The sequence below is a fragment of the Rathayibacter sp. AY1D1 genome, assembly GCF_002932635.1.
In the GTDB taxonomy this organism is placed as follows: domain Bacteria; phylum Actinomycetota; class Actinomycetes; order Actinomycetales; family Microbacteriaceae; genus Rathayibacter.
Window position 1 is genome coordinate 1 of sequence record NZ_PSVY01000002.1, and the last position, 54,620, is coordinate 54,620.

A 54,620-nucleotide genomic window follows, 5' to 3' on the forward strand; every position below is an offset into this window, starting at 1 on the left:
GGGCGGGACGGGGCGGGCTCGGCGGCAGGAGTCGGGGAGGCGGTCGCCTCGATCCCTCTCGACGCCGGTGCGCCGACGGGATCGTGGGACGGCTCCTGTTGCGGCGGGCGTCCCGTCCTCCCGGGGGTCGCGCGCGTCGCTCCGGCATCGTCCGACGCGGCCCGTCCGGCCACGGCCGGCACCGTGCTCCTCGGAGCGGCGCCGGAACCCCTGGACCGCCCCGCCGGATCGCCGTCCGCTGCACTCGTCCGGTCCGCGGCCTCCGGGTCCGTCTCCGGTCGGTCGGCGCTCGCCGTCGCTCCTCCGCTCGACGCCGGCGCAGCCGCCTCGGCCGTTGCGCGCTCGTCCACCCGCGCGGAGGCGTCCTCCGCCGCCACGAGCGCGCCGCCCCCGTTCCCGGACAGCAGCACCACCGCGCCGACGACTCCCGCGACCGCGAGTGCCGCCGCAGCGGACGCGGCGACGACTACTCCTGTTCCGCTGCCCGCTCTCGACGCTCGGACCGCTCTCGACGCTCGAACCGCGCTCGACGCCCGGACCGCGCTCGGCAGCGGACCGGAGGCCGCGCCAGAGCCCCCGCCCGCCGCCCAGGCTGCCGCACCGCTCACGCCGGCCGAGAGCGGCAGCAGCACCGACGCGAGGCGGCGCGCAGTGCTCTCGGCCTCCGCCAGCGCCTCCCGGCAGGAGAGGCACCCGTCCAGGTGCCGGTCGATGCGGTGCCTGTCCCGGACGGGGGCTCGTCCTCGCGCGTACGTCCCCGCCCGCTCGAGCACCCACTCGCACTCGCCCGTCGCCGAGGCGTCCGCCACGTGCTCCCGGATCCACGCGGAGCGCAGCCCCTCCCGCGCCCGCACCCCGAGCGCTGCGACCGCGTTGGGCCGCAGGCCCATCAGCGGTGCGGCGGCGGCGGGGGACAGGCCCTCCACCTCCGTGTACCAGAGCACCTCCTGCCAGCGCGGCGGCAGCGCCCGGAACGCGCGCGCGCCCAGGTCGCGCTCGAGGGCGGCGAGGGCGTGCGCCTCGGGATCGGGGCCGGCAGAGGGGAGGGCGCGGTCGGCCTCGTCGAACGGCCGCTCGTGCCGGTCCCGCCGGGCCCAGGATCCCGCGACGTTGCGGACGGTGGTGAAGAAGTAGGGGCGGAAGGCGCCCTCGGGTCCGCCGCCGCGCTCGATCGCCCGCAGGACGCGGAGGAACGCCTCCGAGACCAGGTCGTCGGGGTCGGAGCTGCTCGCCCACGCCCGGGCCACGGTGCGCCCGGCCGAGGAGTGGCGGCGCCAGAGCTCGGAGACCGCGTCGGTGCGGCCCTCCCGGACCAGCGCGACGAGCTCCTCGTCGCTGCGGCCGTCGATGCGCTCGGAGCGGCGTCGAGGACCCACGGCGACGCCCTCCCTCCCGGTCCCGCGCCGGGACCGCCCGAGGGATCGTCGCACGATCGCGCGTGCCCGCCCCCGACTGGCGCGACTCCCGCGCCACCCGGCCCGCTTGCTAGAGTGAGCCCGCCGCGACTGGCGTTCGGATGGGTGACCATCAGGGAGCGGCACCTCCTCCGGGGCAGCGCCCCGGACACTTTTCCCGCCGCACGCCTGGGCTGGAACGGATACCGTAGATCGGGTCGCCCGAACGAGCCGTGTCGCGCCGCAGCGACCTGCCGGGCCCCTTCCGTTTCCCAGCCAAGGAGCGTCCGTGTCCTCTTCCCCCGCCAGCCCCGGCGTCGCCGCCTCGTTCGACCAGCCCGTGTCGGTGGTCGACCCCGAGATCGCCGCCGTGCTCCAGCAGGAGCTCGACCGCCAGCGCGGCTACCTCGAGATGATCGCGAGCGAGAACTTCGTGCCGCGCGCGATCCTCGAGTCGCAGGGCTCCGTCCTGACCAACAAGTACGCCGAGGGCTACCCCGGACGCCGCTACTACGGCGGCTGCGAGTACGTCGACATCGCCGAGCAGCTCGCGATCGACCGCGCCAAGGCCCTCTTCGGCGCCGAGTTCGCCAATGTCCAGCCGCACTCCGGAGCCTCCGCCAACGCCGCGGCGCTCGCCGCGCTCGTGCAGCCCGGAGACACCATCCTCGGCCTCGAGCTCGCGCACGGCGGCCACCTGACCCACGGCATGAAGCTGAACTTCTCGGGCAAGCTCTACAACGCGACCGCGTACGGCGTCGACCCGCAGACCTTCCGCATCGACATGGACGCGGTCCGCGAGAAGGCCCTCGAGGTCCGTCCGCAGGTGCTCATCGCCGGCTGGTCCGCCTACCCCCGTCAGCTCGACTTCGAGGCGTTCCGCGCCATCGCCGACGAGGTCGGCGCGAAGCTCTGGGTCGACATGGCCCACTTCGCAGGCCTCGTGGCGGCGGGGCTGCACCCGTCGCCGGTGCCCTACGCCGACGTCGTGACGACCACCGTCCACAAGACGCTGGCCGGCCCGCGCTCGGGGCTCATCCTCGCGAAGCAGGAGTACGCCAAGAAGCTGAACTCGGCCGTCTTCCCCGGCCAGCAGGGCGGCCCGCTCATGCACGTGATCGCCGCGAAGGCGACCGCGTTCAAGCTCGCCGGCGAGCCCGAGTTCGCCGACCGCCAGGCACGCACCATCCGCGGCGCGCAGATCCTCGCCGAGCGCCTCACGGCGGCCGACTCGAAGGCCGAGGGCATCGACGTCCTGACCGGCGGCACGGACGTCCACCTCGTCCTCGCCGACCTGCGCGACTCGCCGCTGGACGGCAAGCAGGCCGAGGACCGCCTCCACGAGGTCGGCATCACGGTCAACCGCAACGCCGTGCCGTTCGACCCCCGCCCGCCGATGGTCACCTCGGGCCTGCGCATCGGCACGCCGGCGCTCGCGACCCGCGGCTTCGGCGACACGGAGTTCACCGAGGTCGCCGACGTCATCGCCGAGGCGCTCAAGCCCTCGGCCGACCTCGAGGCGCTGCGCGGCCGTGTCGCCCGCCTCACCGACGACTTCCCGCTCTACCCCGGGCTGTAGTCGATCCGCTGCACCACCCGCGCGGCGGAGGCCGGGGCACCGTCCCCCTCCGCCGCGCAACGACCGAGGAGCCCGAGATGACGGCACAGGTACTCGACGGCGTCGCGACGGCGACGGCGGTCAAGACGGAGATCGCGGAGCGGGTCGCCGCTCTGCGCGAGCGGGGCGTCGTGCCCGGGCTCGGAACGCTGCTGGTGGGGGACGATCCCGCCTCCCGCTCGTACGTCGCGGGCAAGCACCGCGACTGCGCGGAGGTCGGGATCGAGTCGATCCGCGTGGACCTCCCCGCGACCGCGTCGGCGGACGACATCCGCGCCGCCATCCGGCAGCTCAACGACTCGGAGGCCGTGACCGGGTACATCATCCAGCTCCCGCTGCCGAAGGGCATCGACGAGAACGCGATGCTCGAGCTCATGGATCCGGACAAGGACGCCGACGGCCTGCACCCCACCAACCTCGGCCGCCTGGTTCTCGGCGTCGAGGGCGAGCTGGACAGCCCGCTGCCCTGCACGCCGAACGGGATCGTCGAGATGCTGCAGCGCCACGGCATCCCGACCTCGGGCCGGCATGTCGTCGTCGTGGGCCGCGGGCTCACCGTCGGCCGTCCGCTCGGGCTCCTGCTCACGCGGAAGGGCCTCGACGCCACCGTGACCCTCACCCACTCCCGCACGGCCGATCTCGCCGCGGAGGTGCGCCGCGCCGACATCGTGGTGGCCGCCGTGGGCGTGCCCGGGCTCATCCGCGCCGACTGGGTGAAGCCCGGCGCCGCCGTGCTCGACGTGGGCATCACGCGGGTCGAGAACCCGGAGACGGGCCGCGCGAAGCTGACCGGCGACGTCGCACCGGAGGCGGCGGAGGTCGCGGGCTGGCTGTCGCCCGTGCCCGGCGGAGTCGGCCCGATGACGCGCGCGATGCTCATCCACAACGTGGTGACGGCGGCCGAGCGCGCCCTGCGCTGACCGGTCCCGCGCCACAGGACCCGCGCCGGACCGCGCTCGGGGGCGACGTCCAGTCGCCTGCCGGTAGCGTGGCCCGGCGCTCTCGCGTCCCCCACCCCGTCGGACACGTCCTCGGAGCGCGCCCCGCCCCACGAGGAGAACCCATGCTCACCGTCACCGCCTACGCCGCCCCCTCCGCGACCGAGCCGCTCGTCCCCACCACCATCGAGCGCCGCGACGTCGGACCGCACGACGTGCTCATCGAGATCGCCTACTCCGGCATCTGCCACTCCGACATCCACACCGTCCGCGGCGACTGGGGACCGGTGGCGTACCCGCTGACCGTCGGCCACGAGATCGTCGGCGTCGTCGCCGAGGTCGGCTCCGAGGTCACCAAGCACTCCGTCGGCGACCGCGTCGGCGTCGGCTGCATGGTGAACTCCTGCCGCGAGTGCGAGAACTGCCTCGCGGGCGAGGAGCAGTACTGCCTGAAGGGCAACACCGGCACCTACGCCTCCGTCGACCGCGACGGCACCATCACCCAGGGCGGCTACTCCACGCACGTCGTCGTCGTCGAGGACTTCGTGCTCCGCGTGCCGGAGTCGATCCCCTACGAGGCCGCCGCTCCGCTGCTGTGCGCGGGCATCACGACCTACTCGCCGCTCTCGCACTGGGAGGCGGGCCCCGGCAAGCGCGTGGCCGTCGTCGGCCTCGGCGGGCTCGGCCACATGGCCGTCAAGTTCGCGCACGCGATGGGCGCCGAGGTCACCGTGCTCTCGCAGACCCTCAGCAAGAAGGAGGACGGCCTCCGCCTGGGCGCCGACCACTACTACGCGACGCGCGACGAGGCGACCTTCACCGATCTCGCGAACACCTTCGACCTGATCGTCAACACGGTCAGCGCGCCCCTCGACCTCGACGCCTACCTGGGGCTCCTGCGCCGCAACGGCACGATGGTGAACGTGGGCGCTCCGGCCGAGGCGCTGCCGCTGCACGTCTTCACGCTCTTCGGCGCCCGTCGCTCCTTCGCGGGCTCGGGCATCGGCGGCATCCGCGAGACCCAGGAGATGCTCGACTTCTGCGCCGAGAAGGGCATCGCGAGCGAGGTCGAGGTCGTCTCGGCGTCGCAGATCAACGAGGCCTACGAGCGCGTCCTCGCCTCGGACGTCCGCTACCGCTTCGTGATCGACGCCTCCACGTTCGAGAAGTGAGGGCGGCCGGGGCGCTAGCCTCGGCGGCATGAGCGAACGGAGCCACCCGGCCGTCGACCGCGTCCTCGCCGACCTCGACCGGCACGGCGTGCACCCGACCGTGCGCTGGCTCGATTCGGCCGCGTCGACGGCGGCACTGGCGGCCGAGGCGCTGGGCGTCGACGTCGGCCAGATCGCCAACTCGCTCGTGTTCCTGATCGACGGTGCGCCGCTGCTGGTCCTGACCAGCGGCGGCCACCGCGTCGACACCGCCTGGCTGGGCGTGCAGCTGGGCGGATCGATCACCCGGGCGCCGGCCGCGGAGGTGAAGTCCGCGACGGGCCAGACGATCGGCGGTATCGCGCCGGTGGGCCATCCCGCGCCGCTGCGCATCGTGGTCGACACGGCCCTCGCCGCCTACGACGTGGTCTGGGCTGCGGCCGGGCACGCGCACACCGTCTACCCGACGAGCTTCGCCGAGCTGGTTCGGGTCACCGGGGGAGAAGGGCGCGCCGTCGTTCCGCCGGATCCGGCGCCGTAGCGGCTGGACGAGGAACGCCCCCTGCGACGCGAGGTCGCAGGGGGCGTCGACGGAAGCAGAGGTCAGAGCACCCGACCCGCGCCGTCGGCGGCCGTGACCAGGAAGAGCTCCGGAGTCGTGAAGCCCTTCTCGGCGAAGGCGGCGAGGACCGCGGCGCGGACCTCCTCCTCCTTCTCCACCGGGGTGAGGGCGATCGCGGAGCCGCCGAAGCCGCCGCCGGTCATCCGGGCGCCGATCGCTCCGGCGCCGCGCGCCGCCTCGACGGCGGTGTCGAGCTCGGGCACCGAGATCTCGAAGTCGTCGCGGAGGGAGACGTGGCCGGCGTCGAGCAGATCGCCGATCGCCCGGGGACCGTGCTCGCGCAGGGTGCGGACGGTCTCGAGCACGCGGACGTCCTCGGTCACGACGTGCTTCACGCGCCGGTAGGTGACGTCGTCGAGGAGCTCCTGGGCGCGCGGCAGGTCGTCGACCGTCAGCTCGCGGAGCGACGGCACGCCGAGGGTCGCGGCGCCGAGCTCGCAGGAGGCGCGCCGCTCGGCGTAGCCGCCGGTGGCGTGCGCGTGCTCGACGCGCGTGTCGACGACGAGCAGGACGAGGCCGGCCTCCTCGAAGCCGAGGGGGACGACCTCGGTGTCGAGGCTGCGGCAGTCCAGGAACACCGCGGCGTCGCGCTTCCCGAAGAGGGAGGCGGACTCGTCCATGATCCCGGTGGGGGCGCCGACCGCGACGTTCTCGGCGCGACGGCCGACGCGGGCCATCGTCGCGCGGTCGAAGCCGAGGTCCCAGAGCTCGTCGAGGGCGACGGCCATCGCGCACATCAGCGCCGCCGAGCTCGAGAGCCCCGCGCCGACCGGCACGTCGGAGTCGACGTACGCGTCGAAGCCCGAGCGGGAGCCCAGGTCGACGCCGTACTCGGTGAGCGCCCAGACCACGCCGAGCGGGTAGGCCGACCAGCCGGTCACGGCGCCGGGGCCGAGCTCGTCGAGAGCGACCTCGACCACCTCGGGGGAGAAGGCGCTGCTGATCCGGATCAGGCGGTCCTCCCTCGGAGCGACGGCCATCGCCGTGGCGCGGTCGATCGCGAAGGGGAAGACGAAGCCGTCGTTGTAGTCGGTGTGCTCGCCGATCAGGTTCACGCGGCCGGGGCCGGCCCAGACGCCCGCGGCGGGGCGGCCGAAGGTGCGCTCGAAGGCGGCGGCCGCGCTCTCGGCGACGGCGGTCAGGGATGCGGGAGCGGCGGTCATCGGTTCTCCTCGGCGATGTCGGCGGCGGTGGTGGCGGGAGTGGCGGCGCCGCCGGGAAGCGAGTCGTCGCTGTGCGCGGCGACCGGCAGCGCCGCGTCGGGGCGCTGTGCGATCCCGGCCTCGAGCACGGCCGCTTCGGCCCGCTCGATCGCCGCGCGCAGGGCCGCGGCGCTCGTCTCGGGGGCGATGTCGCCGATCCAGGCGCCCATCGCGGCCTCGCTCCCCGCGAGGTACTTGAGCTTCGTCTCGGCGCGGCGGGGCGAGGTGATCTGGAGCATCAGGCGCACCTCGTCGCGGCGCTCGTGCACCGGGGCCTGGTGCCAGGCGGCGATGTAGGGCGTCGGGGTGTCGTAGAGGGCGTCGATGCCGCGGAGCAGGCGCTGGTACATCACAGCCAGCTCGTCGCGCTCCTCCGGGGTCGTCGCCGCCAGGTCCGGGACGTGGCGGTGCGGCAGGAGGTGCACCTCGACGGGCCAGCGCGCGGCGAACGGCACGAACGCGGTGAAGTGCTCGCCGCGGAGTAGGACGCGCTCGCCGGCCTGCTCGAAGGCGAGGACGTCGGCGAACATCGACGGCCCGTAGCTGTCGAGCGAGGCGAGCAGGCGGGTCGTGCGCGGCGTGACGTAGGGGTAGGAGTAGATCTGCCCGTGGGGATGGTGCAGCGTGACGCCGATCGCCTCGCCGCGGTTCTCGAACGGGAAGACCTGCTGCACGCCGGGAAGGGCCGAGAGGGCGCCCACGCGGTCGGCCCAGGCCTCGACCACGGTCCGGGCGCGGGAGGCGCTGAGCGTGGCGAACGAGCCCTCGTGCTCGGGGCTGAAGCAGACGACCTCGCAGCGGCCGACGCTGGTCAGCGTCCGGCCGAGCCCGAGAGTGCGCAAGTCCTCCAGGGAGGCGGGCGCGTCCGCGTCCTCGAGGAGCGGGCCGAAGGAGGGGGAGCGGTTCTCGAAGACGGCGACGTCGTAGCGGCTGGGCACCTCCGACGGGTTCGTCGGCGACGCCGGGGCGAGCGGATCGAGCTCGGCCGGCGGCAGGAACACGCGGTTCTGGCGCGACGCGGCGATGGAGACCCACTCGCCGGTCAGCACGTCCTGGCGCATCCGCGCGGTGGCAGGGCGGGGGTCGAGGTGGCGGGCGTCGGCGGCGCGCTCCGGGGGGAGGGTCGTGTCGGCGTCGTCGAAGTAGAGGAGCTCGCGGCCGTCGGCCAGCGTGTGCGGGCGCTTGACGACGCCGGCGGAGAGGGTGATCGCTTCGTTCATGGCAGGAGTCAGACTAGGGCCGCACCTTCGAAAAGGAAAGCTCGTTTTCGCTTTGACAAGTCCACTCGACCGCGGGCACGATGGGCGGATGAGGACGGACGGCGAGCAGGAGTCCACGTCGGCGATCGAGCGCCGGCTGCGGCTGCGCCTGGCCGCCGAGAGCTCGGGCTTCGTCGGGGTCGCCCCGATGGCCGACATGCTCGGGGTCTCGGTCGTCACCGTCCGCTCCGATCTCGCCCTGCTCGCGAGCGAGGGCGTCCTCCAGCGGGTGCGCGGCGGGGCGATCCCGGCGCCGAGACCCACCGGCGAGCGCTCGCTCGAGGAGGGCCTGAGCGCCGCCTCCGACGAGAAGGCCGCGATCGGCGAGGAGGCCGCCGCCTCCGTCTCCTCCGGGCAGAGCATCGTGCTCGACGTGGGTACCACCCCGCTCGCCATCGCGCACGCGCTCGTGGCGCGGGAGGAGCTGCGCGACGTCACGGTGATCACGAACGGCCTCTCCACGGCGCTGGCGCTCGAGCCGGCCATCCCGCGCTTCACGGTCGTCGTCACCGGGGGCACTCTGCGGCCGCTGCAGCACTCGCTGGTCGAGCCGCTCGCGTCCGAGCTGCTCGAGCGGATCCGCGCCGACATCGCCTTCATCGGCTGCACCGGCGTGCACCCCGAGGCCGGCGTCACCAACGTCAACCTCCCGGAGGCGACCCTGAAGCGCCGGATGCTGCAGGCGGCGACCCGCCGGGTCGTGGTCGCGGACTCCTCGAAGCTCGGAGTGGTCGACCTCGGCCGGGTCGCCGCTCCCGACGAGTTCGACCGTCTGCTCACGGGGGCGGGCGCCGCCGACGGACTCGTCGCCGCTCTGGAGGAGGCGGGGCTCGCGGTCACCCGCTGCCGGGCGCTCGGCGAGCGCGTCAGTCCGTAGGATCGAGGAATGGCCGACTTCACCCCCGCCCCCGCCACCGGGCGCCAGTTCTCGCTCGACCTCACCGCCGAGGGACGCACCCTGCACGCCGTCGTGACGGAGGTGGCCGCAGCGTTGCGCCACCTCTCGGTCGACGGAGTGGAGATCACCGCCTCCTACCCGGAGAGCACCGTTCCGCCGTTCGGCTCGGGCATCGTCCTGATGCCCTGGCCCAACCGCGTGAAGGACGGGCGCTGGCACCACCGCGGCGAGACGCTCCAGCTCGCGATCACCGAGCCGAAGTACCACAACGCCATCCACGGCCTGCTGGTGAGCACCCCGTACCGCCTCGTCGACCAGGGCCCGTCCTTCGTCGAGCTGGCCGCGCCGGTCGTGCCGCAGGCGGGCTACCCGTTCCACCTCGAGACCTCGGTCCGCTACGAGCTGCAGGCCGACGGGCTGAAGGTCGTCCACCGCGTCGTCAACGTCGGCGCCGACGAGGCACCCGTCGCCATCGGCACGCACCCCTTCCTCGCCATCGGCGACGTCCCGACCGACGAGCTCGAGATCACCGTCGACGCGGCGGTGCACATCGAGGTCGACGAGCGCCTCAACCCCACCGTGCAGAACCCGGTCGAGGGCACCGAGTGGGACCTCCGCTCCGGCCGCCGCATCGGCGACCTCGAGCTCGACGACGCCTGGGCCGACGTCCGGATGGTCGACGGCGAGAGCGTGCACGGCCTCCGCGCCGCGGACGGCCGCCGCGTGCTCCTCTGGGCCGACGCCTCGCACAACTTCATCCAGGTCTTCATCACCCGGATCTTCCCCGACGGCGACGACGTGAAGACCGCGATCGCCGTGGAGCCGATGACCGCTCCCGCCGAGGCGTTCAACAGCGGGCAGGGCCTGCGCTGGCTCGAGCCGGGCGAGGAGTGGACCGTCGCGTGGGGCATCCGCCACGAGGGGTTCCCCACCGCGTCATGACCACCCTCGCGGCGGTCGGGCGCGACGACGAGGCCAAGCGCGTCGCTCTCGTCCGGATGAAGCGGCTCGCCACGGGCCTGCTCGTGGTGATGGCCGTCGTCTTCGCCGTGTCGTTCGCCCTGCAGGAGCGCTACCCGTGGCTGCAGTGGGTCCGGGCCGCGAGCGAGGGCGGGATGGTCGGCGCGCTCGCCGACTGGTTCGCCGTGACCGCGCTGTTCCGGCGGCCGCTGGGCCTGCCGATCCCGCACACCGCGATCATCCCGACCAAGAAGGACGAGATCGGCGCGAGCCTCGCGCAGTTCGTCGAGGAGAACTTCCTCCGCGGCGCCATCGTGCGCGAGAAGCTCGACTCCTTCGGGATCGCCCGGCGGGCGGGGCTGTGGCTCGCCGAGCCGGAGAACGCGCACCGGGTCGGCGGCGAGAGCGCCGCGGCCGTCCGCTCGGCGATCGCCCTGCTGGACGACTCCGACGTGCAGCGCGTGATCGAGGCGCTGGCACGGCGCCACCTCCTCGACCCGCAGTGGGGCCCGCCGCTGGGCTCGCTGGTGGGAAGCGTGGTCGAGGCGGGCCACCACCGGCGCCTCGTGGACACGCTGGTGGAGCAGGCGGAGGCGTGGCTGACCGCGAACCCGCAGAGCTTCACCCGCATGGTCAGCGGCCGCCTGCCGAGCTGGCTGCCCTCCGCGGTCAGCCGAGCGGTGGACGAGCGGCTGTACCGCGAGGCGCTCGTCTTCGTCGCCGCGGTGCGCGAGGACCAGGTGCACCCGTTCCGGATCGCGATCGACGGCTACCTCGCCACGCTGGCGCAGGATCTGGGCACAGACCCCGACCTGATCGCCCGGGTCGAGGAGATCAAGAACCGCGCCTTCGACAGCCCGCGCGTCCGCGAGCTCGCCGGGGACGCCTGGGAGGCGACGAAGGCCTCCCTCCTCGGCGCGATGGACGACCCGTCGAGCCCCCTCCGCGGCAGCATCGAGTCGATCGTGGTCGATCTGGGCCGCCGGCTCTCGACCGACGCCGGTCTCGCGGCGACCGTCGACTCCTGGATCGGATCGGTCGCGGCCAACCTGGTCGACCGCTACCGCACCGACATCGCCAGCATCATCGGCGACACCATCCACCGCTGGGACCCGCGTGAGACGTCCGAGAAGCTCGAGCTGCAGGTCGGGAAGGACCTCCAGTTCATCCGGATCAACGGCACCGTCGTGGGCTCCCTGGCCGGGCTGGTCATCTTCACCGTCGCGCACGCGCTGCTCGGCTCGTGAAGCGGGGCGCCCGGGCCCGCTCCGCAAGCCCTCGTCGGCGTCGGTGGTCGGGCGTACGGTCGCACCATGAGCGATGACAACACCACCGATCCCGATGTCAAGACCGAGGGCGACGTCCTCGGCGCCCGTGCCGACGACGGCAGCGACACCAGCGCCAGCAAGGACCCGTCCGACTGGGTCACCGGCGACGAGCCGATGACCGGCCCGCAGCGCAGCTACCTCGACACCCTCGCGCGCGAGGCGGGCGAGACCCTGCCCGCCGACCTCACCAAGGCCCAGGCCTCCGAGCACATCGACCGCCTGCAGTCCTCCACGGGCCGTGGCGACGGCAGCAACGGGCACGACTGATCCCGCCGGGGCGCCCCGGGGCTGAGCATCAGTCCCCGTCGGCGCCCCCGTCCGGGGCGCGCACACCGCGCCCCGGCGTCCCTAGGGTTCCGTCATGGCGATCTCCCGCACCACGCGCAACGCCCTCGACCTCATCGACGCGATCCGGATCCCCGGCCGCATCGATCCCCGTCTGGCCCGGCAGGTGACCCTGTCCCTCCGCCAGCTCCTCGAATCCGGAGCCTTCGGCCCGAGCGAGCGGCTCCTCCGCCGCCGCGCGAGGAGGCTCCGCTCCCGCACCCGCGAAGCGGCCGCGTTCCGGCAGACGCGCCCGGCCGGCTGCACCGTCCACCCCTGAGCCTGCTGAACGGAGCCGCTCCGCTGTGACCGGCGACGGGACAGACACCGTCCGCGCGGTCGTCTAGAGTTCCTGGCATCCGGTCCGCCGGATGCCCGCCGCAGTCTCCCGGCCGGTCGACAACGGAGTCGTCCCGGTGCGGGTCATCCCCCCGTTCGCGCGTCGAACGTTCCGCTGGTTCCAGCACCCCGCTCCCTCCTCGAGAAGGGACTCCCGCGATGACGACCCGCGTCTCGCACACCGCGACCACTGTCCGCCTCGTCCGCTGGTACCGGATCGACTCCGACTGGCTCTCGGAGGTCGTCACCGGCCGCCTGCTCGAGCACCAGGACGGCCGCTGGCGCCTGCTCGTCGGCGAGAAGGTCCGTGACTACCCGGACGAGGTGTGGTCGCTCTGCCACGAGTGACGCCGTCGCGGAGCACCGCGGCCCGGACGAGGCGTCAGAGGTAGAGGTAGTACGTCTTCGCGCAGTCCGTCGAGCAGAACGGGTTACGGCGGCGGGCCGGCCGGACGCGGCACGCCTCGCACAGCCGAGGCCGGCGCAGGAGGACGCGGAGGACGGTCAGCACCTCTGCACGGTAGTGCGGCGACCTGGCTGCGCCCTGGCACTGTCCGGAAAGCGCGACCAGGCGGTCGAGTGGTGGGCCCCGTCGGGCTCGAACCGACGACCCGCGGATTAAAAGTCCGCTGCTCTGCCAACTGAGCTAGAGGCCCGCGCGCTCCAGGGTAGCGGGCCGTCGACGCCCCCGGAGCAGGTGCGGCCCGGAGCAGGTGCGGCCCGTAGCGCGGACGATCCCGGAGCGGACCGCGTCCTCCGCGCGGGCATACCCGCCCAGCCGCGGGCGTTACCCTCCTCGAACCCCCTACGGAGCGCGAGCGCGAGAGCGTCCGCGCGCACGACCGCGGAAGGCGGCCCCATGACAGACGGCTTCCACAAGCCGACCAAGTTCCCCTCCCACGTCTTCGAGGCGTTCCAGGGAGGAGAGGACCCGGCGCAGATCAGCCGTGTCGCCCACGAGACCGCGATCGCGCTGCTGAGCCGTGTCCGGAACGACCCCGACCCGGTGGTCATCGACCGCCTGGTCGAGTACACCGACCACAACGGCATCGACGCGCTCGCCGAGCTCTGGGCGCGCTCCAGCGCGGCGAGCCTGCCAGGCGCCCTCTGGCGGATCTACCTGCTGCGGCTGGTCATCCGGCAGGACCCGGAGAGCACGAGCTTCCTCTACCAGCGCGGAGTCGAGCTGTCCGCCACGATCGACCCGGTAATCGCCGGAGCCAGCACTCCCACGGGGCCGGCCGAGATCACCGAGCTGGCCGACCGGATCCTCCGCGGCGTCTTCGACGGCGACTTCGCGGTGGCACTGGACCGCGCCGCGGCGTTCTGCCGCGTGAGCGCCTCCGGAGCCGTCTCGGTCGCCGACGACGTGGAGCCGGTGAACCCCGCCCGGGCGAGCGAGCTGACCACCCGCGCCCTGCGCCTCTCGACCACCGCGGCCGAGCTCATGAGCTGCGCGCGGCTGTGGCGGAGCGACTCCCTGGAGTGACGCGCAACCCGCGTTCACCCACTGCGAACGCCGCTCGCCGCCACCGCGGAGGCCTTTGGTAGACTGGCGGAAGCCGGATCGCAGTAACCCCGGGCTCCACTTATAGCCGCTTCGAGCGGCCTCGCGCCGAGAGGCGTTCCTGCGGTCCGGCCCCTTCTCTGCTCGCATCGAGGCCACGGTGCGCGAGGCGAGGGCCCAGGAGGAGTCGATCCTCGCCCGAGTCCCCACAGACAGGCGCCAGCGGAATGAAGAACAGCAGAGCTCTCCGGATCGGCGCGCGCGTCTGGGCGGGGACGGGGCTGCTGGTCGTCGCCGCCCTCTACCTCCTCGCCGCGCCGAGCGTCGACGACGCGGAGGGCGCCCAGTTCGCCGCGGGGGTCTCGCTCTCGCAGGGCACGGTGATGCGCGTCCTCGCGGTCCTCGACGTGCTCGCCGGGCTCTGGGTCCTCATCCGCCCGCGCAGCTATCCGGGCATCACCGCTGCGGCGGTGGCCGTGATCTCGCTCTGGCTGGCCCCCCGGCTGGGCGACCCCGCGCTCGTGCCGATCGGCACGTTGGCGCTGGATGTCCGATTCGTGACGCATCCGATCGAGGTGTCGGTCGTCGTTGCAGGCCTGGCCGTGACAGCCTTCTGGATGACGCGGAATCTTTCAGCCCGGGCGCGGGCGAGGCGGGGCTGATGACGGACGACACCACAGCGGAGGCGGCTGTCCTCCTCGAGCGCATCGCCGGGGGAGAGCAGGCCGCGTTCGCCGCGCTCTACGACCAGATGGCCGGCCGGGTCCTCGGCCTGATCATCCGCGTCCTCGTCGACCGCTCCCAGTCCGAGGAGGTGGCCCAGGAGGTCTTCCTCGAGATCTGGCAAACCGCTGGGCGTTTCGCTCCGAATAAAGGAAGCGCGACGACCTGGATCCTCACGATGGCACACCGCAGGGCCATCGACAGGGTCCGCGCGGCTCAAGCCGGCCGTGATCGGGACATGCGCATCGGAATCCGAGACCTCGGACGCGACTACGACCAGGTCTCCGAGCAGGCGGAGGTGTCCCTCGAGCACGAGAAGGTCGCGGCCGCCATGGGCCGCCTGACGGAACTGCAGCGGCAGGCGCTGCAGCTCGCTTACTACGGCGGATACTCGCACAGCGAGATCGCGGGGATCCTGCAGTGCCCCGTGGGAACCGTCAAGACACGCCTGCGTGACGGAATGATCAGACTTCGAGAAGAGATGGGGGTGGCCCTGTGAACGATGTGCGACTCCCCGACGGGATGGACGACCCGCGCGATCTCGCGGCGGGTCACGCACTGGGCATCCTGACGCCCGAGGAGCAGGAGCGCTTCGAGCGCTTCCTCTCCGAGCACCCGGAGGCGCGCGGCGAGGCCGACGCGTTCGCTGAGGTGGCGGAGGCGCTGGTCGCCGACGCACCCGCCGTGGAGCCCTCGCCGGGCTTCAAGGCCGACCTGATGGCGCTCATCGCCACCACTCCGCAGCTGCCGCTGGAGGAGCCCGACGAGGACCACGAGGCGCCCGCCGCGCCCCGTCTGGTCCCCGTCGCCTCCGAGGGCGAGCGGAGCGGTCCGACGGCTCGCCGGGACGGTGGCGGCAGCGCCGCGAACCGCGCCCGGAGCCGCTGGTTCGCCCGCCCCGCGGTCTACCTCTCGGCGGCCGCGGCCGCCGCGGTGATCGTGGTCGGCGGAGTGACCCTTCCGCCGCTGCTCTCGTCCGGCCCCGGCCAGACGCAGCAGCAGACGGCTCTGGAGCAGATCCGCAGCGCCCCCGACGCGCAGGAGACGACCGGCACGGTCGCCACCGGCGAGCAGGCGACGCTGGTCTGGTCGAGCTCGCTCGGCCGCTCCGCCCTCGTGGTGGACGACCTGGCGCCGCTGCCGGAGGACAAGACCTACGAGCTCTGGTACATCGGCTCGTCCGGTCCGGTCGCCGCAGGGACGTTCGATGGGGGAGAGGGCAGCACCGTGGCCCCGCTCGAGGGGAGCCTGACCGAGGGCGGAGTCGTCGCCGTGACGGTCGAGGACGCCGGCGGCTCGCCGACTCCGACCACCGATCCGATACTGGCGATCGACATCGCCTGACGGCCCGAGCACGAGAAGAGCCGCACTCCCATGACGGAGTGCGGCTCTTCTCGTTCCCGGAGGGAACGCGGTGGAACGAGAGCGAGCCGCGAACCCGGAGGGACGCGGCTCGCTCTCGTCTGGGGCGGATCAGCCGAAGCGGCCCGAGACGTAGTCCTCGGTCGCCTGGACGGACGGCCGCGAGAACATCGTCGCGGTGTCGTCGTACTCGATGAGCTTGCCCGGCTTGCCGGTGCCCGCGATGTTGAAGAACGCGGTGCGGTCCGAGACGCGCGAGGCCTGCTGCATGTTGTGGGTCACGATGACGATCGTGTAGTCGTTCTTGAGCTCCTCGATGAGGTCCTCGATCGCGAGGGTCGAGATCGGGTCGAGGGCGGAGCAGGGCTCGTCCATCAGGAGGACGTCGGGGGAGACGGCGATCGCGCGGGCGATGCACAGACGCTGCTGCTGGCCGCCGGAGAGACCGGAGCCCGGCTTGTCGAGGCGGTCCTTCACCTCGTTCCAGAGGTTCGCGCCCTGGAGCGAGCGCTCGACGAGCGCGTCCGCGTCCGACTTCGAGATGCGGCGGTTGTTGAGCTTCACGCCGGCCAGCACGTTGTCCCGGATGGACATCGTCGGGAACGGGTTGGGGCGCTGGAAGACCATGCCCACCTGCCGGCGGACCTGCACCGGGTCGACGCCCGGGCCGTACAGGTTGTTGCCGTCGATCAGGACCTCGCCCTCGACGTGCGCGCCGGGGATGACCTCGTGCATGCGGTTGAGCGTGCGGAGGAAGGTCGACTTGCCGCAGCCGGACGGGCCGATGAAGGCGGTGACCGTGCGGGGCTCGATGGCGAGCGAGACGCCCTCCACCGCGAGGAACTGGCTGTAGTAGACGTTGAGGTCGTTGACCTCGATGCGCTTGGACATTGCTTCCTTCGGGGATTCCGGCCGGAGCCGAGTGGTGGGTGTCAGCGGCCGAGCTTGGGGGCGAAGATCTTCGCGATCAGGCGGGCGACCAGGTTCAGCGCCATGACGATCAGGATGAGGGCCAGCGCGCCGGTCCAGGCCCGGTTGAGGAACGCCTCGGCGTCGGGGCCCTGGTTCGCGTACTGCGTGTAGACGAAGACCGGGAGGGTCATCATCCGCTCGCTGAAGAGGTCGTAGTTCATCGACGCGGTGAAGCCGGCGACGATGAGCAGCGGGGCGGTCTCGCCGATGACGCGGGCGATCGCGAGGGTGATGCCCGTCGTGATGCCGGCGATGGAGGTCGGCAGCACGATCTTGACGATGGTCAGCCACTTCGGCACGCCGAGGGCGTAGGACGCCTCGCGCAGCTCGTTCGGGACCAGCTTCAGCATCTCCTCCGACGAGCGGACGACCACGGGGATCATCAGCACGGCGAGGGCGATCGAGCCGGCGAAGCCCATCCGGACGCCGGGGCCGAGGAGCAGCGCGAAGAGCGCGTAGGCGAACAGGCCCGCGACGATGGAGGGGATGCCCGTCATCACGTCGACGAAGAAGGTGATCGCCCGGGCGAGGTGGCCGCGGCCGTACTCGACGAGGTAGATCGAGGTGAGCAGGCCGATCGGCACCGAGATCAGCGCGGCCATGGCCGTGATCTCGAGCGTGCCGATGATCGCGTGGAGGGCGCCGCCGCCCGCGTCGATGACGTTGCGCATCGACGAGGAGAAGAAGAGCGGATCGAACCGCGCGACTCCGTTGGAGACGACCGTGTAGAGCAGGGAGATCAGCGGGAGCAGCGCGATGATGAACGCGGTCGCGACCAGCGAGGTCACGAGGCGGTCGACAGCCTTGCGGCCGCCCTCGACCAGGCGCGAGACCACGTAGATGGCGACGTCGAAGAGGACGGTGCCCCAGAAGATCGCGCCGACGAGGCTGAAGTCGTTCATCATGCCGGCCGCCTGGAGGATCAGGAAGACGGCGGCGAACACGACCCAGCTGCCGACGAGCAGCATCCAGGGGGTGCCCTTGGGCAGCTTGCCCGCCTGCAGCGAGAAGGGCATCGACGAGGTGGCGGCGGACATCAGTTGGCTCCCGAGAAGGCCTTGCGGCGGTTGACGATGAACCGCGCGACCGAGTTCACGACGAGGGTGATGACGAAGAGGATGAGGCCCGAGGCGACGAGGACGTTGACGCCGACTCCGCTCGCCTCCGGGAACTGCAGCGCGATGTTCGCGGCGATGGTGTTCGAGTTCTGCGAGGTGAGCAGGAGGAAGGAGACGACCGTCGCGGGCGAGAGCACCATCGCGACGGCGAGCGTCTCGCCGAGGGCCCGGCCGAGGCCGAGCATGGCGGCCGAGACGATGCCCGGGGCGCCGAAGGGCAGGACGGCCATGCGGATCATCTCCCAGCGGGTCGCGCCGAGCGCGAGCGCCGCCTCCTCGTGCAGGCGCGGGGCCTGGAGGAAGATCTCGCGGCAGACCGCGGTGATGATCGGGATGACCATGACGGCCAGCACCACCGAGGCGGTGAGGATCGTCTTGCCGGTGCCCGACGCCTGGCCGCCGAAGAGCGGGAACCAGCCGATGTTCACGTTGAGGAAGAGGTAGAAGGGCTGCACCATCGGCGCCAGCACGGTCGCGCCCCAGAGGCCGAAGACCACCGAGGGGACGGCGGCGAGGAGGTCGACCACGTAGCCGAGGGCCATCGCGATGCGGCGCGGCGCGTAGTGCGAGATGAAGAGGGCGATCGCGATCGAGAGCGGCAGGGCGATCACCAGGGCGATCACCGCCGACCAGACCGTGCCGAACACCAGGGGGCCGACGTAGGCCCAGAAGCTCGTCGCGTCGCCGGGGAGGCTGCCGGCCGGCGCGGTGAACGCGGGGATCGACTGCGCGATGAGGAAGATCGCGACGGCGGCGAGGACGAGGAGGATGAGGGAGCCGGCGGCGACGGTCGAGATCGAGAAGACCCGATCTCCGACACGCACCTTCGCCTTCGGGCGGACGACGGTCTCAGTTGCCATTCCAGGGGACTCTCTTCAGACGAGGGGGTTCGGCGGGGCGCACAGGGAGATGCTAGGGCTCGGAGGGGCGTCCGGTGGGTGGAGCCCGGCACAGGCGGGGCCCGTCCCGCGGATCGTGCTGCGAGACGGGCCCTGCCGGTGGGACTACTTGATCGACTCGATCGCGGTGGCGACGGTCGAGGCGAGCTCGGAGCTCAGGGGAGCGGAGCCGGCCTGAGCGGCGGCGGCCTCCTGGCCCTCCTCGCTCGCGACGTAGGAGGCGAAGGACTTGACGACCTCGCCCTTGTCGGCGTCCGCGTACTCCTGGCACACGATGAGGTAGCTGACCAGGACCATCGGCCAGGCGTCCGCCTCGGTGCCGGTGCGGTCGATCTTGATCGCGAGGTCGTTGTCCTCGCGGCCGTCGGCGATGGGCGAGGCGGCGACGACCGCCGCGGCTCCGTCGGCCGAGATGGTCGAGAACGCGTCGCCGACCTTCAGCTGGGCCATGTCCATGCCCTGGGCGCCGGACTCGTCGGCGTAGCCGATCGTGTTGGTGCCGTTCTTGACCGCGTCGACGACACCCGAGGTGCCCTTGGCGCCGTCACCGCTCTGGTACGGGAAGGTCTGCGCGGCGGGAGCGTCCCAGACGTCGCTCGCGGTGGCCGCGAGATAGTCGGTGAAGTTCTGCGTGGTGCCCGAGTCGTCCGAGCGGTGCACGGAGGTGATGTTCGCCGACGGGAGGGTCGCGTCGGGGTTCAGGGCCTTGATCTCCGGGGCGTCCCAGGAGGTGATGGTGCCCTTGAAGATGCCAGCGATGGTGGCCGCGTCGAGCTTGAGCTCGTCGACGCCCTCCACGTTGAAGATGACCGCGATCGGCGAGATGTAGACCGGGAGGTCGATCGCCTTGGTGTCGGGGGCGCAGGCGGCGAAGGTGCCTGCGAGCTCCTCGTCCTTGAGCGCGGAGTCGGAGCCGGCGTAGTCGGCGGCGCCGTCGATGAAGTTGGTGCGGCCGGCGCCGGAGCCCTGCGGGTCGTAGTTGACCGTGACCTCGGGGTTCGCGGTCTGGAACGCGGCGGCCCAGGTGGTCTGCGCGGTGCCCTGAGCGGACGAGCCGATCCCGGTGATGGTGCCGGAGAGCGTGGAGGTGGTGGCGGAGCCGGAGCTGCCGCCTGCGGCCGGTGCCTCGTTGGCAGCGCAGGAGGTCAGCGTGATCGCTGCGACGGCGGCGACGACGGCCGCCTGGCCGAGACGCGAGAATCTCACAAGTATCCCTTTCGGGTAGGAAAGCGTGGAAAACAGAACAGGGCCTGGTGCAGCCCGCGAGCGAGAGTACGGAGGGGTCGTGTCCTGGCACCGACCGCTCGGTGAACGCGCGGTGAACGGGTCCGCCTCGGGGATTGCGGAGCGACGGGGCGGCGGGGAAGGCGCGGTGCGTCCGGCGGGTCCCGGCGGCGCGACCGGCTTGGTGCGGACGGACCCGTCGAGCCGGTCACGCAGCGCGCCCGGGCGGTCAGGCCAGCGGCGTGTGCGTCTCGATCGCTACGATGCCGGATCCGGGATGACCGGTGGAGAGGTGCACCACGGCGAAGCCCCCGGTCGGCAGCGCTGCCGCCTCGTCGAGGTAGGCGCCGAGAGGGGTCGCCGTGGCGAGGGCGATCTCGCGCAGGATCTCGGGGATCACCGGCCGGTGGCTGCAGAGGACGGCGGTGCGGCGGGCGCGGACCCGCTTGCCGACCAGGGCGCGGACGTCGGCGGTGCCCTGCTCGTGCGCCTCCTGGCTGAGGTCGTCGCGCAGCTTGACCGGCTTCCTGACCAGACCGGACAGCGGGGCGATGGTCGACCGGCAGCGCTTGGCGGTGCTCGAGACGAGGCGGCGCGGGCGCCAGGCGGCCACGGCCTGAGCGGCGGCAGCGGCCTCGACCCGGCCGCGCCCGGTGAGGCGGCGGGTGGAGTCGCGGCCGTCCCAGGAGGAGGCGGGCACCGCCTTCGCGTGCCGCAGGACCACGATCGCGAAGGTCTCGAGCGCACCGCGTGCGGCTATCCGGGCGAACTCGTCGACGATCGTCACGTCGTGCGGATAGGTCAGGTAGCTCCGGGCCCGCTTGAGCGTCACCCACTCGAGCGCCTCGACCTCGTCGTTCGGGAGGAAGTCGGACGCCAGGACGGCCTTCTCGGTCACCTGCGCCGCCCAGTAGTAGACGGCCTTCGGGCGCCCGCTCGGCAGCGTGTACTCGGTGCACCCCAGCGGCACCCCGAGCGCCACCGAGAGCCCGGTCTCCTCGCGGATCTCGCGGACCGCGGTCTCCGGGAGGGACTCGCCCGCGTCGACCTTGCCCTTGGGCAGGCTGACGTCCCGGCGGTGCGGCCGGTGGATCACGAGGATGTGCGGGCGGCCCTCGATGATCCGCCAGCACACCGCTCCTGCTGCGTAGACGGTGCCCGTCACGGGCGTCAGCGGCTGGAGGCCCGGTTGGCGGACCGTGTCGCCGCGCGCTTGCGATGGGTGATGTGCTGCATCAGCTGGTTCTGGAGGTCGGCGAGCGGAGCGCCCTCCTCGTCGAGGTGGTGCCGCGTCCAGTCGCCGTCCGGGCCGAGCCACCAGGAGGCGGTCCGCTCGTCCATCGCCCGCTCGAACATGTCGTCGATCTCGCTGAGGTGCGCCGGCTCGACGATCCGCACCAGAGCCTCGACGCGGCGGTCGAGGTTGCGGTGCATCATGTCGGCGCTGCCGATGAAGACGTCCGGCTCGCCGCCGTTGACGAAGCTGAAGATGCGGGAGTGCTCGAGGTAGCGGCCGAGGATCGAGCGCACGCGGATGGTCTCGGAGAGCCCCTCCTGGCCGGGCTTCAGCCCGCAGATGCCGCGCACCCAGACGTCGACCGGCACGCCGGCCTGGCTGGCGCGGTAGAGCGCGTCGATCACGGACTCGTCGACGATCGAGTTGACCTTGATCCGGATGCCCGAGGGCCGCCCCGCGCGGGCGTTCTCGGTCTCGGCGGCGATCCGCTTGAGCAGGCCCTTCCGGAGGTGGCGCGGCGCGACGAGCAGGCGCTTGAACTTCTTCTCGATCGCGTAGCCCGAGAGCTCGTTGAACAGGCGCGTGAGGTCCTTGCCGACCTCGGGGTCGGCCGTCAGGAGTCCGAGGTCCTCGTAGATGCGCGAGGTCTTCGGGTTGTAGTTGCCGGTGCCGATGTGGGAGTAGTGGCGGAGCACTCCGCCCTTCTCCTGGCGGATGACGAGCGCGAGCTTGCAGTGGGTCTTCAGCCCGACGAGCCCGTAGACCACGTGCACGCCCGCCTTCTCGAGCTTGCGCGCCCACGAGATGTTCGCCTGCTCGTCGAAGCGCGCCTTGATCTCGACCAGGGCGAGCACCTGCTTCCCCGACTCGGCCGCGTCGATGAGCGCCTCGACGATGGGGGAGTCGCCGGAGGTGCGGTAGAGCGTCTGCTTGATCGCGAGCACGTCCGGATCGGCCGCCGCCTGCTCGAGGAACGACTGCACGCTCGTCGCGAAGGACTCGTAGGGGTGGTGCAGGAGCACGTCGCCACGGGAGACCGCCTTGAAGACGTCCTGCCGCTGGTTGGGCTCGCTGGGCGAGAGCTGCACCGCCGTCGTCGGGACGTGGTTGGGGTACTTCAGGTCCGGGCGGTCGATCTTCTGCAGGCTGAAGAGCCCGCTGAGGTCGAGCGGGGCCGGGAGCTTGTAGACCTCCTGCGTCGTGATGTCGAGCTCGCGGACCAGCAGGCCCAGCGTCTCGTCGTCCATGTCGTCGGTGACCTCGAGGCGGATGGGCGGGCCGAACCGGCGGCGCAGCAGCTCCTTCTCGAGGGCCTTGATCAGGTTCTCGGTCTCGTCCTCGTCGACCTCGACGTCCTCGTTGCGCGTCACCCGGAACACGTGGTGGTCGAGGATCTCCATGCCGGGGAACAGGTCGTCCAGCTGGTTGGCGATCAGGTCCTCGAGCGAGATGAACCGCATCGGCTCGCCCGGCGCCGCGACGCCGGCGATCCGCACGAAGCGGGGGAGCATCTGCGGCACCTTGAGGCGCGCGAACTCGACCTTCTGCGTCTTCGGGTTCCGCACCCGCACCGAGAGGTTGAGCGAGAGGCCGGAGATGTAGGGGAACGGGTGCGCCGGGTCGACCGCGAGCGGCATCAGCACCGGGAACACCTGGGCCGAGAAGTAGTCGTCCAGCACGGTGCGCTCGGCGTCGCTCAGCTCGTCCCAGCGGACGAGGTCGATGCCGCCGTCGCGCAGGGCGGGCTCGACGAGCTCCTTGAACGCTCGGGAGTGGCGCTGCTGCAGCAGGTGCGCCTTCTCCGAGATGTCGGTCAGCACGTCGACCGGCACGCGCCCGATGTTCGTCGGCAGGGCGAGCCCCGTGAGGATGCGGCGCTTGAGGCCGGCGACCCGGACCATGAAGAACTCGTCGAGGTTGGACGAGAAGATCGCGAGGAAGTTCGCCCGCTCGAGCGCCGGAACCAGCGGATCCTCCGCGAGCTCGAGCACGCGCTGGTTGAACGCCAGCCAGCTCAGCTCCCGGTCGAGGTAGCGGTTGTCGGGGAGGAGCGGGTCCGAGTGCTCCTCCTCGTCGTCGAAGTCGTCGTCGAGGTCATCGCTGAGACCGTCTTCGAGAAGCAGGTTGTCGCCGTCCATGCGACCATCCTGGCACCGCGTCCGTCCGCTCCGCGCCGCCGCTCGTGAATGCCGGATGAACGGGGCCGGGGAAGGCCCTGTGGAGGAGTGCCGGCTCAGCGCAGCGGCGCGGCCCGCTGCAGGTACTGCACGTCGACGGAGGCGTCCGTGAACCCGAGCGAGCGGTAGAGCGCCACCGCCGACCGGTTCTCGGCCTCGACGTAGAGGTCGGCCGTGGTGCAGCCGCGCTCGAGCATCCGCGCGAGCCCGGCGTTCAGCAGGGTGCGGCCGAGTCCCCGTCCGGCCGCCTCGGGGGCGACCCCGAGGACGTAGATCTCGCCGGTCGTCGATCCGGGCTCGATCTTGAGCCAGTCGTAGCCGAGGAGCGTGCCGTCGGCGTCGCGGAGCAGGAGGAAGTCGCCCTCGTCGAACCACGGCTCGGCGCGGCGGGCCGCCAGGTCCTCCTCCGTCATCCGCCCCTGCTCGGGGTGCGCGGCGAAGACCCGCGCGTTCAGGGCGATCCACTCGGCCGGAGCGAGGTCGCGGGCGTCCGAGAGGACGACGCCCTCGGGGACGCGGACCTCGGGAGCGGCGAGCGGCTCGAGCTCGAGGTGCAGGAGGGTGCGAACCGGTGCGAAGCCGTGGGAGGCCGCGAGGGCCCGGGCGGCGGGGTGGTCGCCGTGCGCCCAGGCGAGCAGGCCCGTCCGGCCGCTCGCGAGGACCTGCTCCAGGGTCGCGGTGCCGAAGCCGACCCCGCGCCACTCCGGATCGACGACGAACTCCAGCTCGCCCTGCCCGAGGATCGCCGCCGCCACGACCACGTCCGCGCGCAGCCCCACGAGGAGGGTGCGCGAGCCGGCCCGGGCGTCGACGAGCGTCTGGTCGCTGAAGGGGGGCTGGTGGTCGAACCAGGCGGCGCGCCCGATCAGGTGCTCGAGGCCGGCCGCCACCGCGGGATCGGCCAGATCCTCAACGGACAGGTTGAGCGACTCGCTCATTGTCCTCTTCGTACACGTTGAAGCGGTATCCGACGTTGCGGACCGTGCCGATCAGCGACTCCAGGTCGCCGAGCTTCGCGCGGAGGCGCCGCACGTGCACGTCGACCGTGCGGGTGCCGCCGAAGTAGTCGTAGCCCCACACCTCGCTCAGCAGCTGCTCGCGGGTGAAGACGCGCGAGGGGTGCGTGGCGAAGAAGCGGAGGAGCTCGAACTCCTTGAAGGTGAGGTCGAGCGGGCGCCCGTGCACCTTGGCGGAGTAGCTGGCCTCGTCGATCACGACGCCCGACGCCTGGATGCGCGAGGTCGACTGCTCCTGCGCCAGCCGGCCGATCACCAGGCGGATGCGGGCGTCGACCTCGGCGGGGCCGGCCGAGTCGAGGATGACGTCGTTGACGCCCCAGTCGGCCGAGACGGCCGTGAGCCCGCCCTCCGTGAGGATCAGGATGAGGGGGACGTTGATGCCCGTGGTCGTGAGGATCTTGCAGAGCGACTTGGCGCTGGCGAGGTCCTGCCGCGCATCGACCAGGATCAGATCGCAGCTCGGGGCGTTCACGAGCTGGGCGGGCTCCGCGGGGATCTGCCGGGTCCGGTGGCTGAGGAGCCCCAGTGCGGGGAGCACCTCGGCGCCTCCCGCCGAGGTCAGTATCAACAACTGCGCCACGGATCCTCCAGAACTGGTCTGCCCGCAATACTAGCGGCGGGCCGGGAGGGGCGTCCGCCTGGGGCACAATTGTCGGATGGGCAGGGATCGGGTGGGCATCGGAGTCGTCTGGGCGCTCGCACTCGCGGGCTCCGTGCTGACTCTGGCGATCGCCGCTCCGGAGTCCCGGCAGCTCTGGCTCGCGCTGACGTTCGGCGGCTGCGTGCTCGCGACCTTCGCGGTGCAGCTCGCCGTGGCCCGCGCCGAGGGGTACCTCCTCCGCGCGATGACGAGCATCGTCGGAGCGATGGCCGTGGTCGCGGTTGCGAGCGGGATCGCCCTCCTCCTCCCCGCCTGAGCGGTCGCGCCGTCCTGTCCCGAGCACCCGGATCCGCACCGCCTGAGCGGCCGCGTCCGCCCCGCCCCGGCGTCGGAGGCGGCGGGTAGGATGAGCGCATGCTTCTCGCCCTGGAACTCTTCTACCTCGGTCTGCTCGGGCTCGCCTCCCTCGCCATCGCGTGGGTCTCCGGCGTGGTCGTCTACAAGCTCTACCGCGGCCAGCGCTAGCCGCCGCCGGAGCCCGAGTGATCTCGCTTCCGTCGGGCCTGCCGCCCGAGCTCGTCCCCCTGTCCTGGCTGCTCGGCGTCTGGGAGGGCTCGGGCGTCATCGACTACACGATCGGCGACGACTCCGTCCAGGCCGAGTTCGGCCATCGCATCAGCTTCAGCTACGACGGCCTCCCGTACCTCAACTACAACTCCTACACGTGGCTGATCGAGGAGGGCGCCGAGGAGGCGCCCCGGCCGCTGGTCACCGAGACCGGCTACTGGCGCCTCAGCCGCGCTCTGACCGACTCCGACGCCGGCCCGGGAATGCTGCCCGGCCGCGGCGCACCCGCCTTCCCCGACGCGGAGTCCGTCGAGACTCTGCGCAACGCCGCCGGCGGGTTCGACATCGAGGTCTCGCTCGTGCACCCGGACGGGGTCAGCGAGCTCTACCTCGGTCAGGTCAAGGGGCCGCGGATCGACCTCGCGACCGACGCGGTGATGCGCACCGCCGCGGCGAAGGACTACGCCGCCGCCACGCGCCTCTACGGCCTGGTCGACGACCACCTGCTCTGGGCGTGGGACATCGCCGCGCTCGGCCAGGGCCTGCGGACCCACTCCTCCGGACGGCTCGCCCGTGTCGACTGACGCGCCCTCCCCGCTCCTGGCCGCCCCGGGCGCCGTCGCGACGACGAGCGCCGCCGAGCCCGGCGTCGCCGCCCACTACGGCGAGCCCTTCCGCGAGCAGCGCGCTCTCGCCGCGGGCACCGCGCTCGTCGACCTCTCCGGCCGCGGCGTCGTGACCGTCACGGGGCCGGACCGCCTCACCTGGATCGACTCGCTTACCAGCCAGGCCGTCTCGCGCCTCGCTCCCGGCGCGTCCGCCGAGACGCTCCTGCTCGACCCGACCGGCCGGATCGAGCACGTCATCCGCCTCGTCGACGACGGCGAGACCGCCTGGCTCCTGCTCGACCGCGACGAGACGGCCGGCCTGGCCGCCTGGCTCGACCGGATGCGCTTCATGCTCCGCGTCGAGGTCGCCGACCGCACCGACGACTTCGCGACCCTCGCCGTCCTCGGCGACGGGCCGGCCCTGACGCTCGCCCTGTCCCTGGCCGAGGAGCCCGTCGTCTGGAGCGACCCGTGGTCGCTGGTCCAGCCGGGCGGCTGGCAGTACGCGCTGACCACAGAGCACCCCGGGGCCTCCTGGGAGCTCCGCGAGGTCCTGGTCCCGCGAGCGGCCCTCGAGGCCCTCGCGGAGACGGCCGTCGGGGTGGGAGTGGCCCTCGCCGGGGTCGACGCCCTCGAGGCCCTGCGCATCGCCGCCTGGCGCCCGCGCCACGCGACGGAGGTCGACGAGCGGTCCATCCCGCACGAGCTCGACCTCCTCCGCTCGAGCGTGCATCTCGCCAAGGGCTGCTACCGGGGCCAGGAGACGGTGGCGAAGGTGCACAACCTCGGGCACCCGCCGCGGCGCCTGGTCCTGCTGCAGCTCGACGGCTCCGACTCGGTCCTCCCCGCCCACGGCGACGTCGTCACGGCGCTCAAGGGCGGCGAGCCGGTCGAGGTCGGCACGGTCACCTCCAGCGCCTGGCACTACGAGGACGGACCGGTCGCCCTCGCGGTCGTCAAGCGGAGCGTCCCGGTGGACCTCGAGCTGACCGTGCTGGCCGGCGACTCGCGCGTGGCCGCGGCCCAGGAGGTCGTGGTCCCGCCCGGAGCCGGAGCGGAGGCGGGAGTGCCCCGCCTGCCCCGCCTCGGGGCGACGACCAGGTAGGCCACGCCGTGGTGGCCGCACGTCCCGCCGAGCGGGGCCGGGCGGCCGAGCGGCTGCGCGGTCTCGTCCGGACCCCCGAGCTGAGTCCCGCGCGCGCCCTCGCCCGCGCGGGGGCGTCGCTCCCCGCCGTGCTGCAGATCGTGCTCGCGGCGACCCTCGCCTACTCCGTCGCGCACTTCCTCCTCGGGCACCCCGCGCCGGTGCTGGCGCTGACGGCCACGATCTCGAGCCTCGGCATCGCGCGCGACACCCGCCCCAAGCAGGTGGCCGAGACAGCGACGGGGATGCTCATCGGCATCACGGCCAGCGAGGTCCTGCTCCTGCTGTGGGGGAGCGGCGTCTGGCAGCTCGCCGTCGTCCTCGCGATCGTCTTCACGCTCGGCCGGGCCCTCTCGCCCTCGCCGGGGTTCGCGGTGGCCGCCGGGACCCAGGCGATGCTGGTGATGGTCCTCCCTGCGCCGGACGGAGGCGTCTTCACCCGGAGCGTCGACGGCCTGATCGGCGGGCTCGCGGCGCTGCTCTGCACGGCGATCGTGCCCCGCCCGCCGCTGCGCACAGCGCGGGCCGAGGCGCACCGGCTCCTCACCGCGCTCAGCCGGACCGTGGAGGAGCTGGCCGAGGCGCTCCGCCGGGGCGACTCCTCGGCGTCCACCGCAGCCCTCGAGCGGATCCGCGGGACGCAGCCGGTCATCGACGGCTGGACCGCGGCGCTCGACTCCGCGACCGGCGTCGCCCGGATCTCGCCGTTCGTCCGCCGGCACCGCGGCGAGCTCTCCCGCCAGGCCGTGATGCTGTCCGCGCTGGACCTCGCGACCCGCAACCTGCGCATCGTCGCGCGCCGCACCGACTTCCTCGTCCGGGACGGCGCCCCGCGGCCGGAGCTCGCCGGAGCGGTCGCCGCCCTCGGCCCGGGCATCGCGCTGCTCGGCCGCGCGGTCGCCGATCCGTCGGTGCTCGCCCTGGCGCGTCAGGACATCGTGCTGCTCGCGACCACGCTCGACCCCCAGCGGCTGATCCCGGAGGCGCGCCTCGCCGAGAAGACGGTGCTCGTCCTGCTCCGCCCGCTCGTCGTCGACCTGCTCACGGCGACCGGCGCCGCTCCCGCCGAGGCGCGGGCCGCCCTGCCCCCGCTCGCCTAGGGCTCAGGAGGTCCGGTGCTCAGTCGGGCGCTCAGGAGGAGGGGGCGACCGCCTCCCACGCGACCGTCACCTCGCCCAGGCGCCAGCGCCGCGGCCCGCCGAGGACCGGCCACTCCGGCCGGAGGTCCCGGACCGCCGCGATCCAGCGCTGACCCGGACCGTAGACGGCGAGAGGGGCGTTCAGCGTCCACGCCCGCTCGAGGGAGGAGAGGAAGGCGTGCACGCCCTCGCCGGGCACGTTGCGGTGGATGAGGGCCTTCGGCAGGCGCTCGGCCGCCGTCATCGGCGAGGGGGTCGCCGCGAGCCGGAGCGAGAGGGTCAGCGAGCGCGGGCCCTCCCGGCCGACCTCGATCCAGGTGCAGATGCGGCCGATCTCGTCGCAGGTGCCCTCGACCAGGACGCCGTCGGGCTGCAGACGGTCCGTCATCGTCGCCCAGGCTCCCTCCACCGCGTCCTCGTCGTACTGGCGGAGCACGTTGAAGGCGCGGATGACGCCCGCCCGCCGCCCCGCGGGCAGGGGCACCTCGAAGCCGCCGCGCTCGAAGCGCACGCGCGCGTCCGCGGGGAACGGCGTGCCGCCCTCCCTCACCCGGGCGAGCTGGCGCCGAGCGGTGTCGACCCGTGCGGGCTCGATCTCGAGGCCGAGCACCTCGACGTCGGGCGCGGCCCGGACGAGCCGGCGGTGCAGCTCGAGCGTGGTGACCGCGCTCGCCCCGAAGCCGAGATCGACGACGAGCGGGGAGGCGGTGCTGCGCAGGACGGGCAGCTCGGCGAGCCGGCGGTCGACCCGGCGGAGGCGGTTCGTGCCCGTCGTTCCGCGGGTGACGGCTCCGATGGGCATGCTCTCCAGCGTATCCGCGGGCGAGGGGGCCGCCTCTAAGCTGGACGCATGTCCGAGACCTACACCCTCATCCTCGTGCGCCACGGCAACAGCGAGTGGAACCAGAAGAACCTCTTCACCGGCTGGGTCGACGTGCGCCTGACCGAGCAGGGAGTCGCGGAGGCCACCCGCGCCGGCGAGCTGCTGACCGAGGCGGGCCTGCACCCCGACATCGTCTACACGTCGCGCCAGACGCGTGCGATCCAGACCGCCAACATCGCCCTCGAGGTCGCCGACCGCCTGTGGATCGACGTCAAGCGCTCCTGGCGCCTCAACGAGCGCCACTACGGCGCCCTGCAGGGCAAGGACAAGGCGCAGACCCTCGCCGAGTACGGCCCCGAGCAGTTCCAGACCTGGCGCCGCTCCTTCGACGTGCCGCCGCCCCCGCTCGACGACGACGACCAGTACTCGCAGGCGCACGACGAGCGCTACGCCGACCTCGGCGACGCCCTGCCCCGCACCGAGTCGCTGAAGCTCGTGATCGAGCGGATGCTCCCGTACTGGGAGTCCGACATCAAGCCGGACCTCGCCTCGGGCAAGACCGTCATGATCACCGCGCACGGCAACTCCCTCCGCGCGCTGGTGAAGACCCTCGACGGCATCTCGGACTCGGACATCGCGGAGCTCAACATCCCGACCGGGATCCCGCTCGTCTACGAGCTGAACGAGGACTTCGAGCCCATCGGCGAGGCGCGCTACCTCGACCCCGAGGCCGCGGCCGCCGGTGCCGCCGCCGTCGCCGCCCAGGGCGCCAAGAAGTAGCACCGCCCCGCACGCGCGAACGGCCCGCCCGAGTCCTCGACTCCGGCGGGCCGTTCCCGTAGCCCCGGAGGCGGAGCGCACGGACACGTCCGGCCCGCAGGAGACGCTCGTTCCTGCGGGCCGGACGGTGAGACGGGCCGGAGCCCGAGGTGTCGACTAGGAGTAGTCGCCCGAGATCAGGTACTGGACCTTCTTGGCGATCGACACGGCGTGGTCGGCGAAGCGCTCGTGGTAGCGGCTGGCGAGGGTCGCGTCGACGGTGTCGGCGGCCTGGCCCTTCCACGCCTCGCTGAGCACCTTGTCGAAGACGCTGACGTGCAGCTCGTCGATCTTGTCGTCCTCGTCGCGGATCTCCTCGGCGATGCGCGGGTCCTGCGAGCGGAGCAGGTCGGTCAGCTTGTGTGCTACGACCACGTCGAGGCGGCCCATCTCGACGAACGTCGGACGCAGGCTCTTGGGGACCACCTTGTCGGGGAAGCGGTAGCGCGAGAGCTGGGCGATGTGCTCGGCGATGTCGCCCATCCGCTCGAGCGACGCGCTGATGCGCAGCGCCGAGACGACGATCCGCAGGTCGCGGGCGACCGGGTTCTGCCGGGCGAGGATGTCGATCGCGAGCTCGTCGAGGCTGATGGCCAGCTCGTCGATGCGCGCGTCGCTCGCGATGACCTCCTCCGCGAGGGTGACGTCGGAGTGGTTGAACGCCTGGGTCGCCTTCTCGATGGCGATCTCGACGAGTCCGGAGATCTCGACGAGTCGTTCCTGGACCTCGGCCAGCTCCTGCTGGAAAACTTCGCGCATCTGTGTTCGACCCTCTCTACGGCGCGCGCGGACGACGGCGCCGGATCTGCGGCGAGCACCTCGCACGCCGCTGCGACTGCACTCCGTGGGCGCAGGCGCAGTCATGATGACCACGGCAGGTTAACGGACGGTGCCGGGCGTTTGAACAGTACTCGACCCCCGGAGGATCGACGGGAGTCCGGTAGGGGGACGCCCGGTGGATGGTTAGCCTGGGTCCGTGGATTCGGGCTTGATCGTGGTTCTGTCGCTCGTTCTCGGTGTCGCGATCGGGATCCTTCTGACGACCGTGCTCACGCTCGCCGCCCGCCAGGGCCGCATCGCGCAGGACGTGATCTCGGTCGGGCTCCCCGAGGGGATCGAGGCGATCATCGACGCCGTCGGCTCGCCCGCCTTCGTGACCGACCCGTCTCACAACGTGCTGAAGGCGTCCACCCGCGCCGTCGCGCTCGGCCTGGTCTCGCAGGACACGCTGCTCCACCCCGACCTCGCCGCCATCGTCGACCGCGTCCGCCGCTTCGGCGACGACATCGTCCAGGACCTCGAGCTCGCGACCAGCCCGCTCTCCGACGCCGCCGTGACGCTCGTCGTCCACGCGACCCGCCTCGGCTCCCGCTACGTCCTCGTCATCGCCGAGGACCACACCGAGGCGCGCCGGCTCGAGGCCGTCCGCCGGGACTTCGTCGCCAACATCTCCCACGAGCTGAAGACCCCGATCGGCGCCGTCGGCCTGCTCGCCGAGGCCCTCGACTCCGCCGCCGACGACCCCCAGCAGGTGCGCCGCTTCGCGCACCGGCTGACCCAGGAGTCGCACCGCCTCGCGAAGATCACGCGCGAGATCATCGAGCTCTCCCGCCTCCAGGCCGCCGACGTCGCCGGCTCCGCCGAGATCATCCGCGTCGACGACGTCGTCACGGCGGCGCTCGAGACCACCCACGTCATGGCGGAGTCGCACGACGTCACCCTGGTCAAGGGCGGGATGAAGAAGGCCTACGTCGTGGGGCAGGAGAAGATGCTCGTCTCGGCGCTGCACAACCTCCTCGCCAACGCCATCCAGTACTCGCCCGCAGGCTCCCGCGTGGGCATCGGCGTCCGCTCCACCGGCGGAGTCGTCGAGATCGCCGTCACCGACCAGGGCATCGGCATCCCGGAGGAGGACCTCGACCGGGTGTTCGAGCGCTTCTACCGCGTCGACCAGGCCCGCTCCCGCCACACCGGCGGCACCGGCCTCGGCCTCAGCATCGTCAAGCACGCCGTGCAGAACCACGGCGGCGACGTCCGCGTCTGGTCCAAGCCCGGCCGCGGCTCCACCTTCACCATCCGGCTCCCCGAAGCCGACCCCGCCCGGACGCCCTTCGCGGCGACCGCCCCGATAGGAGAACACGCGTGACCAGCATCCTGCTCGTCGAGGACGAGAGCGCCCTCAGCGAGCCCCTCAGCTACCTGCTCGAACGCGAGGGCTACGACGTCACCGTCGCCGAGGACGGCAACCGCGCCGTCGCCGCCTTCGACGAGGGCGACTACGACCTGATCCTCCTCGACCTCATGCTGCCCGGCATGCCCGGCACCGAGGTCTGCCGCGAGATCCGCACCCGCTCCTCCGTCCCGATCATCATGGTCACCGCCAAGGACTCCGAAGTGGACATCGTCGTCGGCCTGGAGCTCGGCGCGGACGACTACGTCACCAAGCCCTACTCCACCCGCGAACTGCTCGCCCGCATCCGCGCCGTCCTCCGACGCCGCACCGAGGAGCCCGGCGAGGAGCGGATCGTCGTCGCGGGCCCCGTCCGCATGGACATCGAACGCCACACGGTCGAAGTCGACGGCGTCGAGACCCCGATGCCCCTCAAGGAGTTCGAGCTCCTCGAGATGCTCCTCCGCAACGCGGGCCGCGTCCTCACCCGCGGCCAGCTCATCGACCGCGTCTGGGGGAGCGACTACTTCGGCGACACGAAGACCCTCGACGTCCACGTCAAGCGCATCCGCTCGAAGATCGAGAAGACGCCGAAGGAGCCGGTGCTCCTGGTTACTGTCCGCGGCCTCGGCTACCGCTTCGACGCTTGATCGCGGGCCCTGGCGGGGCGATCTGCGGCGTTGTCGTCGGTTGCGATACCGCTGGTATCGCGCCCTCCTCCGCCTTGCAGCTCACCCCGCCAAGACCCGCGATCAACCCTGTACTGGAGGGGTGAGGTGCGGGGCCGCCGCTGCGCGACGAGCCGCGGGGTGGGGCCGTCGCTGCGCGACGAGCCGTCGAGGGTGGGGCCGTCGCTTCGCGACGAGCCGCGGGGTGGGGCCGTCGCTGCACGACGAGCCGTCGAGGGTGGGGCCGTCGCTTCGCGACGAGCCGGGCGGGGGCGTCGCTCAGGGCGTGGTGCTCGAGTGGTCGGCGTATCGAGACCCGCGCAGCCGGACGTCGCCCGCCTGGTGGTGAGTGGTTGGCCGAGCGGGTGTGTCGAGAACTGCGGGGACGACGAAGGGCCGCCCACCGGGGTGGACGGCCCTCGAGGGCGGAGGGGGCTACTCCGCGGTGGGAGCGTCGACGCCGGGCTCGGCGGTCGGAGTGGGGAGCGCGGTCCGGGCGGGGTCGGCCGTCGGGGTGACGGTCGGCGTCGCGGAGGGCGCGGGGGTCAGCGTCGAGTAGGCCTCGAGGGCGTTCGTCAGGACGGGGACGAGGAGCTCCTTGCCCTGCTCGGAGCCGTACTGGAAGTAGACGGGGAGCAGGCCGCCGGGGATTGTGTCGATGTCGTCCATCTGGACGGCCTCGGTGCTGTCGGGGCGGACCTCGGTACGGCCGGGGACGGCGTCGACGGTGTCGCTGGTGCGGCCCGCGGAGCCCTCGTACTGCACCTCGACGCTCAGCGCCTCATCGGTGGAGTTCACGAGCGTCACGATCAGGGTGCCGGCCTCGCCGTCGTCCGAGACGATCATCGCGTTGCGGATGGCGAGATCGCCGATCGTCGCGCCGACTCCGTCGCTCGGGTCGTAGATCTTGCGCGTCGCCTGCGGGGCGACGAGGTTGCAGCCGGCGGTAGCGAGGGCGACGCCGACCGCGAGAACGACGGATGCAGCGATACGCGCCTTCACAGGAACCTCCAGATCGTCGGCCCCGCTCGCCCCGGACAGGGCGACTTCACTGTGCACGAGCCGACACCAGGCTAGCGTAGCGAGCACCGCGGCTCCGCCCGTCCGGACTCCCTTCCCGCTCGGCGCGCATGGTAATCTGTCCGCCGCTGAAAGGACGTCGCATGCAGTTCGAGGTCGGAGAGACGGTCGTCTACCCCCATCACGGAGCCGCCACGATCGCCGAGGTGAAGACCCGGACGATCAAGGGCCAGGAGAAGACGTACCTGAAGCTCCGCGTCGCGCAGGGCGACCTCGTCATCGAGGTGCCCGCCGACAACGTCGACCTGGTCGGCGTCCGCGACGTCATCGGCCGCGAGGGCGTCGAGCGCGTGTTCGAGGTCCTGCGCGCCGAGGTCGTCGAGGAGCCGACCAACTGGTCGCGCCGCTACAAGGCCAACCTCGAGAAGCTCGGGTCCGGAGACGTCGTCAAGGTCTCCGAGGTCGTCCGCGACCTCACCCGCCGCGACCGCGACCGCGGCCTCTCGGCGGGGGAGAAGAGCATGCTCGCCAAGGCCCGCCAGATCCTCGTCTCCGAGCTCGCCCTGGCCGAGAAGACCGACGAGGACGCCGCCTCCGTGCTCCTCGACGAGGTCCTCGCATCCTGAACGGTCCGGCCGGCGCGCCGACCGCGGCCGTCGTCGTCGTCGCCGCCGGCAGCGGCACGAGGCTCGGCCGCGAGCGCGCCAAGGCCTACGTCGACTGCGCGGGGAGGACGATCCTCGAGCGCAGCCTGCGCACGGTGCTGCTGCTCGCGGAGCCGGTCCAGATCGTCGTCGTGGCTCCCGCCGCCCTCCTCGAGGAGACGGCCGCTCTGACGCACGCCGCCGGAGCCCCGGACGGCTCCGTCAGCGTCGTCGCCGGAGGCGCCAGCCGCCAGGAGTCAGTCGCTCGAGGGCTCCGGGCGCTCGGCCCGGCCGTCGAGACGGTGCTCGTGCACGACGCCGCCCGCGCCCTCACGCCCGTCGACCAGTTCGAGCGGGTGATCGCGGCGGTCCGGGAGACGGGCGGCGGAGTGATCCCGGGTCTGCCGGTCACCGACACGATCAAGCGCATCCGCGCCGACGGCGGGATCCTCGGCACGGTGGACCGCTCCGAGCTCGCCGCGGTGCAGACGCCGCAGGGCTTCCCGCGCGCGCTCCTCGACGAGGCCTACGCCTCGGCGGAGGAGGACTTCACCGACGACGCGGCGCTCCTCGCCTCGCGCGGCGGTCCCTCGATCGTCGTCGCCGGCGACCCGCTCGCCTTCAAGATCACCACCCCCTGGGACCTGGCCCGCGCCGAGCAGGTGCTCGCACCGCCGCCCGCCGTCGTCGTGCCGCGCGTCGGCATCGGCACGGACGTGCACGCGTTCGACGACGCGTCGCCGCTCTGGCTCGCCGGGCTCCACTGGCCGGGGGAGCGGGGCCTGTCCGGGCACAGCGACGGCGACCCGGTCGCCCACGCGATCTGCGACGCGCTCCTGGCGGCGGCGGGTCTCGGCGACATCGGCTCCCGCTTCGGCACGACCCACCCGCGCTTCGCGGACGCCCACGGCGAGGTCTTCCTCCGCGCGACCCGCGAGCTGGTGGAGGCCGCCGGCTTCGCCATCGGCAACGTCTCGGTGCAGCTCATCGGCAACCGCCCGAAGTTCTCGCCGCGGCGCGAAGAGGCGCAGAGGCTGCTCTCGGAGCTGCTCGGCGCACCGGTCAGCGTCGCCGCCACCACCTCGGACGCGCTGGGCTTCACCGGCCGGGGCGAGGGGGTCGCCGCGACCGCGACGGCACTCGTCCTCCCCACCCCCGCTGTCGCCCGGTAGTCCCCGGGCGGAGCCGCCGACCCGGCCGGGAGCGGTCCGCCCGGTAAACTCGCCCGCGTGACTCTGCGACTGCATGACTCGAAGGCCCAGGCCCTCGTCGATTTCGTCCCCCTCCGCGAGAACGAGGTCGGGATGTACGTCTGCGGACCCACCGTTCAGTCCTCGCCCCACATCGGGCACCTGCGCTCCGCCCTCGCCTACGACCAGCTGCGCCGCTGGCTGGCGTACCGCGGCTTCCAGGTCACCCTGGTGCGCAACGTCACCGACATCGACGACAAGATCCTCGCCATCGCCGAGGACGCGCGGCGTCGGGTGCCCGAGGGCGCGCCGGTCGAGCAGTGGTGGGCGCTCGCCTACCGCGTCGAGCTCGAGTTCACCGCCGCGTACACGGCCCTCGGCATCCTCCCGCCGACCTACGAGCCGCGCGCGACCGCGAGCATCGCCGAGATGATCACCCTCATCCAGATCCTGATCGAGCGCGGTCACGCCTACCCGGCGCCCGACGACTCCGGCGACGTCTACTTCGACACGCGGTCCTGGCCGGACTACGGCTCGCTCACCCACCAGCGCCTCGAGAGCATGGAGGCGGCGACCGACGCCGACCCGCGCGGCAAGCGCGACCCGCACGACTTCGCTCTCTGGAAGGGCGCCAAGGCGGAGGAGCCCGAGTCGGCCGCCTGGGCCTCGCCGTGGGGCGCCGGGCGCCCCGGCTGGCACATCGAGTGCTCCGCGATGTCGACGAAGTACCTCGGCACCCAGTTCGACATCCACGGCGGCGGGCTCGACCTGCGCTTCCCCCACCACGAGAACGAGCTCGCCCAGTCCAGCGCCGCCGGCCACGCCTTCGCCAGCTACTGGCTGCACAACGGCCTCGTGTCCGTCATCGGCCAGAAGATGAGCAAGTCGCTCGGCAACTCGGTGTTCGCCTCCGAGCTGCTCGAGGCGGCCCGCCCGCTCGTCGTCCGCTACTACCTCGGCTCGGCCCACTACCGCTCCACCCTCGAGTTCCACGACGGGGCCCTCGAGGAGGCCGAAGCGGCGCTGGAGCGGATCGAGGGCTTCCTCGAGCGCTCCCGCCGCCGCCTCGACGGCACGCGGTTCGCCGCGCTCGGCGAGCCGGTGGTTCCGGAGGAGTTCGCCGAGGCGATGGACGACGACCTGTCCGTCCCGCAGGCCATCGGCGTCCTGCACGAGACCGTGCGCGCCGGCAACGCCGCCCTCGACGCCGAGGACCTCGGCTCCGTCTCGGCCCTGCGCACCCAGGTGCTCGCGATGGCGGCCGTGCTCGGCATCGACCCGGAGGCGCCCGAGTGGGCGCGCTCCGACGACGAACCCTCGTACCGCGCGCTCAGCGTGCTGGTCGACCGCCTGGTCGCCGAACGCCAGACCGCGCGCGAGCAGCGCGACTGGGCGAGCGCCGACCGCATCCGAACCGATCTCGCCGCGGCGGGAATCACGATCGAAGACACCCAGACGGGTGCGCATTGGAGTCTCGATGGCGAATAAGCCCGGCCGCCCCGGAGCGGTCCGAAAGAAGAGCAAGGGCAAGGCCGTCGGTTCCGGCGGTCAGGGCCGTCAGGCCCTCGAGGGCAAGAAGCCCACGCCCAAGGCCGAGGACCGGCCCTACCACCCCGCAGGCAAGGCGAAGCTCGCGCGCGAGCGCTTCGTCGCCGCAGGCGGCAAGGGCCGCCCCGGCGGAGCCCTCTCCGCGGCCGCCCGCGGACAGGGGCGCCCCGCTCCGTCGCGCAAGCCCAAGAGCGGCGACGACTTCGAGATGGTGACGGGCCGGAACTCGGTCCTCGAGGCGTTGCGCGCCAGCATCCCGGCCACCACCCTCTACCTCGCGACCCGCATCGAGATGGACGACCGGGTCAAGGAGGCGCTCAAGATCGCCACCGCCCGCGGCCTTCCCGTGCTCGAGGTCATGCGCCCGGAGCTCGACCGCCTCGCCGGCCCCGACTCCGTGCACCAGGGCCTCGTGCTGAAGGTGCCGCCCTACGAGTACGCCCACCCGAGCGACCTGCTCGAGCGCAGCGTCTCCCGCGGAGCGGTCCCCCTCCTCGTCGCCCTCGACGGCATCACCGACCCGCGCAACCTCGGAGCGATCATCCGCTCCGTCGCCGCGTTCGGCGGCCAGGGCGTCATCGTCCCGCAGCGCCGCTCCGTGGGCCTCAACTCCGCCGCCTGGAAGACCTCCGCCGGAGCCGCCGCGCGCATCCCCGTCGCGATGGCGTCCAACCTCACCGCCATGATCAAGGACTTCAAGCGCGCCGGCGTCTTCGTCATCGGACTCGACGGCGACGGCGACGTGATGCTGCCCGGCCTCGAACTCGCCGACCGGCCGCTCCTCGTCGTCGTCGGCAGCGAGGGCAAGGGCCTCTCCCGCCTCGTCACCGAGCAGTGCGACGCCGTCGTCTCCATTCCGATCAGCTCCGCCACCGAATCCCTCAACGCCGGGATCGCGGCGTCGGTCGCGCTCTACGAGATCTCCAAACTCCGCTCCGCCTCCGAGTAGCGCGGGCGCCGGCACGGCGATCTGCGGCGTTGTCGTCGGGCGCGATACCGCCGGTATCGCTTCCTCCTCCGCCTTGCAGCTCACCGCGCCGGCACCCGCGCTCCAGGTCTGGATGTCAGGGGCGCCGCCTTCGGCGAGCGGACAGGGGCGCCGCCTGCGGCGAGCGGACCGAGTGCGCCGCCTGCGGCGAGCGGACCGAGTGCGCCGCCTGCGGCGAGCGAGCCGGGGGGATGCGAAGAGGGCCCGTGCTGACAGCGCGGGCCCTCTTGCGGTGGTGGGGGGTCAGACGTTCTTCGTCCAGTCGACGTCGGCGTCCTCGTCGGTGAGCTCGGCGTCGCCGGACTCGTCGAGGACGAGGTTCGGGAGGGTCAGCGCCTCGGTGGGAGGAGCGATGACCGTCGCCTCGTCGCGGCGGTGACGCAGGATGTCGTTCACGTAGGCGGTGACCGCCTCCGCCAGGGGGACGTCGCGCGCCTGCTGCTGCGACATGAACCATCGGTGCTCGAGCAGCTGGTGGAACATCTCGGCCGGCTCCAGGCGGCCCTTGAGATCACGGGGGATCGAGCGGATGACCGGCTCGAACACCTGCGCCAGCCACTCGTGCGCCACCATCTCCTCGTCCAGGCCCTGCTTGTCGTAGGTCGCCGTGTACGAGTCGAGGTCGTTGAGCAGGCGCCGCGCCTGGTTCTCCTGCGCGTCCAGCCCGGTGAGACGGAGCAGCCGCCGCTGGTGGTGGCCGGCGTCGACCACCTTCGGCTGGATCCGCACCGTGGACCCGGCCTCGTCGGTCTTGATCGCGAGCTCCTCGATGTCGAAGCCCAGCTCGTTCAGCCGGTTCACGCGGTCGTTGATCCGCCAGCGCTCCGAGGTCGCGAACGACTCGGCACCGGTCAGCTCCTTCCAGAGGCTGCGGTACGCCGCGACGATGCCGTCGGAGACCGTGATCGGATCGAGGTCGTCGTCGACGCGACCGCCGGCCTCGAGGTCGAGCAGCTCGCCGGCGATGTTGACGCGGGCGATCTCCAGATCGTTCTCGCGCTGGCCGTTCGAGAGGCCGCCCGAGTAGAGCTGCCCGGTCTCCGCATCGACCAGGTAGGCGGCGAAGGCGCCGGCATCGCGCCGGAAGAGGGTGTTCGAAAGGGACACGTCGCCCCAGAAGAAGCCGATCACGTGCAGGCGGACCAGGAGGAGCGCCAGCGCGTCGACCAGACGGGTCGCCGTGTCCGGCCGCAGCGTCTGCGAGAAGAGCGCCCGGTAGGGGAGCGAGAACTTGAGGTGACGGGTGACCAGCACGGCGGGCAGGGCCTCGCCCTCGTCGTCGGTGCGGTTCGTGATCACCGCGCCCGGCACCACGCACGGCACGTCGAGGCGCTGCAGCGTCTTCAGCATCTCGTACTCGCGCCGCGACATCTCGGCGGTCGTCTCCTTGACGGCGACGACGTGACCGGAGAGGTGGGCGAAACGGACCGTGTGCCGCGAGATGCCCTTCGGCAGGGCGGCGATGTACTCGTCGGGCCAGTCGTCGAGCCGCAGGTTCCACGGCAGGTCGAGCAGGGCCGGGTCGACGGTGGCCGAGGTGATGTTCAGGGAGCCGGACATGGTGCGCCGTTCGTGTCGCGTGTCGGACGGTGGGGGAGCCGCAGACGACGCTGCCGCCGCCCTGGAGGGGACGGCGGCAGCGTGCGGTGCAGGAGGAGGCTCAGGAGAGGCGCTCGCCCGACTCCGCGTCGAAGATGTGCACGCGGTGGTTCGCGGTCACGTACACGCGGTCGCCCGCGGTCGGGTGCACGCGGCCGTCGACGCGCGCGACGATGTCGGTGCGGCGGCCCTCGACCTCGGTGTGGCCGTAGAGGTAGCCGTCCGAGCCGAGCTCCTCGATGAGGTCGACCTCGATCGGCAGTCCGCCGGGCTGGGTCGAGACGGTGACGTCCTCCGGGCGCACGCCGAGCGTGACGACCTTCTGGCTCGTCTTCGCGAGCGCCTCGCGGGCGATCGGGAGGACGGTGTCGCCGAACTTGACGCCGCCGTCGGTGACGTCCGCGTGGAAGAGGTTCATCGCGGGCGAGCCGATGAAGCCGGCCACGAAGACGTTGTTCGGGTTCTCGTACAGGTCGCGGGGCGAGCCGACCTGCTGGAGGAGGCCGTCCTTGAGGACCGCGATGCGGTCGCCCATGGTGAGCGCCTCGGTCTGGTCGTGGGTGACGTAGACCGTGGTGATGCCCAGGCGGCGCTGCAGCGTGCCGATCTGGGTGCGGGTGGACACGCGGAGCTTGGCGTCGAGGTTCGACAGCGGCTCGTCCATGAGGAAGACCTGGGGCTTGCGGACGATGGCGCGGCCCATCGCGACGCGCTGGCGCTGGCCACCGGAGAGCGCCTTCGGCTTGCGGTTCAGGTAGGGCTCGAGGTCGAGCATCTTCGCGGCCTCGAGGACCCGCGCGGCGCGCTCGTCCTTGTTGACGCCGGCGATCTTGAGCGCGAAGCCCATGTTCTCGGCGACCGACATGTGCGGGTACAGCGCGTAGTTCTGGAAGACCATCGCGATGTCGCGGTCCTTCGGCGGAACGTCCGTGACGTTGCGGTCGCCGATGAGGATGCGGCCCTCGTTGACCTCCTCGAGGCCGGCGAGCATGCGCAGGGAGGTGGACTTGCCGCAGCCGGAGGGGCCGACGAGGACGAGGAACTCGCCGTCGCCCACCTCGAGGTTGAGCTTGTCGACGGAGGCACGAGTGGCCCCGGGGTAGACGCGGGACGCGTGGTCGAAAGTTACGGACGCCATTGTTCTTGCTCCTTCACCGGCAGGTACGTGCCGGACGATCCGAGTGAATGGAAGTGATGGTCATCATCGCGTGGGCGACTCCGACCAACCGTCACAGTATGCCACGGGGCCGACAGTCGTCGGTCGGGCACCGCGTATCCGTCGTTTGGAGGTTTCCCAGGGCTCGCGCGTAGGATTCCGGCGAGTCGCGCCCGGCGACCCCCTTCTTCCCCCTCTCTCATTCGGAGCGTTCTTGTCATGACCACCGGCGGAGCCAACGACCGTCTCTCGAAGAACCAGCGACGAGAGGCCGCCCGAGAGAAGGCGCGCCGCCTGCGCGAGCAGCAGAAGCGCCGCGACCGCGTGAGCCGCTTCGCCCTGCAGGGCGGGCTCGCCGCCGTCGTGATCGCGGTCGTCGTGATCGTGGTCTTCGCCGTCACCTCGAGCATCCGCCCCGCGGGCCCGGGCCCGGCGAACATGGCGAGCGACGGTGTCGTCATCGGCGAGAACATGGTCGCGCAGACGAGCGGTGCCGTCGCCGCCGACGGGACGCCCACCCCCAGCGCGCTCGACACCTCGGCCGGCACGGTCGACATCCGGGTCTACCTCGACTACCTCTGCCCCTACTGCGGCCAGTTCGAGAAGACCAACGGCGACCAGATCAAGGAGTGGGTGACCAGCGGTGCCGCGACGGTCGAGATCCACCCGATCGCCATCCTCACGACCCGCTCCAACGGAACCAAGTACTCGGAGCGCTCGGCCAACGCCGCCGCGTGCGTCGCGGACCGCTCGCCCGACTCCTTCTTCGACTTCAACTCCCTGCTGTTCGCCAACCAGCCGGCGGAGGGGACAGACGGACTCTCGGACGACCAGTTGAAGGACTACGCCTCGCAGGCGGGCGTCGAGGACACGGCGGCCGTGAACACCTGCATCGACGACCAGAGCTTCGTGAGCTGGGTCCGCGCCGCGACCGAGCGCGCCACCTCGGGTCCGCTGCCCGGCACGGACGTGCCCGCTGTCACGGGCACCCCGACCGTCCTGGTCAACGGCGAGGCGTACTCGGGCTCGCTGACCGACCCGGACGCCTTCAGCTCCTTCGTGCTCTCGGCCGCCGCCGACTCCTACTCGTCGGCGACTCCCGCGCCCACCTCCTCCGAGACCCCGGCGCCGAGTGACACGCCCGCCTCGACCGAGGCCCCCGCGTCGACCGAGACGCCCGCGTCGACCGAGACCCCCGCTCCCAGCGACGCCCCGGTCTCCACCGAGGCTCCGGCCTCCTCCGAGCCCACTCCGGCCGCCGCGGGCTGAGCCCCGGACGCGCAGGAGCCCCGCGCATGCAGAAGGCCCCGACCGCACACAGCGGTCGGGGCCTTCTTCTCTCCTGAGCCGACGACGGGACTTGAACCCGTAACCGCCCGATTACAAGTCGGGTGCGCTACCAATTGCGCCACGTCGGCAGGTGCACTCGCGCGCCCGGCCACCCTATCGCGGGCCCCGGATCCGCCCGGATCGGGGCCCGCCGCGTCTCACGGTTCGAGGATGCTGAGGTGCCGCTCGGCGGGAGCGGGACGCTTGGGGCCGCCGATCTTCCCGTCGGGACGGCCGACGTAGAGCCAGCCGAGCAGCTCCTCGCCCTTCTCGAGGCGATGCGCCTTCCGCACGGCCTTGTCGCGCGTGTAGGAGCCGGTGCGCCAGAAGACACCCCAGCCCGCCTCGTCGAGCAGCAGGCTCAGGAGGTGGGCGACGCCCGAGGCGACGGCCTCCTGCTCCCAGGCCGGCACCTTCGACTTCTTGACGCTGACCACGACGGCCAGCAGCAGGGAGGCGCGGTGCGTCTTCTCGATGTACTTCCGCGGGTCCTTCTTCGCCCCCGAGGCGACCGCGAAGCTGCGGCCGACCCGGTCGCGGGCGGCGCCGCGGATCTCGATGACCCGCCACGGGCGCAGCGAGCTGTGATCGGCGAGACGCGACGCCGCCGAGACGAACGCCGCGATCTCGTCGTGCCCCGGAGCCTCCGGCGTCACCTTCGAGCGCGATCGGCGCGCGAGGACGGCCTCGAGCACGGGGGAGGAGGACACGGTCACTCGCCCTCGGCCTGGAAGTTCAGGGCGATCGAGTTCATGCAGTAGCGGTCGCCGGTGGGCGTGCCGAAGCCGTCCGGGAAGACGTGTCCCAGGTGGGATCCGCAGTTCGCGCAGCGGACCTCGGTGCGGACCATGCCGAGGGTGCTGTCCTCGATCAGCTGGACCGCGTCCGGGTTCACGGACTCGTAGAAGCTCGGCCAGCCGCAGCCGGAGTCGAACTTGGTGCCGCTCTTGAAGAGCTCGGCGCTGCAGGCGGCACAGGTGTAGAGGCCGGAGCGGTGCTCGTCGAGCAGCTCGCCGGTCCACGGGCGCTCGGTGGCCGCTTCGCGCAGGACCGCGTACTGGTCGCGGTCGAGCTCCTCGCGCCACTCGGCGTCGGACTTGTTCACGGAATACGACGACATGGGTCTCCCTCGGAATCCTCGTCAGTGTACGGGGGCGGTCGCGCCCCTCCACCTGGTCCAACCCCCGGGACGACGGCTCCATTCCGCCTCCACGGGCTCTGGAGGAGACTCCCCGCCGGCACGCCGCGACGCGGTCACGAGCCGTTCGGAGCGCCTCCCCTGCGGTGGCATCGCGCCTGCCTACCCTGGGGGGATGAGCAGGACGACGGACCCGAGGCCGGGCACCGGTCTGTCCGAGCGCGAGCTGCGGGTGCTCGCCTTCGAGCGCGAGTGGACGGCCCGCTCCGGGGACAAGGACGACGCCATCCGCTCCCAGTTCGGACTGTCGGCCGCCCGCTATTATCAGGTGCTCAGCGCGGTGCTCGCCTCTCCGGCCGCCCTCGCGCACGACCCGATGCTCGTCACGCGGCTGCAGCGCATCCGCGACCAGCGCGCCGGCGCCCGCGCCTCGCGACGCCTCGGGCGCCTCGAGTAGACGAGCTGCTCGAGTCCACCAACGGAAGGCCGGCCGTACCCCCGATGTCGAACACGCACCCGAGAGACCGCTTCGACGAGGTCCCGGCGACGGAGGCGCGCGTCGGCGCCCACCGCCGGCCGCCGGCCCCTCACGCCCGCGCCGTCGCCCTCGCCTGGGCCGCGCTCGCCACCGGAGTCATCGTCCTGCTCGGCTTCATCGGGCTGCTGGTCATCGACGACCGGGTGCAGTTCACAGACGTGTTCACTCCGCCCACCGCGACCGCGGAGGCGACTCCGACCGCTGCCGCGACGCTCGATCCCGAGCTCGCCGTCGCCATCCTCAACGGCACCGCCACCGTCGGACTCGCCGCCAGCGCCGGCGACGCCCTGACGACGGCCGGATGGAGCGTCCCGACCGTCGCGAACGCGAACACCGAGGACATCGCCGCCACGACCGTCTACTACACCGACCCAGCGCTCGAGGGAGCGGCCCTCGGTCTCGTCGACTCGCTCGGAACGGGGACCGTCCTGCTCTCGCAGGACTTCGTCGAGACGGGCTCCGTCGTCGTGGTCCTGGGGGCCGATTACGCCTCCGAGCAGGGCTGATCGGGGCCCTCTGTTACGGGCACGTTTCCTCCGTGTTGAATCCCGGGCAACTCTTCCCCGCGAGGCCCTTTCCAGCCCCTCCCGGGGCCGACAGCCGGATTAGTATTCCTGACCAGGCACCAGCACATCGCTCGTGCCGCGGGCATCACAGCACTGGGGAGTACAGAGATGGCGAACGGAACCGTCAAGTGGTTCAACGCTGAGAAGGGCTACGGCTTCATCACGGTCGACGGCGGCGGACAGGACGTCTTCGTCCACTACTCCGCGATCGACATGTCGGGGTACAAGGTCCTCGAGGAGGGGCAGCAGGTCGCGTTCGAGGTCGGCACGGGGTCGAAGGGCCCCCAGGCCGAATCGGTCCGCCCGGCCTGACCGCCGAGCCTCACAGGAGCCGTCGTCCGCCTCGTGCGGGCGGCGGCTCCTTCGTGTCGGACCGCGTGCCGGTCGCTTGCACTCGTCCACCGCGAGTGCCAGAATCGACCTTGGCACTCGCTCCGGTCGAGTGCCAGCACAGACATTTCACGACGTCCGGGAGGGACGAGAAACACACATGGCCAAGATCATTGCTTTTGACGAAGAAGCCCGCCGCGGCCTCGAGCGTGGACTCAACACTCTGGCCGACGCGGTCAAGGTGACCCTCGGCCCGCGCGGCCGCAACGTCGTCCTCGAGAAGAAGTGGGGCGCTCCCACCATCACGAACGACGGCGTCTCCATCGCCAAGGAGATCGAGCTCGACGAGCCGTACGAGAAGATCGGCGCCGAGCTCGTCAAGGAGGTCGCCAAGAAGACCGACGACGTCGCCGGCGACGGAACCACCACCGCGACCGTCCTCGCTCAGGCGCTCGTCCGCGAGGGCCTGCGCAACGTCGCGGCCGGCGCCGACCCGATCAGCCTCAAGAAGGGCATCGAGAAGGCCGTCAAGGCCGTCACCGCCGAGCTCATCGCCGGCGCGAAGGCGATCGAGACCAAGGAGGAGATCGCGGCGACCGCCTCCATCTCCGCTGCGGACCCCGAGATCGGCGCGATCATCGCCGAGGCGATCGACAAGGTCGGCAAGGAGGGCGTCGTCACCGTCGAGGAGTCGAACACCTTCGGCACCGAGCTCGAGCTCACCGAGGGCATGCGCTTCGACAAGGGCTACCTGTCGCAGTACTTCGTGACCGACCCCGACCGTCAGGAGGCGGTGTTCGAGGACCCCTACATCCTCATCGTCAACTCCAAGGTCTCGAACATCAAGGACCTGCTCCCGGTCGTCGACAAGGTGATCCAGGCGGGCAAGCAGCTGCTGATCATCGCCGAGGACGTCGACGGCGAGGCGCTGGCGACCCTGGTCGTCAACAAGATCCGCGGCATCTTCAAGTCGGTCGCCGTCAAGGCCCCCGGCTTCGGCGACCGTCGCAAGGCGCAGCTCCAGGACATCGCGATCCTCACCGGCGGCCAGGTCATCTCCGAGGAGGTCGGCCTCAAGCTCGAGAACGTCACCCTCGACCTGCTCGGCTCGGCCCGCAAGGTCGTCATCACCAAGGACGAGACCACGATCGTCGAGGGTGCCGGCGACGCCGAGGCCATCGCCGGCCGCGTCGCGCAGATCCGCGGCGAGATCGAGAACACCGACAGCGACTACGACCGCGAGAAGCTCCAGGAGCGCCTCGCGAAGCTCGCCGGCGGCGTCGCGGTCATCAAGGCCGGAGCGGCGACCGAGGTCGAGCTCAAGGAGCGCAAGCACCGCATCGAGGACGCCGTCCGCAACGCGAAGGCCGCCGTCGAGGAGGGCATCGTCGCCGGTGGTGGCGTCGCCCTCATCCAGGCCGGCAAGCTCGCCTTCGAGAAGCTCGAGCTCGTCGGAGACGAGGCGACCGGCGCGAACATCGTCAAGGTCGCCATCGACGCCCCGCTCAAGCAGATCGCCCTCAACGCGGGCATGGAGCCCGGCGTCGTCGCTGCGAAGGTCCGCGAGCTGCCCACCGGACACGGCCTCAACGCCGCGACCGGCGAGTACGTCGACCTCATCGCCGCGGGCATCATCGACCCGGTCAAGGTCACGCGCTCCGCTCTGCAGAACGCGGCGTCGATCGCCGGTCTCTTCCTCACCACGGAGGCCGTCGTCGCCGACAAGCCCGAGAAGAACCCGGTCGCCGCGGGCGGCGACCCCACCGGAGGCATGGACTTCTAGTCCAGGCCCCCCATCACGCAGAAGGCGGTTCCCCTCCGGGGGAGCCGCCTTCTGCGTTTCCGGAGGCATCTGAGCGAGCAGCGGGGGACCCGACCGGCAGGCGGTCGTGGACCGGCCCCGCGATCAGAACGGCGGTCCTCCTGCGGTGGCACCGCCCTCCGCGCCGCCTCGGTCTCCTCAGCGGACACCGGCACCAGAAGCGCGTGGAAGGCGCCGGTGCGGGACGCGACGTCCGGGGTCGGGGCGGAGATGTCGTCGGCCGAACGGATGCGGACGGCGATCCCGCAGGATCCGGTGACGCGGCATCCGTCGAGCGTCGGGTCTCATCTCCAGCGGTCCGGGCGGGGTCGCCGCCCGGTGGTCCCCAAGAGGAGAGAGTGAGCTGCGCGCGGCCGTGAGCGCCGGGTGCGCGAGGTCACGGTCGCCCCGGGCGGATCGATCCGTGCCGCTCGCGGACGTCGACGGGAGAGCCCGGACCGAAGGGGCCCCCGAGGAAGGACGGACCGCGGTGCGGATCAGACCGAGGCGGGGGAGGTCTCGCCGTTCTGGCCGACCGTGAGCAGCGGCAGCGCGACGCGGAAGGTCGCGCCTCCGCCCGGCGTCTCGACGACGTCCACGCGGCCCTTGTGCGCGGCGACGATCGAGGACACGATCGCCAGTCCGAGGCCGCTGCCGCCGGTCTCGCGGGTCCGCGACGTGTCCGCGCGCCAGAAGCGCTGGAAGATCTTCTCGCGGATCTGCGGCGGGATGCCCTCGCCGTGGTCGATGACCTCCAGCAGGGCGAGGCGGCGGGAGCGGTCGACGGCGACGCCGATCTCGATCGGAGTGTCCTCGGGCGTGTAGCGGACGGCGTTGCCGATCAGGTTCGTCAGGACCTGGCGGATCTTGTTCTCCTCCGCCATCACCATCGCGGGCACGCCCGGCTCCTCGGGGGCGGTGGCGGTGCCGGCGGCGATCTCCTCGGCGTTGACCCGGCGCGGACGCCGGCGGAATCGGGCGAGCCTCGCTCCTGCCGCGGCGATCGGGCCGGTGAGCCCGGGGTTCGTCAGCTCCATGGTCTGAGTGGCGGAGGCGCCGGCCTCGTCGGGCTCGAGCGCGGGCGTCTCCACGGGGGTGTCGTCGCGGGTCTCGACGCCGAAGTCGCGGTCGGGCCAGGAGGCCATCGCGTCCATCGCGGCGTCGCGGGCGAGCGGCATCAGATCGACAGGCGCGAGTGCGAGAGGCTTCGTCTCGTCGAGGCGGGCGAGCTCGAGAAGGTCCTCGACCAGGCCGCCCATCCGGATCGCCTCCTTCTCGATGCGCTCCATCGCCTGGCCGACGGCCTCGGGCGTCTGCAGAGCGCCCATCCGGTACAGCTCGGCGTAGCCGCGGACGGAGACCAGCGGGGTGCGCAGCTCGTGGCTGGCGTCGCCGACGAAGCGGCGCATCTGGTCGATCGTGCGGGCGCGGTCGCGGAAGGCGGAGTCGATCCGCCCGAGCATCGCGTTCAGGGAGCGGTTGAGGCGTCCGACCTCGGTGTTGGGTGTCGTGCCGTCCAGGCGCTGGCTGAAGTCGCCGTCGGCGATGGCGGCGGCGGTCTGCTCGACCTCGCGCAGCGGGGCGAAGGTGGTGGTGACCAGCAGGCGGGTGAGGAGTGCGCCGATCACGACGATCGCGACTCCGAAGCCGAGGAAGATCGTGAGGTACGTCGTCATGATGACGTCGACGCTGCGGGTCGACACCGCGAGCAGGAGCGTCTGGTACTCGGTGCCCCTCGTGAACACCGTCGACATGACGTGGTACTCGACCTTGCCGTTGGAGCTCCAGATCTCCATCGGCTTGTCGCCGCCCTGCAGCGCCTGCTCGAGGGTGAAGGTCTGCGGGAAGGCGGGGTCGGCCGCGCCGGACGCGTTCGTGTTGTCGAGCGTGCCGTACTGGTCGTAGACGGCGCCGAAATCGGCCTTGGACTCGTCGATCGCGGCCAGGTCGTTGACGGAGAGGTCGCTCGCCGTCCGCTGGACCTGGTCGGCCAGCTGTGCGTCGAGCTGGGCGACGAGCTGCGGCTTCAGCATCGTCATCGTCCCGATCCCGGAGACGAGGAGTCCCAGCGTGAGCAGGAGGACCGTGACCGCGGTGATCTTCGTGCGCAACGAGATGGAGTTCCACCGCTCGGCCAGACCCTGGTGCATGGCGGTGGAACTCCCTCGGGATCGACGGGCGCCGTGCCTCCGGCGGGAGGTGGCGCCGAGGTGGCGGAGGCTAGGCCTTCGCGACCTTCAGCATGTATCCGAATCCTCGCTTGGTCTGGATGAGCGATTCCTCCGAATGCGTGTCGAGCTTACGTCGCAGGTACGAGATGTAGGACTCGACGATGCCCGCATCGCCGTTGAAGTCGTACTCCCAGACGTGGTCTAGGATCTGCGCCTTGCTGAGCACCCGGTTCGGGTTGAGCATCAGGTAGCGGAGCAGCTTGAACTCGGTGGGGCTGAGCTCAACCGGCTCGTCGCCGACGAGGACCTCGTGCGTGTCCTGGTCCATCGTCAGCTCGCCGGCCCGGATGACCGCGTCCTCCTCGGCGTGCATGGTGCGGCGGAGGATCGCCTTGATGCGCGCGACGATCTCGTCGAGGCTGAACGGCTTCGTGACGTAGTCGTCACCGCCGACGGTGAGGCCCGTGATCTTGTCCTCGGTGTCGTCCTTCGCCGTGAGGAAGAGGATGGGGGAGGTGTACCCGGCCGAGCGGAGGCGCTTGGTCACGCCGAACCCGTTCATGTCGGGGAGCATCACGTCGAGGATGATCAGGTCCGGCTCCTCCTCGAGGACCGCCGAGATGGCCTGGGCCCCGTTGCCGACCGCACGCACGGCGAAGCCGGCGAAGCGGAGGCTCGTGGTGAGCAGGTCTCTGATGTTGGGCTCGTCGTCGACGATGAGAATGCGGGGTCCGTCCATGCAGGACAGTATCTGGCCGTCGGCTGTACGGAGTCTGGGAGTCGGTTGTCCGGGCGCTCGGTGCCGGCTCGGCGGCGGGGAACGCCTGACGAAAGGCGGTGCGGCAGGAGGAGACCGCGTCCGATCAGGACTGCGCGCGGCGGCGCCGGACCCCCACGATGAGCATCGCGATCATCATGAGGAACGCGATGGGCAGGCCCACCAGCGGCACGGCGAAGACGAACTGCCAGAACGGGCCGGCGTACTCGCGGATACCGAGCGCGGGGGCGACCAGGATCGCGAGGAACGCGAGGACCGTCACGACGATGATCGCGATGAACATGTAGGCGAGCGTGCGCTCCGCGCGTCCGACGCCCGCCGGCTCCTGTGGCTTCACCCGTCAAGGATAGGGCGGCCCCGGTCGACTAAACTGATGGCTGCTTCATTTCCAGGAGGGGTCTGCATGCCTACCGGCAAGGTCAAGTTCTACGACGAGGAGAAGGGCTTCGGCTTCATCAGCACTGATGACGGCCAGGAGGTCTTCCTGCACGCTTCCGCGCTGCCCTCCGGGACCGCGGTCAAGGCCGGCACCCGACTCGAGTTCGGCATCGCCGACGGCAAGCGCGGGGCGCAGGCGCTCTCGGCGCGCGTCCTCGACGCCCCGCCGAGCCTGGTGAAGCTCAACCGGAAGTCCGCGGACGACATGTCCGTGATCGTGGAGGACACGGTCAAGCTGCTCGACGGGATCGGCGCGGGGCTCAAGCGCGGCCGCTACCCCGACAAGGCGCACGGGCGCACGATCGCGGCGCTCCTGCGCCGGGTTGCGGACGAGCTGGATGCCTGACGCCGACGGCACGACCGACGAGCAGGGCCCGGTCGAGGAGACCGTCGCCGCTCCGACCCCGGAGGACGCTCGCGTGGAGCAGTCCTCGGGAGAGAGCGACTCCGGCGCCGAGCCTGACGCGACTCCCGCCGATTCTGACTCCTCCGCTGAGGACGCGCGCGGAGCCGACGAGGAGACCGACGCTGACCAGGCGGCTCCTGTCGACGAGGCTCCCTCCGGCGAGGGTGAGAGCGACGCGGCCCTCCCGGTGACCGAGGCTTCTGGCGAGGACTCCGCCTCTGCGGAGGAGACTCCTCCGGCCGACGACGTCGCCGCGGAGGCGGGAGTCTTCGGCTCGGGCACGGCTTCTGCTGCAGTGCCGGCTCCTGCTGAGAACGCGGCTCCTGCTGACAACTCGACTCCTGCTGACGACGCGGGAACACCTGAGGACTCGGCTCCTGCTCAGGACCTGGCTCCTGCTGACGACTCGGCTCCTGCTGAGGATGCGACTTCTGCTGAGGATTCCGCCCTCGTCATGGACGAACCTTCCGAGGCCGATGGCGCACCGGCGGCGGACGCGACGTCAGCCGACGACGACGCTTCCACGGGGGAGGCGGACGAGGCCGCCGCGGACGAGGCTCCCGAGCCCGTCTACGAGGCGGACGCCGTGCTTGCCGGGTCTCTCGATGTCGCGCGCGCCGCGCTCGCCGAGATCGCCCCCGAGGGGACGATCGGCGAGCTGGTCACGACTCTGGCGCAGGGCGAGCACGTCGTGTCGCTGCAGTTCGCGAACCTCATGCGCGGGTACCCGGGTTGGCTGTGGACGGCGACGCTGTCCCGGATCGACGAGACCGAGGACGTGAACGTCCTGGAGGTCGAGCTGCTGCCGGGCGAGGGCGCGGTCCTCGCTCCGGACTGGGTGCCGTGGTCCGTGCGTCTCGCCGACTACCAGACCGCGCAGGACGCGCTCGGCGAGGAGGTCGAGGACGCGGACGACGACGAGCTCGAGGACGCCGAGGAAGACGACCTCGACGACGAGTCGGACGACGACTCCGACGAGGACGAGGACGACTCGGACGACGACGACGATCCGGTCGACGACGACGACGACTCGGACGACGATTCCGACGGCGACGACTCGGACGACGAGGACTCGGACGACTCCGACGACGACGACCCGGACGACGACTCGGACGACGAGGACTCCGACGACGTCGAGCCCGAACCCGCCCCCGCCCCGACCACCCGTCGCCGTCGCCGTCGCCGCTGATCCGGTCCGGCGCCGCCCGATGAGCATCGACTCCGACACCCGCATCGCTTATCCCGACGGCGCCGTGCGCTCCTCCGGGCGCGTGCAGCACGTGGGCCGGCTGCAGGACGGCCGCTGGGCGGTCGTCCTCGATGCGACCGCCGCTCACCCCGTCGACTCGACCTGGCCCGACCAGGGGCCCGACCGCGGTGCGCTGGTCGTGGCGGGGGAGCGGCTTCCCCTCATCGACTGCCGCATCGGGGCATGGCAGGGCGGCGAGCTGCACGTCGGCGAGCGGCTCCCGGCGCGGCTCGGCACTCCGGAGTGGAGCTTCGTCGTCGTCCACATCGTCGACGACGCCTCCTCACTCCATGTGGACGACGAGGTCGACGTCGAGGTCGACGCGGACCACCGGCACGAGCTCTCCCGCGGGCACACCGCCTGCCACCTCGCCTCCCTCGCCCTCAACGCCGCTCTGGCCTCGTTCTGGTCGAAGCCGGCACGCACCGACGCCCTGGGCAACCCCGACTTCGACCAGGCCGCGATCCAGACCTCGCGGATCCGCGAGTCCGGCTCCACCGACGTCTACCGCCTCGGCAAGTCCCTCCGACGCAGCGGAATGGACACCGCCCGCCTGCTGGCGGAGATCCTCGAGGTGCAGGAGCGGGTGAACGCCCTCCTCGCCGAGTGGATCGCCTCGGACGCGGAAGTGCGCATCGAGCGCGATGACGACCTCCTCAGCACGCGGCGGACATGGCGCTGCACCCTCCCCGCGGGGGACGCCGCGATCGCGTGCGGCGGCACCCACGTCGAGCGCCTCGGCGAGTTCACCGGCCTGCGCGTCCGTCTCGAGCCGGAGGCCGACGGCACCGGGCTTCGAATGGAGACCGACGCGGTCTAGCGGCGGTTGCGGCTGTAGAACAGCCCGATCGTGCCGAGGACCAGTCCGATCACGACGGTCGACAGGACGACCGGCTCGATGACGGCTCCGACGGCCGTCGCCACGAGCACGGCCACGAGCGCGACCGCCCAGACGACGCACCCGACCAGCAGAGCCGTCGCGTCGTCGCTCGCGTAGGGCGGCGGCGCGGGCCGCCGCTCCTCCTCGCGCAGCCACAGCCGCATGGCGTGCCTCAGACCGCCAGGCGCTCGAGGACGTGGTCGATGCAGCCGAGCAGCGAGCGGACGTCGTCCGGCTCGATCGCGACGAACGTCGCCACGCGCAGCTGGTTGCGGCCGAGCTTGCGGTACGGCTCCGTGTCGACGATCCCGTTCGCGCGGAGGATCTTCGCGACGAGAGCGGCATCGACGGAGGCGTCGAAGTCGACGGTCGCGACGACCTGGGAGCGGTGCTCGGGCACCTCGACGAACGGGGTGGCGAGGCTCGAGGCCTCGGCCCAGTCGTAGATCGTGGAGGAGGACTCAGCCGTGCGCGCCGACGCCCAGGCCAGGCCGCCCGAGGCGTTCATCCACTCGAGCTGCGACTCCATCAGCAGGAGGGTCGAGAGCGCCGGAGTGTTCAGCGTCTGGTTCAGGCGCGAGTTGTCGACGGCGTTCTTGAGGCTCAGGAACTCGGGGATGTAGCGGCCGCTCGCCGCGATGCGCTCGATCCGCTCGATCGCGGCGGGGGAGAAGAGGCCGAACCAGAGTCCGCCGTCGGAGGCGAAGTTCTTCTGCGGGGCGAAGTAGTAGACGTCGGCCTCGGCGATGTCGACGTCGATGCCGCCCGCCGCGCTGGTGGCGTCGATGACGGTGAGCGCGCCCTCGTCGCCGCGGACCCGGCGGACCGGGGCCATCACTCCGGTGCTCGTCTCGTTGTGGGGCCACGCGTACACGTCGATCCCCTCGACGATCTCGACCTCGCTCCGGGACCCCGCGGGGACGGAGACGACGTGGGCCGGCTCGAGGAACGGCGCGGAGGCGGCGGCCGCGAACTTCTGGCCGAACTCGCCGAACGTGAGGTTCTCGGCGCGGCGCTCGATGAGGGAGAAGGCGGCGGCGTCCCAGAAGGCGGTCGAGCCGCCGTTGCCCAGCAGGACCTCGTAGCCGTCGGGGATGCGGAACAGCGTGGCGAGGTGCTTGCGCACGCGCCCGACGAGGTCCTTGACGGGCGCCTGGCGGTGCGAGGTCCCGAGGAGGTGCGCGCCCTGCGTCGCGAGGTGGGCGAGCTGGTCGTGCCGCACCTTGGACGGGCCGCAGCCGAACCGTCCGTCGTGGGGGAGCAGCTCGCGAGGAATGGTGAGGTCCGGCATGCGTTAATACTAGGGTTCCCGGCCCGCACCCCTCCTCCGAGCGACGGAGGCCTGCGTCGCGCCGCAGCGCCGATGCTGCGTCGTGGCGACCACTAGGGTGGAGCGCGCCGAGACGGGAAGGCTGAGATGACGGATCTGATCGACACCACCGAGATGTACCTGCGCACCATCCTCGAGCTCGAGGAGGAGAACATCATCCCGCTGCGCGCGCGCATCTCGGAGCGGCTCAGCCACTCCGGGCCGACCGTGTCGCAGACCGTCGGTCGCATGGAGCGCGACGGCCTCGTCGTCGTCTCGGGCGACCGCCACCTCGAGCTCACCTCCGACGGCCGCCGCAAGGCGATCCACGTCATGCGCAAGCACCGCCTCGCCGAGCGGCTCCTCCACGACGTCATCAAGCTCGACTGGGAGTTCGTGCACGAGGAGGCCTGCCGCTGGGAGCACGTGATGAGCGAGCAGGTCGAGCGCCGTCTCCTCGAGATGCTCGACCACCCGACGGAGTCGCCCTACGGCAATCCGATCCCGGGCCTGGACGAGCTCGGCGACACCCCCGCCTCCCGCTTCGCCGACGGCGTCATCAGCCTGCCGCGCTTCGTCGCCGGGTCGAGCGAGCCCCGCCGCGGCGTCGTCCGACGCCTCGGCGAGCCGGCGCAGGTCGATCCGGAGCTCCTCCTCCAGCTCAAGCAGGCCGGGGTCGTCCCCGGTGCCGAGGGCGAGTTCTCGGCCCTCAACGGCTACGTGCTCGCTCGC

At 71.9% G+C, this 54,620-nt stretch carries 58 protein-coding genes and 2 tRNA genes (1 of these 60 running past the window's edge); 34 read left to right on the forward strand and 26 right to left on the reverse strand.

Translation table 11 applies throughout. From position 1 onward, the window contains the following. A partial coding sequence (locus tag C5C56_RS01640) for a sigma-70 family RNA polymerase sigma factor (protein WP_104319018.1) occupies positions 1–1,376 on the reverse strand: 1,376 nt, incomplete at its 3' end. A gap of 307 nt (positions 1,377–1,683) precedes the next feature. Between C5C56_RS01640 and glyA the strand changes: the two genes are divergently transcribed. The 4 genes from glyA (at position 1,684) to C5C56_RS01660 (ending at position 5,642) form a co-directional block, all read left to right on the forward strand. Next, positions 1,684–2,973 carry a serine hydroxymethyltransferase gene (gene glyA / locus C5C56_RS01645; protein WP_104224723.1) on the forward strand — a complete coding sequence of 430 codons (1,290 nt, stop codon included), beginning with the start codon at positions 1,684–1,686 and terminating at the stop codon, positions 2,971–2,973. A gap of 77 nt (positions 2,974–3,050) precedes the next feature. Next, positions 3,051–3,932 carry a bifunctional methylenetetrahydrofolate dehydrogenase/methenyltetrahydrofolate cyclohydrolase gene (locus C5C56_RS01650; RefSeq protein WP_104247702.1) on the forward strand — a complete coding sequence of 294 codons (882 nt, stop codon included), beginning with the start codon at positions 3,051–3,053 and terminating at the stop codon, positions 3,930–3,932. Positions 3,933–4,075: 143 nt separating this feature from the next. Beyond that, positions 4,076–5,122: an NAD(P)-dependent alcohol dehydrogenase gene (locus tag C5C56_RS01655; protein WP_104233905.1), complete on the forward strand. Its 1,047-nt coding sequence runs from the start codon at positions 4,076–4,078 to the stop codon at positions 5,120–5,122. Positions 5,123–5,150: 28 nt separating this feature from the next. Beyond that, on the forward strand, positions 5,151–5,642 hold the full coding sequence (locus C5C56_RS01660) for a YbaK/EbsC family protein (RefSeq protein WP_104288067.1): 492 nt from the start codon (positions 5,151–5,153) through the stop codon (positions 5,640–5,642). A gap of 62 nt (positions 5,643–5,704) precedes the next feature. Here C5C56_RS01660 and galK read toward each other — a convergent pair whose 3' ends face one another. Next, positions 5,705–6,886, reverse strand: a complete 1,182-nt coding sequence (gene galK, locus C5C56_RS01665) for a galactokinase (RefSeq protein WP_104224719.1) — start codon at positions 6,884–6,886, stop codon at positions 5,705–5,707. Then, the gene (gene galT / locus C5C56_RS01670) at positions 6,883–8,145 is read right to left on the reverse strand and encodes a galactose-1-phosphate uridylyltransferase (RefSeq protein ID WP_104263068.1); all 1,263 of its coding nucleotides are present in this window, start codon (positions 8,143–8,145) and stop codon (positions 6,883–6,885) included. Before galT ends, galK begins: the two co-directional genes overlap by 4 nt. Before the next feature lie 88 nt (positions 8,146–8,233). Between galT and C5C56_RS01675 the strand changes: the two genes are divergently transcribed. The 6 genes from C5C56_RS01675 (at position 8,234) to C5C56_RS01700 (ending at position 12,381) form a co-directional block, all read left to right on the forward strand. Beyond that, complete coding sequence (locus C5C56_RS01675; protein WP_104288068.1) at positions 8,234–9,061, forward strand: DeoR/GlpR family DNA-binding transcription regulator; 828 nt, start codon at positions 8,234–8,236, stop codon at positions 9,059–9,061. A 9-nt stretch (positions 9,062–9,070) separates the two neighbouring features. Further along, positions 9,071–10,024 carry an aldose 1-epimerase family protein gene (locus C5C56_RS01680; protein ID WP_104263066.1) on the forward strand — a complete coding sequence of 318 codons (954 nt, stop codon included), beginning with the start codon at positions 9,071–9,073 and terminating at the stop codon, positions 10,022–10,024. Next, the gene (locus C5C56_RS01685) at positions 10,021–11,289 is read left to right on the forward strand and encodes a DUF445 domain-containing protein (RefSeq protein WP_104224715.1); all 1,269 of its coding nucleotides are present in this window, start codon (positions 10,021–10,023) and stop codon (positions 11,287–11,289) included. The genes C5C56_RS01680 and C5C56_RS01685 overlap by 4 nt, the downstream gene beginning before the upstream one ends. A gap of 66 nt (positions 11,290–11,355) precedes the next feature. After that, positions 11,356–11,637 carry a DUF3072 domain-containing protein gene (locus C5C56_RS01690; RefSeq protein ID WP_104224714.1) on the forward strand — a complete coding sequence of 94 codons (282 nt, stop codon included), beginning with the start codon at positions 11,356–11,358 and terminating at the stop codon, positions 11,635–11,637. A gap of 94 nt (positions 11,638–11,731) precedes the next feature. Next, positions 11,732–11,974, forward strand: a complete 243-nt coding sequence (locus tag C5C56_RS01695) for a hypothetical protein (RefSeq protein ID WP_104273395.1) — start codon at positions 11,732–11,734, stop codon at positions 11,972–11,974. 218 nt (positions 11,975–12,192) lie between these two features. Beyond that, a complete protein-coding gene (locus C5C56_RS01700) occupies positions 12,193–12,381 on the forward strand; it encodes a hypothetical protein (RefSeq protein WP_104224712.1) in 189 nt (62 codons plus the stop codon). 34 nt (positions 12,382–12,415) lie between these two features. On the opposite strand, the gene C5C56_RS18215 is transcribed toward C5C56_RS01700, so the two are convergent. Further along, positions 12,416–12,544, reverse strand: a complete 129-nt coding sequence (locus C5C56_RS18215; protein WP_258063260.1) for a hypothetical protein — start codon at positions 12,542–12,544, stop codon at positions 12,416–12,418. A 69-nt stretch (positions 12,545–12,613) separates the two neighbouring features. After that, positions 12,614–12,689: transfer RNA gene (locus C5C56_RS01705), tRNA-Lys, on the reverse strand. A 203-nt stretch (positions 12,690–12,892) separates the two neighbouring features. Between C5C56_RS01705 and C5C56_RS01710 the strand changes: the two genes are divergently transcribed. The 4 genes from C5C56_RS01710 (at position 12,893) to C5C56_RS01725 (ending at position 15,607) form a co-directional block, all read left to right on the forward strand. Further along, complete coding sequence (locus C5C56_RS01710) at positions 12,893–13,522, forward strand: DNA-directed RNA polymerase subunit beta (RefSeq protein ID WP_104319019.1); 630 nt, start codon at positions 12,893–12,895, stop codon at positions 13,520–13,522. A gap of 245 nt (positions 13,523–13,767) precedes the next feature. Continuing rightward, positions 13,768–14,202 (forward strand): hypothetical protein, encoded by a 435-nt coding sequence (locus tag C5C56_RS01715; protein ID WP_104227272.1) that lies wholly within the window; start codon positions 13,768–13,770, stop codon positions 14,200–14,202. After that, positions 14,202–14,762, forward strand: coding sequence for an ECF RNA polymerase sigma factor SigK (sigK, locus tag C5C56_RS01720; protein ID WP_104224709.1), 561 nt, complete (start codon positions 14,202–14,204; stop codon positions 14,760–14,762). The genes C5C56_RS01715 and sigK overlap by 1 nt, the downstream gene beginning before the upstream one ends. Next, positions 14,759–15,607: an anti-sigma factor domain-containing protein gene (locus C5C56_RS01725; protein WP_146085222.1), complete on the forward strand. Its 849-nt coding sequence runs from the start codon at positions 14,759–14,761 to the stop codon at positions 15,605–15,607. The genes sigK and C5C56_RS01725 overlap by 4 nt, the downstream gene beginning before the upstream one ends. A 129-nt stretch (positions 15,608–15,736) precedes the next feature. Here the strand turns inward: C5C56_RS01725 and pstB are convergent, their stop codons facing one another. The 8 genes from pstB to C5C56_RS01765 form a co-directional block, all read right to left on the reverse strand. Next, positions 15,737–16,516: a phosphate ABC transporter ATP-binding protein PstB gene (gene pstB, locus C5C56_RS01730; protein ID WP_104224707.1), complete on the reverse strand. Its 780-nt coding sequence runs from the start codon at positions 16,514–16,516 to the stop codon at positions 15,737–15,739. Between the two features lie 41 nt (positions 16,517–16,557). After that, complete coding sequence (gene pstA / locus C5C56_RS01735) at positions 16,558–17,634, reverse strand: phosphate ABC transporter permease PstA (protein ID WP_104224706.1); 1,077 nt, start codon at positions 17,632–17,634, stop codon at positions 16,558–16,560. Beyond that, on the reverse strand, positions 17,634–18,575 hold the full coding sequence (pstC, locus tag C5C56_RS01740) for a phosphate ABC transporter permease subunit PstC (RefSeq protein WP_104227270.1): 942 nt from the start codon (positions 18,573–18,575) through the stop codon (positions 17,634–17,636). The genes pstA and pstC overlap by 1 nt, the downstream gene beginning before the upstream one ends. Positions 18,576–18,719: 144 nt before the next feature. Continuing rightward, entirely contained in the window at positions 18,720–19,820 is a 1,101-nt protein-coding gene (gene pstS / locus C5C56_RS01745) for a phosphate ABC transporter substrate-binding protein PstS (protein ID WP_104224704.1), read from the reverse strand. 247 nt (positions 19,821–20,067) lie between these two features. Continuing rightward, entirely contained in the window at positions 20,068–21,003 is a 936-nt protein-coding gene (locus C5C56_RS01750) for an NUDIX domain-containing protein (RefSeq protein WP_104224703.1), read from the reverse strand. 5 nt (positions 21,004–21,008) lie between these two features. Next, on the reverse strand, positions 21,009–23,213 hold the full coding sequence (locus C5C56_RS01755) for an RNA degradosome polyphosphate kinase (protein WP_104224702.1): 2,205 nt from the start codon (positions 23,211–23,213) through the stop codon (positions 21,009–21,011). Positions 23,214–23,308: 95 nt separating this feature from the next. Beyond that, positions 23,309–24,190 (reverse strand): mycothiol synthase, encoded by an 882-nt coding sequence (mshD, locus tag C5C56_RS01760; RefSeq protein ID WP_104227268.1) that lies wholly within the window; start codon positions 24,188–24,190, stop codon positions 23,309–23,311. Continuing rightward, a complete protein-coding gene (locus tag C5C56_RS01765) occupies positions 24,162–24,851 on the reverse strand; it encodes a winged helix-turn-helix domain-containing protein (protein ID WP_104224700.1) in 690 nt (229 codons plus the stop codon). The genes mshD and C5C56_RS01765 overlap by 29 nt, the downstream gene beginning before the upstream one ends. A gap of 76 nt (positions 24,852–24,927) precedes the next feature. Here C5C56_RS01765 and C5C56_RS01770 point away from each other — a divergent pair, with 76 nt between their 5' ends. From C5C56_RS01770 to C5C56_RS01785, 4 genes are all read left to right on the forward strand, one after another. Beyond that, positions 24,928–25,188, forward strand: coding sequence for a hypothetical protein (locus C5C56_RS01770; RefSeq protein WP_146076503.1), 261 nt, complete (start codon positions 24,928–24,930; stop codon positions 25,186–25,188). A 226-nt stretch (positions 25,189–25,414) separates the two neighbouring features. After that, the gene (locus C5C56_RS01775; RefSeq protein WP_104224698.1) at positions 25,415–26,023 is read left to right on the forward strand and encodes an FABP family protein; all 609 of its coding nucleotides are present in this window, start codon (positions 25,415–25,417) and stop codon (positions 26,021–26,023) included. Beyond that, a complete protein-coding gene (locus tag C5C56_RS01780) occupies positions 26,013–27,152 on the forward strand; it encodes a folate-binding protein YgfZ (RefSeq protein ID WP_104273394.1) in 1,140 nt (379 codons plus the stop codon). The genes C5C56_RS01775 and C5C56_RS01780 overlap by 11 nt, the downstream gene beginning before the upstream one ends. Positions 27,153–27,160: 8 nt before the next feature. Then, positions 27,161–28,291, forward strand: a complete 1,131-nt coding sequence (locus C5C56_RS01785) for an aromatic acid exporter family protein (protein ID WP_104247690.1) — start codon at positions 27,161–27,163, stop codon at positions 28,289–28,291. Between the two features lie 31 nt (positions 28,292–28,322). On the opposite strand, the gene C5C56_RS01790 is transcribed toward C5C56_RS01785, so the two are convergent. After that, entirely contained in the window at positions 28,323–29,132 is an 810-nt protein-coding gene (locus C5C56_RS01790) for a class I SAM-dependent methyltransferase (protein ID WP_104247689.1), read from the reverse strand. Between the two features lie 48 nt (positions 29,133–29,180). On the opposite strand from C5C56_RS01790, the gene C5C56_RS01795 reads away from it, so the two are divergent. Continuing rightward, a complete protein-coding gene (locus tag C5C56_RS01795; protein WP_104224694.1) occupies positions 29,181–29,933 on the forward strand; it encodes a phosphoglyceromutase in 753 nt (250 codons plus the stop codon). 156 nt (positions 29,934–30,089) lie between these two features. Here the strand turns inward: C5C56_RS01795 and phoU are convergent, their stop codons facing one another. Further along, entirely contained in the window at positions 30,090–30,731 is a 642-nt protein-coding gene (phoU, locus tag C5C56_RS01800) for a phosphate signaling complex protein PhoU (RefSeq protein WP_104224693.1), read from the reverse strand. A gap of 217 nt (positions 30,732–30,948) precedes the next feature. Between phoU and C5C56_RS01805 the strand changes: the two genes are divergently transcribed. Then, positions 30,949–32,118, forward strand: coding sequence for a cell wall metabolism sensor histidine kinase WalK (locus tag C5C56_RS01805; RefSeq protein ID WP_104224692.1), 1,170 nt, complete (start codon positions 30,949–30,951; stop codon positions 32,116–32,118). Next, positions 32,115–32,792 (forward strand): response regulator transcription factor, encoded by a 678-nt coding sequence (locus C5C56_RS01810; RefSeq protein WP_104227263.1) that lies wholly within the window; start codon positions 32,115–32,117, stop codon positions 32,790–32,792. The genes C5C56_RS01805 and C5C56_RS01810 overlap by 4 nt, the downstream gene beginning before the upstream one ends. 453 nt (positions 32,793–33,245) lie before the next feature. Here C5C56_RS01810 and C5C56_RS01815 read toward each other — a convergent pair whose 3' ends face one another. Next, positions 33,246–33,812: a hypothetical protein gene (locus C5C56_RS01815; RefSeq protein WP_104224588.1), complete on the reverse strand. Its 567-nt coding sequence runs from the start codon at positions 33,810–33,812 to the stop codon at positions 33,246–33,248. 161 nt (positions 33,813–33,973) lie between these two features. On the opposite strand from C5C56_RS01815, the gene C5C56_RS01820 reads away from it, so the two are divergent. From C5C56_RS01820 to rlmB, 4 genes are read left to right on the forward strand one after another with little or no spacing between them, the layout of a single operon-like run. Continuing rightward, positions 33,974–34,456, forward strand: coding sequence for a CarD family transcriptional regulator (locus tag C5C56_RS01820; RefSeq protein WP_104224589.1), 483 nt, complete (start codon positions 33,974–33,976; stop codon positions 34,454–34,456). Further along, a complete protein-coding gene (gene ispD, locus C5C56_RS01825; RefSeq protein ID WP_181137551.1) occupies positions 34,450–35,646 on the forward strand; it encodes a 2-C-methyl-D-erythritol 4-phosphate cytidylyltransferase in 1,197 nt (398 codons plus the stop codon). The genes C5C56_RS01820 and ispD overlap by 7 nt, the downstream gene beginning before the upstream one ends. A 57-nt stretch (positions 35,647–35,703) precedes the next feature. Then, positions 35,704–37,152, forward strand: coding sequence for a cysteine--tRNA ligase (cysS, locus tag C5C56_RS01830; RefSeq protein WP_104319021.1), 1,449 nt, complete (start codon positions 35,704–35,706; stop codon positions 37,150–37,152). Then, entirely contained in the window at positions 37,142–38,161 is a 1,020-nt protein-coding gene (gene rlmB / locus C5C56_RS01835) for a 23S rRNA (guanosine(2251)-2'-O)-methyltransferase RlmB (RefSeq protein WP_104224591.1), read from the forward strand. The genes cysS and rlmB overlap by 11 nt, the downstream gene beginning before the upstream one ends. Before the next feature lie 282 nt (positions 38,162–38,443). Here rlmB and C5C56_RS01840 read toward each other — a convergent pair whose 3' ends face one another. Both C5C56_RS01840 and C5C56_RS01845 read right to left on the reverse strand, forming a co-directional pair. Continuing rightward, the gene (locus C5C56_RS01840; protein WP_104226481.1) at positions 38,444–39,760 is read right to left on the reverse strand and encodes a DUF4032 domain-containing protein; all 1,317 of its coding nucleotides are present in this window, start codon (positions 39,758–39,760) and stop codon (positions 38,444–38,446) included. A 100-nt stretch (positions 39,761–39,860) separates the two neighbouring features. Continuing rightward, the gene (locus C5C56_RS01845) at positions 39,861–40,937 is read right to left on the reverse strand and encodes an ABC transporter ATP-binding protein (RefSeq protein WP_104224593.1); all 1,077 of its coding nucleotides are present in this window, start codon (positions 40,935–40,937) and stop codon (positions 39,861–39,863) included. Between the two features lie 237 nt (positions 40,938–41,174). Between C5C56_RS01845 and C5C56_RS01850 the strand changes: the two genes are divergently transcribed. Continuing rightward, entirely contained in the window at positions 41,175–42,224 is a 1,050-nt protein-coding gene (locus tag C5C56_RS01850) for a thioredoxin domain-containing protein (protein WP_104224594.1), read from the forward strand. Positions 42,225–42,300: 76 nt separating this feature from the next. Here the strand turns inward: C5C56_RS01850 and C5C56_RS01855 are convergent. The 3 genes from C5C56_RS01855 to msrB all read right to left on the reverse strand — a co-directional run bounded on the left by C5C56_RS01855 (position 42,301) and on the right by msrB (position 43,404). Beyond that, positions 42,301–42,373 (reverse strand) — tRNA-Thr (locus C5C56_RS01855). A 69-nt stretch (positions 42,374–42,442) separates the two neighbouring features. Continuing rightward, a complete protein-coding gene (locus C5C56_RS01860; RefSeq protein WP_104226480.1) occupies positions 42,443–43,000 on the reverse strand; it encodes a nitroreductase family protein in 558 nt (185 codons plus the stop codon). Beyond that, a complete protein-coding gene (gene msrB, locus C5C56_RS01865) occupies positions 42,997–43,404 on the reverse strand; it encodes a peptide-methionine (R)-S-oxide reductase MsrB (protein ID WP_104224596.1) in 408 nt (135 codons plus the stop codon). The genes C5C56_RS01860 and msrB overlap by 4 nt, the downstream gene beginning before the upstream one ends. A 193-nt stretch (positions 43,405–43,597) precedes the next feature. Here msrB and C5C56_RS01870 point away from each other — a divergent pair, with 193 nt between their 5' ends. The 4 genes from C5C56_RS01870 (at position 43,598) to groL (ending at position 46,639) form a co-directional block, all read left to right on the forward strand. Continuing rightward, positions 43,598–43,879, forward strand: coding sequence for a DUF3263 domain-containing protein (locus tag C5C56_RS01870; protein ID WP_104224597.1), 282 nt, complete (start codon positions 43,598–43,600; stop codon positions 43,877–43,879). A gap of 44 nt (positions 43,880–43,923) precedes the next feature. Continuing rightward, complete coding sequence (locus tag C5C56_RS01875) at positions 43,924–44,466, forward strand: LytR C-terminal domain-containing protein (RefSeq protein WP_104319022.1); 543 nt, start codon at positions 43,924–43,926, stop codon at positions 44,464–44,466. A gap of 168 nt (positions 44,467–44,634) precedes the next feature. Continuing rightward, positions 44,635–44,838, forward strand: coding sequence for a cold-shock protein (locus C5C56_RS01880; protein WP_104224599.1), 204 nt, complete (start codon positions 44,635–44,637; stop codon positions 44,836–44,838). Positions 44,839–45,016: 178 nt separating this feature from the next. Continuing rightward, the gene (gene groL, locus C5C56_RS01885; RefSeq protein WP_104224600.1) at positions 45,017–46,639 is read left to right on the forward strand and encodes a chaperonin GroEL; all 1,623 of its coding nucleotides are present in this window, start codon (positions 45,017–45,019) and stop codon (positions 46,637–46,639) included. A gap of 515 nt (positions 46,640–47,154) precedes the next feature. On the opposite strand, the gene C5C56_RS01890 is transcribed toward groL, so the two are convergent. The 3 genes from C5C56_RS01890 to C5C56_RS01900 form a co-directional block, all read right to left on the reverse strand. Next, positions 47,155–48,807 carry a HAMP domain-containing sensor histidine kinase gene (locus tag C5C56_RS01890; protein ID WP_104224601.1) on the reverse strand — a complete coding sequence of 551 codons (1,653 nt, stop codon included), beginning with the start codon at positions 48,805–48,807 and terminating at the stop codon, positions 47,155–47,157. A 70-nt stretch (positions 48,808–48,877) separates the two neighbouring features. After that, on the reverse strand, positions 48,878–49,567 hold the full coding sequence (locus C5C56_RS01895) for a response regulator transcription factor (protein WP_055787731.1): 690 nt from the start codon (positions 49,565–49,567) through the stop codon (positions 48,878–48,880). Between the two features lie 124 nt (positions 49,568–49,691). After that, complete coding sequence (locus C5C56_RS01900) at positions 49,692–49,943, reverse strand: hypothetical protein (protein ID WP_244229474.1); 252 nt, start codon at positions 49,941–49,943, stop codon at positions 49,692–49,694. Between the two features lie 66 nt (positions 49,944–50,009). On the opposite strand from C5C56_RS01900, the gene C5C56_RS01905 reads away from it, so the two are divergent. Genes C5C56_RS01905 through C5C56_RS01915 form a run of 3 tightly spaced genes read left to right on the forward strand, consistent with a single transcriptional unit; the run spans position 50,010 to position 52,519 of the window. Then, the gene (locus C5C56_RS01905) at positions 50,010–50,390 is read left to right on the forward strand and encodes a cold-shock protein (RefSeq protein WP_104224602.1); all 381 of its coding nucleotides are present in this window, start codon (positions 50,010–50,012) and stop codon (positions 50,388–50,390) included. Continuing rightward, positions 50,383–51,639, forward strand: coding sequence for a DUF3027 domain-containing protein (locus tag C5C56_RS01910; RefSeq protein WP_104319023.1), 1,257 nt, complete (start codon positions 50,383–50,385; stop codon positions 51,637–51,639). The genes C5C56_RS01905 and C5C56_RS01910 overlap by 8 nt, the downstream gene beginning before the upstream one ends. A gap of 19 nt (positions 51,640–51,658) precedes the next feature. Beyond that, positions 51,659–52,519 carry a metal-dependent hydrolase gene (locus tag C5C56_RS01915; RefSeq protein ID WP_104319024.1) on the forward strand — a complete coding sequence of 287 codons (861 nt, stop codon included), beginning with the start codon at positions 51,659–51,661 and terminating at the stop codon, positions 52,517–52,519. Here C5C56_RS01915 and C5C56_RS01920 read toward each other — a convergent pair. Together C5C56_RS01920 and serC are read right to left on the reverse strand one after the other, a co-directional pair. Beyond that, on the reverse strand, positions 52,516–52,743 hold the full coding sequence (locus C5C56_RS01920) for a DUF2530 domain-containing protein (protein WP_104224604.1): 228 nt from the start codon (positions 52,741–52,743) through the stop codon (positions 52,516–52,518). The genes C5C56_RS01915 and C5C56_RS01920 overlap by 4 nt on opposite strands. 8 nt (positions 52,744–52,751) lie before the next feature. Then, entirely contained in the window at positions 52,752–53,870 is a 1,119-nt protein-coding gene (gene serC, locus C5C56_RS01925; RefSeq protein ID WP_104319025.1) for a phosphoserine transaminase, read from the reverse strand. A gap of 126 nt (positions 53,871–53,996) precedes the next feature. Between serC and C5C56_RS01930 the strand changes: the two genes are divergently transcribed. Continuing rightward, on the forward strand, positions 53,997–54,620 hold the 5' portion of the coding sequence (locus tag C5C56_RS01930; RefSeq protein ID WP_104224606.1) for a metal-dependent transcriptional regulator. It continues 69 nt past the right edge of the window; only the first 624 of its 693 coding nucleotides appear in the window; its start codon is at positions 53,997–53,999; the stop codon falls past the right edge of the window.

Bases quoted from the DNA above. Each gene is read 5' to 3' on its own strand.
- C5C56_RS01650 (WP_104247702.1), top strand. From the start codon at position 3,051: ATGACGGCACAGGTACTCGACGGCGTCGCGACGGCGACGGCGGTCAAG.
- C5C56_RS01895 (WP_055787731.1), bottom strand. From the start codon at position 49,567: ATGGACGGACCCCGCATTCTCATCGTCGACGACGAGCCCAACATCAGA.
- C5C56_RS01850 (WP_104224594.1), top strand. From the start codon at position 41,175: ATGACCACCGGCGGAGCCAACGACCGTCTCTCGAAGAACCAGCGACGA.
- C5C56_RS01680 (WP_104263066.1), top strand. From the start codon at position 9,071: ATGGCCGACTTCACCCCCGCCCCCGCCACCGGGCGCCAGTTCTCGCTC.
- mshD (WP_104227268.1), bottom strand. From the start codon at position 24,190: ATGAGCGAGTCGCTCAACCTGTCCGTTGAGGATCTGGCCGATCCCGCG.
- C5C56_RS01685 (WP_104224715.1), top strand. From the start codon at position 10,021: ATGACCACCCTCGCGGCGGTCGGGCGCGACGACGAGGCCAAGCGCGTC.
- C5C56_RS01795 (WP_104224694.1), top strand. From the start codon at position 29,181: ATGTCCGAGACCTACACCCTCATCCTCGTGCGCCACGGCAACAGCGAG.
- pstC (WP_104227270.1), bottom strand. From the start codon at position 18,575: ATGGCAACTGAGACCGTCGTCCGCCCGAAGGCGAAGGTGCGTGTCGGA.
- sigK (WP_104224709.1), top strand. From the start codon at position 14,202: ATGACGGACGACACCACAGCGGAGGCGGCTGTCCTCCTCGAGCGCATC.
- C5C56_RS01840 (WP_104226481.1), bottom strand. From the start codon at position 39,760: ATGTCCGGCTCCCTGAACATCACCTCGGCCACCGTCGACCCGGCCCTG.
- C5C56_RS01910 (WP_104319023.1), top strand. From the start codon at position 50,383: ATGCCTGACGCCGACGGCACGACCGACGAGCAGGGCCCGGTCGAGGAG.
- C5C56_RS01755 (WP_104224702.1), bottom strand. From the start codon at position 23,213: ATGGACGGCGACAACCTGCTTCTCGAAGACGGTCTCAGCGATGACCTC.
- C5C56_RS01905 (WP_104224602.1), top strand. From the start codon at position 50,010: ATGCCTACCGGCAAGGTCAAGTTCTACGACGAGGAGAAGGGCTTCGGC.
- galT (WP_104263068.1), bottom strand. From the start codon at position 8,145: ATGAACGAAGCGATCACCCTCTCCGCCGGCGTCGTCAAGCGCCCGCAC.
- C5C56_RS01915 (WP_104319024.1), top strand. From the start codon at position 51,659: ATGAGCATCGACTCCGACACCCGCATCGCTTATCCCGACGGCGCCGTG.
- C5C56_RS01675 (WP_104288068.1), top strand. From the start codon at position 8,234: ATGAGGACGGACGGCGAGCAGGAGTCCACGTCGGCGATCGAGCGCCGG.
- phoU (WP_104224693.1), bottom strand. From the start codon at position 30,731: ATGCGCGAAGTTTTCCAGCAGGAGCTGGCCGAGGTCCAGGAACGACTC.
- C5C56_RS01710 (WP_104319019.1), top strand. From the start codon at position 12,893: ATGACAGACGGCTTCCACAAGCCGACCAAGTTCCCCTCCCACGTCTTC.
- groL (WP_104224600.1), top strand. From the start codon at position 45,017: ATGGCCAAGATCATTGCTTTTGACGAAGAAGCCCGCCGCGGCCTCGAG.
- msrB (WP_104224596.1), bottom strand. From the start codon at position 43,404: ATGTCGTCGTATTCCGTGAACAAGTCCGACGCCGAGTGGCGCGAGGAG.
- C5C56_RS01920 (WP_104224604.1), bottom strand. From the start codon at position 52,743: ATGCGGCTGTGGCTGCGCGAGGAGGAGCGGCGGCCCGCGCCGCCGCCC.
- pstB (WP_104224707.1), bottom strand. From the start codon at position 16,516: ATGTCCAAGCGCATCGAGGTCAACGACCTCAACGTCTACTACAGCCAG.
- serC (WP_104319025.1), bottom strand. From the start codon at position 53,870: ATGCCGGACCTCACCATTCCTCGCGAGCTGCTCCCCCACGACGGACGG.
- C5C56_RS01870 (WP_104224597.1), top strand. From the start codon at position 43,598: ATGAGCAGGACGACGGACCCGAGGCCGGGCACCGGTCTGTCCGAGCGC.
- rlmB (WP_104224591.1), top strand. From the start codon at position 37,142: ATGGCGAATAAGCCCGGCCGCCCCGGAGCGGTCCGAAAGAAGAGCAAG.
- C5C56_RS01690 (WP_104224714.1), top strand. From the start codon at position 11,356: ATGAGCGATGACAACACCACCGATCCCGATGTCAAGACCGAGGGCGAC.
- C5C56_RS01890 (WP_104224601.1), bottom strand. From the start codon at position 48,807: ATGCACCAGGGTCTGGCCGAGCGGTGGAACTCCATCTCGTTGCGCACG.
- C5C56_RS01695 (WP_104273395.1), top strand. From the start codon at position 11,732: ATGGCGATCTCCCGCACCACGCGCAACGCCCTCGACCTCATCGACGCG.
- galK (WP_104224719.1), bottom strand. From the start codon at position 6,886: ATGACCGCCGCTCCCGCATCCCTGACCGCCGTCGCCGAGAGCGCGGCC.
- C5C56_RS01790 (WP_104247689.1), bottom strand. From the start codon at position 29,132: ATGCCCATCGGAGCCGTCACCCGCGGAACGACGGGCACGAACCGCCTC.
- C5C56_RS01660 (WP_104288067.1), top strand. From the start codon at position 5,151: ATGAGCGAACGGAGCCACCCGGCCGTCGACCGCGTCCTCGCCGACCTC.
- C5C56_RS01880 (WP_104224599.1), top strand. From the start codon at position 44,635: ATGGCGAACGGAACCGTCAAGTGGTTCAACGCTGAGAAGGGCTACGGC.
- C5C56_RS01715 (WP_104227272.1), top strand. From the start codon at position 13,768: ATGAAGAACAGCAGAGCTCTCCGGATCGGCGCGCGCGTCTGGGCGGGG.
- C5C56_RS01820 (WP_104224589.1), top strand. From the start codon at position 33,974: ATGCAGTTCGAGGTCGGAGAGACGGTCGTCTACCCCCATCACGGAGCC.
- pstA (WP_104224706.1), bottom strand. From the start codon at position 17,634: ATGTCCGCCGCCACCTCGTCGATGCCCTTCTCGCTGCAGGCGGGCAAG.
- C5C56_RS01875 (WP_104319022.1), top strand. From the start codon at position 43,924: ATGTCGAACACGCACCCGAGAGACCGCTTCGACGAGGTCCCGGCGACG.
- C5C56_RS01655 (WP_104233905.1), top strand. From the start codon at position 4,076: ATGCTCACCGTCACCGCCTACGCCGCCCCCTCCGCGACCGAGCCGCTC.
- C5C56_RS01700 (WP_104224712.1), top strand. From the start codon at position 12,193: ATGACGACCCGCGTCTCGCACACCGCGACCACTGTCCGCCTCGTCCGC.
- C5C56_RS01770 (WP_146076503.1), top strand. From the start codon at position 24,928: ATGGGCAGGGATCGGGTGGGCATCGGAGTCGTCTGGGCGCTCGCACTC.
- C5C56_RS01845 (WP_104224593.1), bottom strand. From the start codon at position 40,937: ATGGCGTCCGTAACTTTCGACCACGCGTCCCGCGTCTACCCCGGGGCC.